Source organism: Cellvibrio fibrivorans, assembly GCF_031457055.1.
In the GTDB taxonomy this organism is placed as follows: Bacteria; Pseudomonadota; Gammaproteobacteria; order Pseudomonadales; family Cellvibrionaceae; genus Cellvibrio; species Cellvibrio fibrivorans.
The window spans coordinates 57,672-115,342 of record NZ_JAVDVX010000004.1 but is presented as its reverse complement, the minus strand read 5'-3'; the positions used below and the strand labels follow the sequence as shown (position 1 = coordinate 115,342).

The 57,671-nt window shown below is 47.1% G+C and carries 43 protein-coding genes (2 of these 43 cut by a window edge); 24 read left to right on the top strand and 19 right to left on the bottom strand.

Annotated elements, in window-relative coordinates; translation table 11 throughout:
* Together J2X05_RS11825 and J2X05_RS11820 are read left to right on the top strand one after the other, a co-directional pair.
* On the top strand, nt 1-549 hold the 3' end of the coding sequence (locus J2X05_RS11825; protein ID WP_310072679.1) for a tryptophan 7-halogenase. Its footprint begins 933 nt before the window's first position; the window shows 549 of its 1,482 coding nt (coding positions 934-1,482); its start codon lies beyond the left edge, outside the window; it ends in the stop codon at nt 547-549.
* A 45-nt stretch (nt 550-594) separates the two neighbouring features.
* A complete protein-coding gene (locus J2X05_RS11820) occupies nt 595-2,103 on the top strand; it encodes a tryptophan halogenase family protein (protein ID WP_310072677.1) in 1,509 nt (502 codons plus the stop codon).
* Between the two features lie 190 nt (nt 2,104-2,293).
* On the opposite strand, the gene J2X05_RS11815 is transcribed toward J2X05_RS11820, so the two are convergent.
* The 5 genes from J2X05_RS11815 to J2X05_RS11795 all read right to left on the bottom strand — a co-directional run bounded on the left by J2X05_RS11815 (nt 2,294) and on the right by J2X05_RS11795 (nt 10,402).
* Nucleotides 2,294-2,899: a PEP-CTERM sorting domain-containing protein gene (locus tag J2X05_RS11815; RefSeq protein WP_310072676.1), complete on the bottom strand. Its 606-nt coding sequence runs from the start codon at nt 2,897-2,899 to the stop codon at nt 2,294-2,296.
* A gap of 345 nt (nt 2,900-3,244) precedes the next feature.
* Nucleotides 3,245-5,107 (bottom strand): TonB-dependent receptor plug domain-containing protein, encoded by a 1,863-nt coding sequence (locus J2X05_RS11810; protein WP_310072675.1) that lies wholly within the window; start codon nt 5,105-5,107, stop codon nt 3,245-3,247.
* Between the two features lie 211 nt (nt 5,108-5,318).
* Entirely contained in the window at nt 5,319-8,552 is a 3,234-nt protein-coding gene (locus tag J2X05_RS11805) for a hypothetical protein (RefSeq protein ID WP_310072674.1), read from the bottom strand.
* 106 nt (nt 8,553-8,658) lie between these two features.
* Nucleotides 8,659-9,450, bottom strand: coding sequence for a 3-keto-disaccharide hydrolase (locus J2X05_RS11800; protein WP_310072672.1), 792 nt, complete (start codon nt 9,448-9,450; stop codon nt 8,659-8,661).
* A gap of 205 nt (nt 9,451-9,655) precedes the next feature.
* On the bottom strand, nt 9,656-10,402 hold the full coding sequence (locus J2X05_RS11795) for a murein L,D-transpeptidase catalytic domain family protein (RefSeq protein WP_310072671.1): 747 nt from the start codon (nt 10,400-10,402) through the stop codon (nt 9,656-9,658).
* Nucleotides 10,403-10,710: 308 nt separating this feature from the next.
* Between J2X05_RS11795 and J2X05_RS11790 the strand changes: the two genes are divergently transcribed.
* Nucleotides 10,711-12,546: a L,D-transpeptidase family protein gene (locus tag J2X05_RS11790; RefSeq protein WP_310072669.1), complete on the top strand. Its 1,836-nt coding sequence runs from the start codon at nt 10,711-10,713 to the stop codon at nt 12,544-12,546.
* Nucleotides 12,547-12,732: 186 nt separating this feature from the next.
* Complete coding sequence (locus J2X05_RS11785; RefSeq protein WP_310072667.1) at nt 12,733-14,919, top strand: hypothetical protein; 2,187 nt, start codon at nt 12,733-12,735, stop codon at nt 14,917-14,919.
* A 56-nt stretch (nt 14,920-14,975) separates the two neighbouring features.
* Here the strand turns inward: J2X05_RS11785 and J2X05_RS11780 are convergent, their stop codons facing one another.
* The 4 genes from J2X05_RS11780 to J2X05_RS11765 are packed head-to-tail and all read right to left on the bottom strand — an operon-like array spanning nt 14,976 to nt 16,689.
* On the bottom strand, nt 14,976-15,491 hold the full coding sequence (locus J2X05_RS11780) for a GyrI-like domain-containing protein (protein ID WP_310072666.1): 516 nt from the start codon (nt 15,489-15,491) through the stop codon (nt 14,976-14,978).
* Nucleotides 15,463-15,849, bottom strand: a complete 387-nt coding sequence (locus tag J2X05_RS11775; protein ID WP_310072665.1) for a YciI family protein — start codon at nt 15,847-15,849, stop codon at nt 15,463-15,465. Before J2X05_RS11775 ends, J2X05_RS11780 begins: the two co-directional genes overlap by 29 nt.
* Nucleotides 15,850-15,873: 24 nt before the next feature.
* A complete protein-coding gene (locus J2X05_RS11770; protein ID WP_310072663.1) occupies nt 15,874-16,281 on the bottom strand; it encodes a VOC family protein in 408 nt (135 codons plus the stop codon).
* A gap of 42 nt (nt 16,282-16,323) precedes the next feature.
* Complete coding sequence (locus tag J2X05_RS11765; RefSeq protein WP_310072661.1) at nt 16,324-16,689, bottom strand: DUF1428 domain-containing protein; 366 nt, start codon at nt 16,687-16,689, stop codon at nt 16,324-16,326.
* A gap of 334 nt (nt 16,690-17,023) precedes the next feature.
* Here J2X05_RS11765 and J2X05_RS11760 point away from each other — a divergent pair, with 334 nt between their 5' ends.
* From J2X05_RS11760 to J2X05_RS11730, 7 genes are all read left to right on the top strand, one after another.
* Nucleotides 17,024-17,911: a hypothetical protein gene (locus J2X05_RS11760; protein ID WP_310072660.1), complete on the top strand. Its 888-nt coding sequence runs from the start codon at nt 17,024-17,026 to the stop codon at nt 17,909-17,911.
* A 155-nt stretch (nt 17,912-18,066) separates the two neighbouring features.
* A complete protein-coding gene (locus tag J2X05_RS11755; RefSeq protein WP_310072658.1) occupies nt 18,067-18,414 on the top strand; it encodes a GFA family protein in 348 nt (115 codons plus the stop codon).
* Between the two features lie 36 nt (nt 18,415-18,450).
* The gene (locus J2X05_RS11750; protein ID WP_310072656.1) at nt 18,451-20,253 is read left to right on the top strand and encodes a monovalent cation:proton antiporter-2 (CPA2) family protein; all 1,803 of its coding nucleotides are present in this window, start codon (nt 18,451-18,453) and stop codon (nt 20,251-20,253) included.
* 167 nt (nt 20,254-20,420) lie between these two features.
* Nucleotides 20,421-20,777, top strand: a complete 357-nt coding sequence (locus tag J2X05_RS11745; protein ID WP_310072653.1) for a cupredoxin domain-containing protein — start codon at nt 20,421-20,423, stop codon at nt 20,775-20,777.
* Nucleotides 20,778-20,980: 203 nt separating this feature from the next.
* Nucleotides 20,981-21,697, top strand: coding sequence for a phosphatase PAP2 family protein (locus J2X05_RS11740; RefSeq protein ID WP_310072651.1), 717 nt, complete (start codon nt 20,981-20,983; stop codon nt 21,695-21,697).
* The gene (locus J2X05_RS11735; protein ID WP_310072649.1) at nt 21,688-23,346 is read left to right on the top strand and encodes a phosphoethanolamine transferase; all 1,659 of its coding nucleotides are present in this window, start codon (nt 21,688-21,690) and stop codon (nt 23,344-23,346) included. Before J2X05_RS11740 ends, J2X05_RS11735 begins: the two co-directional genes overlap by 10 nt.
* A 103-nt stretch (nt 23,347-23,449) precedes the next feature.
* The gene (locus J2X05_RS11730; RefSeq protein WP_310072647.1) at nt 23,450-25,147 is read left to right on the top strand and encodes a BamA/TamA family outer membrane protein; all 1,698 of its coding nucleotides are present in this window, start codon (nt 23,450-23,452) and stop codon (nt 25,145-25,147) included.
* Here the strand turns inward: J2X05_RS11730 and J2X05_RS11725 are convergent.
* The 3 genes from J2X05_RS11725 to J2X05_RS11715 all read right to left on the bottom strand — a co-directional run bounded on the left by J2X05_RS11725 (nt 25,144) and on the right by J2X05_RS11715 (nt 27,928).
* Complete coding sequence (locus tag J2X05_RS11725; RefSeq protein WP_310072645.1) at nt 25,144-25,485, bottom strand: hypothetical protein; 342 nt, start codon at nt 25,483-25,485, stop codon at nt 25,144-25,146. The genes J2X05_RS11730 and J2X05_RS11725 overlap by 4 nt on opposite strands.
* Nucleotides 25,486-25,628: 143 nt before the next feature.
* A complete protein-coding gene (locus J2X05_RS11720) occupies nt 25,629-26,867 on the bottom strand; it encodes an RNA polymerase sigma factor (protein WP_310072643.1) in 1,239 nt (412 codons plus the stop codon).
* Between the two features lie 122 nt (nt 26,868-26,989).
* Entirely contained in the window at nt 26,990-27,928 is a 939-nt protein-coding gene (locus tag J2X05_RS11715) for a hypothetical protein (protein ID WP_310072641.1), read from the bottom strand.
* Between the two features lie 265 nt (nt 27,929-28,193).
* Here J2X05_RS11715 and J2X05_RS11710 point away from each other — a divergent pair, with 265 nt between their 5' ends.
* Nucleotides 28,194-28,781, top strand: coding sequence for an NAD(P)H-dependent oxidoreductase (locus J2X05_RS11710; protein ID WP_310072640.1), 588 nt, complete (start codon nt 28,194-28,196; stop codon nt 28,779-28,781).
* Nucleotides 28,782-28,851: 70 nt separating this feature from the next.
* Here the strand turns inward: J2X05_RS11710 and J2X05_RS11705 are convergent, their stop codons facing one another.
* From J2X05_RS11705 to J2X05_RS11675, 7 genes are all read right to left on the bottom strand, one after another.
* A complete protein-coding gene (locus J2X05_RS11705) occupies nt 28,852-29,568 on the bottom strand; it encodes a glutathione S-transferase family protein (RefSeq protein ID WP_310072638.1) in 717 nt (238 codons plus the stop codon).
* A 328-nt stretch (nt 29,569-29,896) separates the two neighbouring features.
* Nucleotides 29,897-30,859: a galactofuranose ABC transporter, permease protein YjfF gene (gene yjfF, locus J2X05_RS11700; RefSeq protein WP_310072636.1), complete on the bottom strand. Its 963-nt coding sequence runs from the start codon at nt 30,857-30,859 to the stop codon at nt 29,897-29,899.
* Nucleotides 30,852-31,871, bottom strand: coding sequence for an ABC transporter permease (locus J2X05_RS11695; RefSeq protein WP_310072634.1), 1,020 nt, complete (start codon nt 31,869-31,871; stop codon nt 30,852-30,854). Before J2X05_RS11695 ends, yjfF begins: the two co-directional genes overlap by 8 nt.
* 72 nt (nt 31,872-31,943) lie before the next feature.
* Nucleotides 31,944-33,440, bottom strand: a complete 1,497-nt coding sequence (locus J2X05_RS11690; protein WP_310072632.1) for a sugar ABC transporter ATP-binding protein — start codon at nt 33,438-33,440, stop codon at nt 31,944-31,946.
* Nucleotides 33,441-33,601: 161 nt separating this feature from the next.
* Nucleotides 33,602-34,546 (bottom strand): ABC transporter substrate-binding protein, encoded by a 945-nt coding sequence (locus tag J2X05_RS11685; protein ID WP_310072631.1) that lies wholly within the window; start codon nt 34,544-34,546, stop codon nt 33,602-33,604.
* 33 nt (nt 34,547-34,579) lie between these two features.
* Nucleotides 34,580-35,350: an SDR family NAD(P)-dependent oxidoreductase gene (locus J2X05_RS11680; RefSeq protein WP_310072630.1), complete on the bottom strand. Its 771-nt coding sequence runs from the start codon at nt 35,348-35,350 to the stop codon at nt 34,580-34,582.
* Nucleotides 35,351-35,362: 12 nt separating this feature from the next.
* Nucleotides 35,363-37,126, bottom strand: a complete 1,764-nt coding sequence (locus tag J2X05_RS11675; protein ID WP_310072629.1) for an IlvD/Edd family dehydratase — start codon at nt 37,124-37,126, stop codon at nt 35,363-35,365.
* A gap of 278 nt (nt 37,127-37,404) precedes the next feature.
* Between J2X05_RS11675 and J2X05_RS11670 the strand changes: the two genes are divergently transcribed.
* The 12 genes from J2X05_RS11670 to J2X05_RS11615 all read left to right on the top strand — a co-directional run.
* The gene (locus J2X05_RS11670; RefSeq protein WP_310072628.1) at nt 37,405-38,376 is read left to right on the top strand and encodes a glycoside hydrolase family 43 protein; all 972 of its coding nucleotides are present in this window, start codon (nt 37,405-37,407) and stop codon (nt 38,374-38,376) included.
* 120 nt (nt 38,377-38,496) lie between these two features.
* On the top strand, nt 38,497-40,176 hold the full coding sequence (locus J2X05_RS11665; RefSeq protein ID WP_310072627.1) for a ribulokinase: 1,680 nt from the start codon (nt 38,497-38,499) through the stop codon (nt 40,174-40,176).
* A complete protein-coding gene (locus tag J2X05_RS11660; RefSeq protein ID WP_310072626.1) occupies nt 40,176-40,868 on the top strand; it encodes an L-ribulose-5-phosphate 4-epimerase in 693 nt (230 codons plus the stop codon). The genes J2X05_RS11665 and J2X05_RS11660 overlap by 1 nt, the downstream gene beginning before the upstream one ends.
* 53 nt (nt 40,869-40,921) lie before the next feature.
* Nucleotides 40,922-42,424 (top strand): L-arabinose isomerase, encoded by a 1,503-nt coding sequence (gene araA / locus J2X05_RS11655; RefSeq protein ID WP_310072625.1) that lies wholly within the window; start codon nt 40,922-40,924, stop codon nt 42,422-42,424.
* 276 nt (nt 42,425-42,700) lie between these two features.
* Nucleotides 42,701-43,300 (top strand): beta-phosphoglucomutase family hydrolase, encoded by a 600-nt coding sequence (locus J2X05_RS11650; RefSeq protein WP_310072624.1) that lies wholly within the window; start codon nt 42,701-42,703, stop codon nt 43,298-43,300.
* A gap of 135 nt (nt 43,301-43,435) precedes the next feature.
* A complete protein-coding gene (locus J2X05_RS11645) occupies nt 43,436-44,803 on the top strand; it encodes an MFS transporter (protein ID WP_310072623.1) in 1,368 nt (455 codons plus the stop codon).
* A 30-nt stretch (nt 44,804-44,833) separates the two neighbouring features.
* Nucleotides 44,834-45,802 carry a glycoside hydrolase family 43 protein gene (locus J2X05_RS11640; protein ID WP_310072622.1) on the top strand — a complete coding sequence of 323 codons (969 nt, stop codon included), beginning with the start codon at nt 44,834-44,836 and terminating at the stop codon, nt 45,800-45,802.
* Between the two features lie 346 nt (nt 45,803-46,148).
* A complete protein-coding gene (locus tag J2X05_RS11635; RefSeq protein ID WP_310072621.1) occupies nt 46,149-47,687 on the top strand; it encodes a methyl-accepting chemotaxis protein in 1,539 nt (512 codons plus the stop codon).
* Between the two features lie 63 nt (nt 47,688-47,750).
* Nucleotides 47,751-48,050, top strand: a complete 300-nt coding sequence (locus J2X05_RS11630) for a hypothetical protein (protein WP_310072619.1) — start codon at nt 47,751-47,753, stop codon at nt 48,048-48,050.
* A gap of 269 nt (nt 48,051-48,319) precedes the next feature.
* Nucleotides 48,320-51,721 carry a LamG-like jellyroll fold domain-containing protein gene (locus tag J2X05_RS11625; RefSeq protein WP_310072618.1) on the top strand — a complete coding sequence of 1,134 codons (3,402 nt, stop codon included), beginning with the start codon at nt 48,320-48,322 and terminating at the stop codon, nt 51,719-51,721.
* A 107-nt stretch (nt 51,722-51,828) separates the two neighbouring features.
* Nucleotides 51,829-54,654 (top strand): TonB-dependent receptor, encoded by a 2,826-nt coding sequence (locus tag J2X05_RS11620; protein WP_310072617.1) that lies wholly within the window; start codon nt 51,829-51,831, stop codon nt 54,652-54,654.
* Between the two features lie 456 nt (nt 54,655-55,110).
* Nucleotides 55,111-57,671, top strand: partial view of a TonB-dependent receptor gene (locus J2X05_RS11615; RefSeq protein WP_310072616.1) — the 5' portion only. It continues 232 nt past the right edge of the window; 2,561 of the gene's 2,793 nt are visible here — the first part of the coding sequence; it begins with the start codon at nt 55,111-55,113; its stop codon lies off the right edge, out of view.

Genomic DNA, 57,671 nt, shown 5'->3' with positions numbered 1-57,671 from the left:
GATTTTAATGATACTGCTCGTTGGCAGGGGAATTATGTTCGCATACCTCCTGCTGTCAACGTGCCATGGGATATGATTTCTGGGTACGGAGAAGCCGCCCGTCAAAACATGATGCATTTACTCGATTGCTATGCATGCTCGGCAGCGATGTCAGGTGCAAGTGAAGAGTTTAATCGGTTATCGTTGATCACGACGAGGGAACATCAACAATTGATTGTTATTTTCTTGTTGCTGACTGCGGCTTTAACGAGTTCGCAGGTACAAGCGTTAGTTGAACCAGCAATTTATGAAGATGCGGTGCATAGCATAAATTTGTTCAAGTCCGGTGCTGTTATTTCGAACTATTTGTCCCCCTTACTGACTCGCGATCAATGGATTAATTTATTTATTGGATTTGGGGTTGCTCCGATGACTGGAGGATTGTGTTTCGATTCAATCCCTTTGGAAAAAATTGCATCGCTGGCGGCTCAGCGTCAAACTCAAGTGAAGAGTGCCAGCGATCGAGCACCGTCGTTGGATGAATACATTAATTATTTTTTAAGAAATTAGTCTTTTTCTTCAGAGTTACGTTTGTAACGCAATTAGGTGGGTTTTATGCAAGATAATAATATTAGACGCATAGCTATTGTTGGTGGTGGAACCTCGGGTTGGATGACTGCCGCCGCCCTAGCTAAATTGATTAAGCCTGGCTATTGTCAGATAAGACTTATCGAGTCTGAAGAGATAGGGACAGTGGGTGTGGGTGAGGCAACAATTCCGCAGATACAATTGTTTAATAAGCTATTGGATTTGGATGAAAATGAATTTGTCCGCAAAACTCAAGGTACATTTAAGTTGGGCATTCAATTTGTAAACTGGGGGCGCAAAGGAGATAGATATATTCATGCCTTTGGTGATTTGGGTAAGGATATGGAGTCAATTCAATTCTATCACTACTGGCTGAAAATGGCGCAGGAGGGAAATGCACAGGAACTTGGGAGTTACACCATCAGTGGTGCTGCAAGTGAGCAGGGTAAATTCATGCGACCATTTGATGCAGGCAATTCGCCCTTATCCAACATTGCTTATGCATTCCATTTTGACGCAGGTTTGTATGCACGCTTTCTGCGTGAGTACTCTGAGCAGCGCGGTGTAATTCGCTCTGAAGGTAAGGTCGTCGATGTCATTCTAAACTCGGACACCGGTTCTATAAAATCCCTACAGTTGGAGTCTGGCGAAAACTATGAAGCAGATTTTTATATTGATTGCTCGGGCTTTCGTGGACTATTGATTGAGCAGGCTTTAAAAACTGGCTATGAGGACTGGAGTCATTGGTTGCCTTGTAATCGCGCATGGGCGGTCCCCTGTGAGAGTGCCGGAGACCCCCTTCCATACACCCGCTCAACTGCGCATGCCGCCGGCTGGCAGTGGCGTATTCCGTTGCAGCACCGCATTGGTAATGGACATGTATTTTCAAATAATTTTATGAGTGAAGATGAAGCTAGATCAGTATTGCTGAACAACCTGGATGGCAAACCTTTGGCAGAGCCCAGGCTATTGAAATTTTTAACGGGTAAACGCAAAAAATTCTGGAATAAAAATTGTCTAGCTATCGGTTTGGCGAGCGGATTTATGGAGCCATTGGAATCTACTAGTATCCATTTAGTTCAGTCGGCTATCGCGCGCTTTATGAGCTTTTTTCCGAATAGAAATTTTGATCAAGAGGATATCGACGAATTCAATCGTCAGGCTGATTTCGAATTTGAAAAAATTCGCGATTTCCTGATACTTCATTATCATGCGACCGAACGCAATGACTCAGATTTTTGGAATTATTGCCGGACAATGGATGTGCCCGAATCACTTACTCAGAAGATTGAGCAATTTAAAAAAAATGGACGCATTTATCGCAACAATAATGAAATGTTTAATGATCTTAGTTGGTTTGAGGTGATGCATGGACAAGGTATTCGTCCTCGTTCGTATCACCCGTTAGTGGATAGAATGACAACAGAAGAGATTTCCCAGCGGCTCGCAAGTGTCAAGCGAGTCATCGATAAATCGGTAGATTACATGCCGACCCATGCACAATACATTGCGGAGAACTGTAAAGCAGAAAAATAGATTGAGTGATCGGGCATGAGTGTATGCACTAATTTAAATTTAAGCTGATAGTCATAAGTATCTAGCAGTTTAAGACTTAGCTAGATTTTCGTTTTCTTGCAGCACTTGCTAAGTATAATTATTTATCCAATATCAATAACGTTTAAAAAACCCGACGCGAAGTCGGGTTTTTTATTTCGGCTCAAATTAACTAAGCCTTCAATCGACGCGCCGCAAACAAGCCCGCCAAGCCCATCAACATCAATACAAAAGTTGATGATTCTGGGACACTTGCCTTGATGCCGATTACCAAGTCGTCGTGGTTGTCGTCATCTTTGTAGCCGCCTGTGTCATCAAAGAACAGGATGGCATCATACATAACGCCGTCAAACTCAGTGTCCAATGCAATAGCAAATGATACGAGCTCTTCACCGTCATTGTTGTTGCCGTTAGCTACAGTGTTAGGGACAACGGCACCACCAGTTTTGAAGGTGAATTGGATCAATTCACCCAGGGTGTAAGCCTTGCTGTATGAGAAGGAGCCACCACTGGTGGTGATGGTATTGCCTTCAGATGTGAAAGTGTTGGTCCAGCCAGCTTCTTTACCCAGGAATTCAAAGCTTAAAAACAGGGATTCTGTTTGGTTGGCTTTGAGGTTGCCGCCGATATTGTAGGTCTGTGGGTTGAGCACGTTTTTGAAGTAATTGTTTGTGGGTACCGGTAAGTTGGCGCCCCCATCAATGTACATCAGTCCTGCTTGTGCTGCGAATGAGCTCAATGTAATGAGCGCCGCAGCTGCGATCTTGATAAGTTTCATGTTAGTCGTCCTTTTTACTTTAGCCAAAATGAGTGAGTTAAAAATAGCCTAAGCCACGGGGCTAGCAGCATAATGTGTGCCATGTGATTTTTTACTATTAAAAACAAATGGTTAGTGTATTGTTGAGGAGGAGGTTTAAAGGGCGATGTAAATTTTTTCGACTGAAATTTGAGCGGCGGGATGAGGTGTTTTGGATAGCGCTGATCTGAAGCGAAAGGGGTCTGTCTACCTGACATGACCGAAGGGGATGCCTGCTCTTAAGCTCATCTTGCGAGGCGTGTACAACCTACAGATGAAAGCGCCCAAGAACAGTACTTGGGCGTTTTTGTTTATGTGGCTTAAAACCTAAAATTTTAGGCGCAGGTTCAATTTGGCGAGCTGCCCTGATGCGGGAAAACCTATGTCGGTGTAGTAGTCTTCATCCGCAAGATTTTCCAAACTTAAACCCAATTGGGTTTGCGCATTGAGTTGCCAGTGTACACTTGCATCAAAACGGTTGTAGGCCGCCAGTGTTTGCTCAACATCTGTGCCGGTATAGCGGCTCACTGCGAAGCGTTCATCTACACGCATGTACTGCGCGTTGAAACTCCATGCATCATTTAATTGATAGTTAACGGATGTGCCGTAGGTTACTTGTGGGCGGCCGAGCAAATGATTGTTAGAAGAAATCATATCGATATCGGTGTAGCTGGCATGTGCGCGTAAGCTGAGGTTTTGTTGTACTTGCCAATTAAATTCAGATTCAACACCGCTAGTTTCGACGCGCGAGCGGTTGACGTTTTTAAATGTTTCAGAATCAAAATCAATCAAGTTGCGATAGTGATGGTCAAAATAGCTGACTCGTGCGTTAAATGAATTTTTATTAAATTCAAAACCTGCATCGCGTGTGGCTACTGTTTCTGGTTTTAAATCAAGATTGCCAACCAGTGGGTGGCCGAGTGCAAAAAAGCTCGGCAATTTAAAACCTTCACCCCAATTAGCAAATAACGTCCAGTTATCGTTTAGTGTATATTTGGTGCCGATTTGGCCACTCTCATTTGCATCAAAACCGTCAGTATCATCGCGGCGAATACTGGCTTGAACTAACCAGGCTTCAGTTGCATAGGTGTTTAGATTGATAAAGGCGCTATCGATCTGGCGGTCCAGTGCAAAATTAATGGGATATACATCGGGTGAATATAAATATCCTTCACTGGTGCCATCTTCTTGCTTGGTTTCTACACCAAGGTTTGCCCAGATTTTTTGTTGGTCGCCGAGGGTGTTGACCCAACTAAATTGGGTGCGATTAAAGTCAATTACAGAACCATTGGGCGGAACTGCATCGAAAGGGATTATGCCGGGGGAGGTAAGGTCTTCATCGCGTTGGTACCAGCTGGCGCTCACCTTGCTTTGCCAGATGTTGTTAACTTGCGCTACCCAATTTAATGCAGCGCTTTGGTCTTTATATTCGCTGATATCCAAATCGCGCCCAACAGCAAACTCCGGTCCACCACTTTGTTCAGGGAAGCTGGTGCGTTCACCGTCAAAATAACGGTAGCTGAAATTCAGTGCGTGGATATCCTGTTGCCAATTTAAACGGCTGGTAAATTCGGTATTTTTTGCGGTACTGCCTGCAACGGGTTCGCCTGCATCTTTGCCCTGCAAACTGAATGCGTAACCGAGTTTGTTGATGCTGCCGCTGGTGGATACACCGACGCTGCTGTAATCATCGCTGCCAAGGCTGGCATTTAATGTGGTGGATTTTTTTCCAGGTGTTTGGGTGATGATATGAATCACACCAGCGAGGGCATCTGAACCGTATACCGCTGATTGTGCGCCGCGAATAATTTCAATGCGCTCGATAGATTCAATATTAATTCCGTTTAAATCAAATGCACCGCCGCGGGTATTGGTGGGATCATTGAGTTGCACACCGTCGAGTAATACTAATGTGTGGTTTGCTTCAGCGCCGCGCAATGCGATTGAGGTAATACCGCCGGGGCCACCTTGTTCTTCCACCCAGAGGCTGGGCACTTGGCGCAATGCATCAATCAAGCTGTGGTTGCTGAGTTGCAGCAAATCTTCTTTATTAAGAACCGAAACAGAAGAGGATAATTGTTCATTAGTCACCGGGCTATAGCTGCCGGTGACGATAAGTTCTTCGGTGGCGGAGAAAGCGGGTAATGCGATTACTGCAAGGAATAATGGAGATGAACGGAAATTTTTCATTTAAAACCTTAATTTCTGTGTTTGGTAATTTGGTATTTAGCTGGGAGACAAATGGACTCCGTCATTCACTCCGAGGCGCGTAGTCTGAGACTCGCCGTGAATACATCCCTGTAGGCTCGGGCACAGCATCCATGCTGCGCACGGTCCCGGACTGCGCGCCCCGGAGCAAATGCCGGAATCCATTTTCATCGCTCTTGGGTAATTTATCTGATTAATTTTTTGTAGCAGGAAACTTATATAAGGTGTAATACGCATCCATTTTTTCCGGTGCGTTGCCAGTGAACAGCGTTTTGGTTTTCAGCTGGGCATGATAAACCCGCGCGGTTTGTTGCGGGTGAATTTTTGCTTGCGCCAGTGATGCCAGATCAATTCGAATAGTTTTGCGGTCCTCGCTCAGGGCAACTGACTTGATGGCATCTTGCTGCAAACCTAATTCATCTGAACCGTAATCCGGTGCATCGCGATAGACCCAGGATTCAATTGTCAGCAAGAATTTCAACTGTTCAGCGTCGATGTTGGCTGCAACCGCTTGCGTTAGTTCTATGGCAAAACCGCTTGGTGTTGCAAGCATTTGGGTAATTGCTGGAGCAATGGTTTTTCCATCCCACACAATGCGCTGCAAACTCGCAACGTGGCCGCCTTTTGCCTGCCAGCCACGGCCAGTTTGGCCGAGCAGTAAACTGCCGTCTTTCAAAAAGAGCGGGCGCATAACGCCGGATTCCAAACCATCGATAAACGGCATCACACTACCTTGCTCAACTCCATCAACTGTTTGAAACGCGATGCGCAACAAATTCGACTGGGTTTGGTCGCCCATTAACATTTGCCCGGCAAACGCGCCGAATTTTCCTTTGGTGGTGTCCCACGCAGGATTGCCCGGTGAGTTGGCAACACGGTTGTGCGGCAACAAAATAACTGCATTGGTGCGTTTGTTTTGGACTTTATCCCAGGCAATGTCGGGCGAGTCAGGTGTCATGCCTGGCAAATCAACAAGGCCTGATGGGTGACCGTAAAATTTATCTTTTTCAATCACAAAAATTTTCGAGGTGCCCATATATTCTCCCTGATTATCGGAATACCAGAGGCGATTATCAGGGCCAGTTCCCAAACCGGCAGGGCTGCGCAAACCATTCGCCCAGAGTGCGAATTTTCCGTTGGGTTCAACGCGAATATTCCAGCCAGATAAACCACCTTGAGACCCCATGTATTTACCACCGGCTTTATACGTGGAGCCGTCGCCACCATCGGCGAGGTTGATGCTGATGTAGTAAGCACCATCGCCACCGCGCACAGGGCCGTGCATATAAGAGTGGTAATTGCCGTGATAGGAGTGGGCATCGAATAAGGTTTCGTAACTGTCAGCAATACCGTCACCGTTGGTGTCGCTGATGCGCGTGAGTTCCGCTTTTTGTCCTGCGATAACCGTGAGGCCTTTTTTGTCTTCGACTAATACACCAAGGCTGTCAAAAGTACCTTCGGCGAATAAATGCCATTGGCCTTTCACCATGCGCCAGATTCCCGCAGTGCGTGTAGCAATGACCGTCGTGTTGTCTTGCGTTAGCGATAAACCCAGTGCTTCAAATAATTGCTCGCGACCAAAATTATCTTTGGGCGGATAATAACTTTCGATGCTATAGCCTGCAGGCAAATCCGCTTTGGCTTCGGTAATTCTGATAGGTTGTTTGCGGTAATCAAATGCTGATTTTTTTGCATGCCAGACGTTGGCCGCAACTTGCATTTTTGCAGTGAGCGTCGCGGAGTTGCTGCCCGCAGGTAAAGTCCATTGGCCGTTGCTGATTTCACCTTTACTCACTGCTACGTTTTGCAGGAGTTGCGTGTTGAGTAAAAATTGCTGCGCCGTTTTTATATCGCCATTCAAGGTGATTTTTACATCGCCATTGGCGGCAATTGCCGTTTGGACTTTCAGGGTGTTTTTGCCGACGCGATAATTAAAGGTTGGCAGCTCATTTTTTTGTTTGGAGTTGCGCGTATAACCTAAAAATTGCGCATCCATAGACGCGACGCGGGCCAGGTGATCTTCTTTGCTATTGAGCGATGCCTTGATAGTTTCTACATCGCCGAATTTTGCCTCTTTAAACGAGAAGTCGATTATCTTGCCTTGCGCATTTAATGGTGCGAATAAAAACTCCTGACCGCCAAAATTAATTTCGCGGCTCTCAAAACCCATCTTCAACCCTTTGCCGCCGCGATTGGTAAATTCGCCGGTCATATCCAAAAAGCCGCCTTGCCAAATTTTGGTAATGGCAAGCAGGCGCGGATCAAATGAATAGTTAACGCCCCATGGGGAGCCCACGTGAATTGCACGGCCGGAAACACCAACTAGCGGGCCGCGTTGGATGCGCACTTCATCATCGACCAACAATTGCAAGCGATCAGCAAGCGGGTCGTATTCTTCTGCGCCCGATTGCGCGAGCAATTTAATGATTGGGCCTTGGTCGCGTAGGTCATTGAGTGTGGCGAGGTAATCACCGATTGCACTGATTTGTAAATCACTTAAAACCTGTGCTGAAAATGCGGGCATGATTGGCATAAAGGCTTCGCCTTTTTTTGCACCGCTTTCAGCAACGGCTAACTGATCGGTAGCGGCGCGAATACTGCGATGCAGATATTGGCGATCTGCTTTTATCGTAAATCTATGGCCTTCACCACCTTCCACAATTTCGCGGTCGCGCGGTTCGCGTTTAAACAAACCGTAGAGGTTGGGGCCGGTACTTACACCGGAATCGTTTTTTATCACTGAGTGACAAGCGTTACAACCAACTGATTCGAAGGTTTCTTTTCCGAGCGCAACAAAATCGACCAGCTCTTTTTCGTTGGTCACCTCACCGGATTTTTTCGGCATGGTGATCAATGAAAAATCTGCAGGCGCAATGGAGAAATTGCGCAATGCGAGCTGGCCTTTTTTCACCAGAAAGCTGGTTTGGCCAGCAGGATTCTCCCAGCCGATGTTGGCGTTTTCGCTCATGCCTGTGCGGATATCATTTACCAACACAGTTTCACCGTTGACACGCACTTCCATAATTAATGCCGCATCGACCTTCGCACTGGCTTCGTTATAGCGCGGCGCGCGAAATGTAACGTAAAGGCGTTGCCATTCATTGTTGACATTTTTGAGGTCTATTGCGTAACGACCTTGCACATAAAGTTTTGCATCGCTACCTTCGGGAACCAGAAATTCTGTTTCTAATACTGAGTCGCCGATATGTTCATTCGTATTCAAGTGTTCGCTGCTGCCTTTGGCATTAAGCACAAGAATATTGCCATCTTTGGCTGGTGTTACTTGCAATTTATTTCCGACTGCGCTGACTTTGCTGGCATTGATCCAGTCGCTGCTAGCTTTGAAATAATCTGCGGTGTTTTGTGCGTAAACCTGTGTGCTGAAAATCACAAAGGACCCGAGCAACATTTTTTTCAGGAGAGACATAATCTATACCTGTGATCTAATTAAAAAAGCGCCGCAGTGAATTCACTGCGGCGCAAACAGACGACAGTTAGAGCAATAAGTAACTGTCAGCGGATAGAGCGGGAAATTAGAGTTTGCGCACCCAGATGTTGCGGAAGTTCATCGCATTGCCGTGATCTTGCAAACGAATAGGGGCGCAGCCGTGGGCTTTATAGACAGGTTTGCCAATCCATTCGGTGGCGCCCTGGATTTCGAAATGGTTTTGTACCAACACACCGTTGTGCAGCACAGTCACATAACCGGGTGATGTAAGTTTTTGTGCGCTATCAAATTTGGGGGCAGTAAAAATAATATCGTAGGTTTGCCATTCGCCCGGCGCGCGCGACGCATTCACCAACGGAATCGATTGTTTGTAAATCGAACCTGCCTGGCCATTGGGATAGGTTTTGTTGTTGTAGGAATCCAGCATCTGCACTTCGTAGCGCTCTTGCAAAAATACGCCGCTGTTATTGCGCCCCTGGCTCTCTAGCAATTTACCCTTTTCATCGGTAATCAGCGTTGGGGTTTTCCATTCAACGTGCAATTGCACATCGCAAAAAGATTCTTTGGTTTTAATGTCGCCCGTTTTAGGGACAACGGTCAGGGTGCCATCGGCCACTTTCCATTTGGCTTCGCCACCTTCAGCGCCTTGCCATTGGCTCAGGTTTTTACCATCAAACAAGATAGTCGCATCAGAGGGGATGCCCGATGACGGTACACTGATAACAGCGGGAACAGGTTCCCATACTTCGGTCTCCTCGGCGAGTTGCCAAGGTTCTTTTTTTTCTGTGGCAGCTACACAGGTTGTCGAGCAAACAAATACAGTGCTGATAATGCCGATGGCGGGGACTAATCCTCGCTGTAAAAAACGCTTGTTCATGGAGTTTGACCCTGATGTTTTTCGTGGTGATTGTTATGGTTGTGTTTTTTGATTTTAGTTATAGCGGTTAAATGCAGACTGGGCGAATGCTTTTACACAGCTTGATAAAATTATCTGATAAATGGAGGGTTTGTTAACACAGCTTTACAGAGCGGGATTGGCGCTGTAAAAGCGCCGTAAACAGGGGGAATGCGAGAAGTGGAAATTACTTTTGTGCCCAGCGTTGGCTGCCCGAACAATTTAAAAACTGGGATTTAGCTAACCATTGCTGATCGGGATAATAAGAAAATAAAAATTGGTCGCCCTTGATGGTATCAATTACTTTGCGTGCTACGCCTCTGCGCACTGCCGGGCAGCCATGGCTGCGGCCGAGATGGCCTAATTTTTTAGCGAGCTTTAAATCCACATAGTCGGCGCCGTGGAACACAATCGCGCGCTCCATTGCCTTGTCATTAAAGCCATTTTCCAAACCTTCCATGCGCAATGAGTAGCCATTGGCGCCAACATAGGTTTCTTTGGTGCGGAATAATCCCAAACTGGTTTGACGGCTACCGTAGGTATTGGAAAAATTGCGCGCAAAATTTTTGCCGGTATTCATACCGTGGGCGACCAGCTCCTGGAACAGGAGTTTGCCGGTGACCAAGTCGAACACCCAAAGGCGCGGTTTGGTGGAGACCAGCGAGTAATCAATCACTGTCAGGTTGCGCGCGGGTGACATCCCTTGGGTTAGTGCACAATCGAGTGCAGACAATGCCAGTCCAATCACTTTGGGGTTGGCGGCGGGCGCAGCGCGGCTGAGTTTATTGAGCAGTGCAAGAGGCGTCTGGTCTTTGCTGAAGGGGGTGTAGCTAAAAGGGTTTGCAGGGCGATCTTGTGTCGCAGCGGCATTTAACGCGAATAAAAAACTTATGCAGGCCGAAAAAAGCAGGCCCTTAAGGGTCGTGTACAACATGGATAGCCCCGAATACTCTGGGTAATTAAAGTTGTAGCGGCCTTGCTATGGAAATTTATGGTTGTACCAGTTAATACTGGTGATGCTGGAATGCTAGCATCCAGATAGGAATGCAGCAAATAACTAAAGTTCAAAAAGCAGACCATATTTCGCGTTTTCGTTCTAATTTTAGGGAATAAACCCTCGTTGTATTAAGCGCGCAGGAGCGCTCTTTTATGTTGGCAATTGGTTTCTGGGCGTGTTGTTGGTGGAGGCCAGGTTTGGTTCTGCTGAAAAGATTGTCGTTGTTGTTAATCGGCTGTTGTGCAATGACCACCTCAGCTGAGGGGAGTAATCCAACCACCACTGAATTGGGCAAAATGCTCAGTTCCTCTACCTTGATCGCCCGCGAAATTGAGGTGCAGATGGTGGCTTTGCAGTTGGATGTCGCAGAGGGACGCCAGACACTCGACTCCCGCCATTTGACCCAGGCGGTAATCGGCTTTTACGAGCAGCGCCAATATCGCCCGATCTGGGATCAAGCGGGGCGTCTTGAGCAGTTGATCGGTGCCCTGGAGTCAGTTGAGGCGGACGGCCTTACGCCCGAGGACTACCAAGTTGAGCAGCTGCGCCATGCTTTGCCTTTGTTGGGCGACAATTCCCCCGAGGCCATTCCTTTGCGCGTTGCCGATGAGCTGCGCGCGACCAATGCCTATTTGCGTGCGCTCTATCATCTTTATAACGGCAAGGTCGACCCCGCCGGCCTCGACCCGCAGTGGAATTTTGAATTGCAGGATATGGCTCCGGTAGCCGATGGCGCGCGCGTAGCCGATAGTATTGAGACCGGGCAAATTGCCCAGCTGTTCGAGCAAACCCGGCCACAGCATCCGATTTATCGTAGCTTCAAGGCGGGTTTACAGCAGTATCGCCAACTGGCGCTCTTGGGGGGTTGGCCGTCTTTGCCCGTTGGGGCGACGCTCAAACCCTGCGCTGTTGATCCGCAGGTTGCGATATTGCGCCAGCGTCTGCGGGTGACGGGGGAGTATATCGATCCGGTATTGCCTGATGCTGGAGTGAATCAATCGCCTGCCCAGATCTGTTTAATCGCCAACGCTAAAGCGGCCTCATTGGCTGCGTCTAGCAGAGCCGCCAGTTCTGTTGCCGACGAGCTATCGCCCACTATGCGCAGCTCGGGACAATCCAGTTCTGCAGACTCAGTGTTTACTGAGGAAGCGGTTTTTAGCAGTCAGTCTTCGGCACAATCCTCCAGCGTTGCGCCAGTGAATCCCGATGAGGTGTTTGATGAATATCTGGTGGAAGCGGTAAAAAAATTCCAGCGCGAGCAATATCTGGAAGTGGATGGCGCCATAGGCCCGGCTACACGCGCGGCGCTCAATGTGTCGGTGCAATCGCGTATTGACCAGATTCGTGTCAACCTCGACCGCGCGCGCTGGCTGTTGCACAACATCCCGCCGGAGATGTTATTGGTCGATGTGGCCGGGTTTAAAATCACCTACTTCAAAGCCAGCCAACCGATCTGGCGTTCGCGCGTGCAAGTGGGTATGGCTTATCGCACCAGCCCGATTTTCAAATCAGAAGTGAATTACATCACCCTCAACCCGACCTGGACGGTACCGCCCACGATTTTGCGCAAAGATGTACTGCCCAAGGTGCGCAAGGATATCAACTACCTGCGCGAGCATAACATCCGCGTGCTGGACAGCAGCGGCAAGCAGCTCGATCCGGCCACAATCGATTGGTACAAGCCGGGCAATATCACCCTGCGCCAGGACGCCGGCGAGGATGCGGCGCTCGGCAAAGCGGTGATTCGCTTCCCCAATGCTTACGCTGTTTATTTGCACGATACGCCGCACCAGAAATTGTTCAACAAAAGCCAGCGCGCGTTTAGTTCGGGTTGCATCCGCGTGGAGCGGGCATTGGAGCTGGTTGAATTGCTGCTGGCTGAGACGCCCTCCTGGGATTCAGCGGCGATCAACAAGGCTCTGGCAACCGGTAAAACCCGCAATGTCACACTGGCCAAACGTGTGCCCATACTGCTCGCCTATTGGACAGTAGATGCCGTCAGCGAAACCCAAATTGCCTTCAAGCCGGATATCTATGCGCGCGACGCCAAGGTACTCGCCGCCCTGAATAAGCGTAGTTAGCCTGAAAAGTGAGCGAAAAGAGTAGATTTTGGTGACTTATTGAGTGATCGCGGCATGCAAATTTGTATTTATGCCAAGTCGCGACTAGCGTTAATAGGAATTTAGACCATAAGCCGAATTGTTTTTTGACTAGCCGGCTTGTAAGAAAAGTCCCACGCGTAATAGCTCACCAAGGATCAACACCAAATGGCCACCAAAAAGACCTCGCGCACGACTGAGACACTGGAACAGGATGATTTGATTACCCTGGATTCACCTCCAGATGCAGAGGTCATTAACCTGCTCACGCCAGCGCCCAGCAATGGCTATATGTATTTCACCGAACGGGACCTGAACAAAATCCTGTTCAACCTGGATACCCTGCGCTCCAGCGTCTACCCGCATCTTGCCAACATTCAAGATGCAGAGAATTTCAAGCAGCCGCAATTTCCCTCGGTGTGCCTCATTGGACTTGGTCGCTGCGGTTCCAATATCGCATTGGATGTCGCCTCGCTGGTGTACAACGCGCGCAATTTTTACCTCAACGAATTTAACAGCGAAGAAAAAGAAACCCGCGAACAAGATAAACCCATGCGCTGGATCAAGCGCAGTTTGCATTTAAAAGGTGGCCACCAACTTAAGCCGGTGTTTTTAATCGAGCCATTGGTGATGCTCGGCGATTTGGATAAAGACATCGAAGGCCGGATTCGTTTTTCGCACAAAGGTGAGCGCTCCGGTTTCCTCAAGGATTACACCAAAATGAAAATCATGGACTTGTCTGAAGTCCATGCCGGTGGTTCCGGTAATGCGCCAATCCTCGGCCAATATCTCGCCAAAATAATTCTCAATAAAGATACCCAACGCTTTTCCAATCCCGATTGGAAATTTGTGCACTCCTATTTAATTGATTCCTGCGGTATTAAAGCTAACCAATCGCGCCTGTATTTTTATATTTTCAGCGCTGGTGGTGGTACCGGTTCAGGCATGGCGAGTGAATTTGGCTTGGCTCAGCAGTATGCCTACATGAGCAAAACTTTCGATGCGCGCGCGCAAAGCGAAAACGCAGAAAATCGCGGCCACTCATTTGTGTTTGAGCCGATTTTCACCAGCGGTATTTGCATACTGCCGAATATTTCTGATCACGGTGTGGAGATGTCGGAGGCGCTGCATATCAATGCAGGGCGTTTGCTGTGTAAATACTTATCGGAAGAGTGGGATTTTTCTTACAACTTTGATAACGAAGACAGCAGTGAAGCCAGTGTGATGCATCGCATCCGCCCCTGGAATGCGATGATGCTGATCTCCAACGACATCATGCGTTACGCTGAAGCAACTGATGATGGCAATATCCAGCACATCGATGTCAACGCCATGGAGAAATACGCCAACCAATATATTTCCCAGCAAATTTTTAACATTCTCACCGCCCAAGCGGTAACGACTGATTACGACGAAAATTATTTCCGTCGCGCGGGAATCGATATTGGCGAAACCATTCGCCTCGATGCCAACGATTTGTTTATGAGCCTCGCTGGCCCAGTGGCAGTTGCCTATGCCGAGTCCGTCATTCCGAATATGATGCCGCAGGGCGTCGATAAATTACGCGGTATAGATACCAAAAAAATTGGCGAATTAAATATTGATGATTTGTTCTACCGCTCAATTGATTTGCCGCACTTTAACAAAGTAACCCAAGCAATTGAGGGCATTAGTTTGCTGCCCATCGAATCCGGCCGTTACCGCGACTCGCTGGCAAAATATTTACAGAAAGGCTATGACGCTGAGGAGTTGAAAGACCTGCATTTCTTTAAAAATTGCTCGTCAATTGTGTCAATTATCTCATTGCCAAAAGATTACAAGTTGTCCTACATGGATTTGAATAAACTCAAATCCCATTTGAATGCCTTATTCCCCAATACCACATTGAAACGCTACGCCTTGGTGATCGGTGCTTCAGCCAATATTTCATTGACCACATTGATCGTAAAAAGCCCTTGCTTGAGTGATGATTTCCTCACCCTGATTGTGGCCTTTATTAAACGTTGCTTTGCCAAGGACCCGTACCGGTTTGATGAGCAATTGGACACGGCTATGCTCGATTTTATCCGCGCCGAAGAGTTCGATGAAAAGTTAGTGGATAAAATGCTCAATGAGTATGAAAACCCTGCCAAGATTCTCGATACCAACTGGTACGCGATCAAACCCATGTACGAGAAAAAATATCGCGAACTGATCAATGACGCCGATAAATTCTGCTCTATCAACGATATTCGCCTGTCGCGCGACAGTGTGAAGAAGGCGATTAAATACTTACGTGAAATATATCGCCACAAAATCAGCAAAACGCGCATTGTCTCACTCAATACGCTATCTGCACCAAGCACCAAAGACTAAGCCGAAGCACACAAAACTACCAAGGAGCCGCAAGGCTCCTTTTTTATTTGGTCGCATTAATGGTGTGTAACCGGTAACCATATTTCAACATCTCCTTTGCCAATTTGCGGGTCAAATTTTTCGCCGTATCGCTCAAAAAAATGCAATGCATTTTCAGGTGCAGTTGCGTGGCGATAATTAGAGTTTGGTAGCCATTGGTCAAATGCAAAGCCAATGGTATCCCTGATGTGGTTGATGTGACCTTCATGGGTGAATACAGCATAGGTTTGCGAGGGAATAATAAACGGGCTAAATGTGTCTGGCAGTCCGGTGAAATCCCATACCGCACAACCAGCCATGTAATAGTATTCATGTCCTTGCAGATGAATACACAAACCGTAATCTGTAACACCAACACGCTGTGGAATTGCATCCCAGCAGGCAACCAACCGCTGCCAGAGTTGCGGGATTTTTTGTGCGGCATGCTCATCCAATTGTTCACGCAAACCGGCAATTAATAACGGACCTGCAGTTTCAAAACGCGGAGATAAGACCGCGTTCGGATCAAGCAAAATGCTGTTGGAATCGTTCATCTTTTTCTGGGTCCAGTTCGCGGATGGGTCGAATTTCAATGGTGCCAAAACGCGCCGGCGGGATTTTACTGGCGAGTTGCAGTGCTTCATTCAAGTCGCGCGCATCGAGCAAATAAAATCCTGCTAGCTGTTCTTTAGTTTCCGCAAAGGGGCCGTCGGTAATGACGGTTTTGCCATCGCGGATGCGCAGGCTGGTGGCGGTAGCGGTTGGATGCAGTGCGTTGCCGCCAATCATTTTTCCACTCGCGCGCAGGCCTTCACCGCAAGCGACGCATTCGTTGTTCAGTGATTTCCATTCGCTCGATGTCATATTGTTAATAATATTTTCATCATAAAAAACCATGCACAGATATTTCATAGCAACTCCATTAACAATTAAAAATCAGGACTGTACGTGATTGGGGTCCATATACATGATCTCCCAGTGGTGACCATCCAGATCTTCAAAACCGTGGTAATACATGAACCCATAATCAAGCGGCTCGGCAGGCCAGGCTTTGCCGCCACCGGCTACCGCTTTGCTTATCGTATCATCGACTTTTTCGCGGCTTTCGCAAGAGAGGCAAACAATTACTTCCTTGGTTGCGTGGCCGTTGGCAAGCTCTTTTGATGTAAAGGTTTTAAATTTGGGTTCGGTCACCAACATGGAATAAATGGTATCGCTAATCACCATGCAGGCGGCATGTTCGTCAGTGAATTGCGGGTTGAATGTATAGCCGAGATTTCCAAAAAAAGTTTTGGATTTTTCCAGATCTTTAACCGGAAAGTTGATAAATACTTGCGTTGGCATAGTCTGGTTGCTCCTGCTAGTCGGTTTAAAATAGTTACGTTTTTATTCGTAGCGTACGATGCTTTTAAATCCACCGTAGGCCATGCGCTTGAAATCAAAGGGTGGATTATCTTTGTCGCACATGTCGGCCAGGCGCGGGTCTGCCATCACCAGTGCATTGATGCGGTCGCGTTCTTCACGCGAGGGGTAAACAATCCAGGCAATAACAACGGTTTCATTGTCTTTGCAGCCCGCCGATGTGCGAAAGGAGGTCATGTCCTGAATATCCAGGTCATCACCCACGCATTCCCAATAGGCAATAGCACCATGCTCTTTCCAAACGGCACCGGCTTTATTCGCCATTTGCTGGTATTCCGCCAGCTTTTCGGATGCGAGGGGCAGTAAAAAACCATCAACATAGTGGCTCATAGTAGTTCTCCTTCAGGTTAATAATGAGGTGTTTCACTGATTAGTCGAATGGCGTCGGGGGAAATCGACAGCCGCGTGAAGAAAATTATAAATATCTGCATATTGCTGCTTAACATGCACGATTGTTGGGTTTTTCCCTTACGAGTGCATTTGGTCAGAATCTGGAAAAACTTTATGCGCCAGCAGGATTCACCGCTAAAATGAATCTCTCTAGATTAATACCGCCTTTTAAAAAGGCGGTATTAATAAAAGAGAGTAATGGGGCAAGGAGACGGCGTTTGGATTATCGAATTGCTCAAAAAACCATTGTTTGGATAACTAATAGGATATAAGTATGACTTTTGAGAAAATATTTTCTTTATTTGGTGTTATTGCAGGATTAACAGTAGGCAGTCACCTGATGGCGCAGGATGAGCCCGGGATAGACCCAACTTTAAGGATAGAGCCAAAGACTGCCGATGTATTGGTCGGGCAAAAGTTTGATATCGCCGTATACCTTCCCTATAACATTCAGCTGCCGGTAAATCGACCCGATTTTGAGCCTATTTACCCGCTACCTTACCCGTCACCAGCGCTGGCACCGCAACGTGGGCCATCAGCGTTGAAAATATACGCGTCAGTTAATAACTATGATGTGAGCGCTTGGTTTCATGAATGTATAGAGCAACATTGGGCACTAGCGGTAAACGAGCGTGTATTGCTGTGCAAAAGCTCGGATTACACCCCTTTCGTTGAAGGTATCAATGAATTAAAAATTTCCATTCAGCAATTTAATGAGCCAATTTACGTTGCCAAGGCTTCTTATCATCTCAGTAAAAGCCAGCGTAAATTCTATGATCTTGCGGGTGCGCCAGAACCGAAGCGATTTGTAGTGAGAGGGACAAGTTTCAATACATCAGCCAATATTTCAGTGGTTGCCGGTCAGCGCGTAATAATCAAATCGGCCGGGCGGATTAATGTATGGCCCAGCAATGTAGGTTATCCACTTTCTTCACCTAGAGGTACTGAACCCTGCGGGCAGCTTTGTCTCCTTCCCGGCGCATATTTAGGTGCACTGTTGGTGAAAATTGGCCCTTACGGGCGCTGGTTGGTTGCGGGTGAAAATTATGTATTAAATGCAGATCGTGCCGGCGAATTATTTTTTGCTGTCAACGATAAAACTACACCAGCAGAGATTGGCGATAATCTTGGCAGCTACGAGGTTAGTGTCGGTCGCTATTGATTTCTGATTTAGTGAAAATCCCTGGGTAATCTTGCCAGGGATTTTATTGACTACCACAAAACACCCATCATAAATTTTTTTGAGTCACTATTTTCTTTAGTAGTTATTTTTGAAATATCAAAACAGCATTCATTAACTCTGTAAGGAGCATCGCTATGAAATATCAAGGTAGCTGTCATTGCGGCAATATTAAGTTTGAAGTGGATGGGGAGATTGATGGCGCTCTGTCGTGCAATTGTTCAATTTGCCAGCGCAAAGGTTCGCTGTTGTCTTTTTTTTCAGGCGATCAATTTACTCTGCTAAGTTCGGGTGAGAATGTGGGGTCTTACCTGTTTAATAAACATGTTATCGACCACAAATTTTGTCAGGTCTGCGGCATTAGCCCCTATTCAGAAGGAAAAGATCCGCAGGGCAATCGCTCTGTTGCGGTGAATATCCGCTGTATCGAAAATATTGATCTGGAGAAAATTCCAGTCACCCATTTTAATGGGCGGGATTTTTAATCCAACCGTTTCATTAATTTATTCCGAGTCAGTTTAATGGACGAGCATCAATCTCTTCTGCACGCTATTTATTATTTGCTCGCTGCTACCATCGCAGTGCCTTTGTTTCGGCGCCTGGGTTTGGGGGCGATTCTCGGCTATTTGGTGGCGGGGGCGATTATCGGTCCACACGAATTGGGATTGATTTATCAACCGGAAGCTACCTTTCAATTTTCCGAGTTGGGCGTGGTGTTGCTGTTGTTTGTTATCGGCCTGGAATTAAATCCGCACCAGTTATGGAAGATGCGGTTGGATGTCGGGGTATTAGGCAGTGCACAAATGCTACTCACGGCACTCGCGATTACGGGATTGATTGCGGTGTTCCTGGATTTGACCTGGCAGCAGGGATTTATGATTGGTCTCGCTCTCGCGCTTTCATCCACCGCGTTTGCAGTGCCCTTGATGGAAGAACATAAAATCATGGGGGTGCCGATTGGCCGTAAGGGATTTTCAATTCTGCTGTTACAAGACCTTGCGGTCATCCCTATTTTATTATTGCTCGCCAACTGGGCGCCCTCGGGCGATACAGAACATCAGGTGCCTTGGTGGATGGGATTGTGCACAGTTGCATTTTTATTATTAGCCGGTGCGCGGATTTTTAATCCGCTGTTACAGGTTGTAGCTAAATACGGCAGCCGCGAAATTCTTACCGCCGCCGGGTTATTGATTGTGTTGAGTGTCGCCTACTTAATGCAGATGGTCGGCTTCTCTATGAGTATGGGCGCATTTCTTGCCGGCATGCTACTGGCTCAATCCAGCTTTCGTCACCAATTAGCGGCCGATATAGAACCCTTCAAAGGATTGCTGCTCGGTTTATTTTTTATCGCGGTGGGCATGTCGCTGAATCTGCGTTTGTTATTTGCTGAGCCCCTAATGATTCTGCTATTCGCACTGACGTTAATGTTGGTGAAGGTTTTAGTGGTAACACTCATCCTGCGTATTCAAAAATTTCCGCTGAAGGATGGCTTGTTAATGGGGGTGATGCTTGCGCAGGGGGGCGAGTTTGCTTTTGTGGTCATGGCGACAGCTGAACAATCGGCATTTATCCCCAAGGAAATTGGTAATTACGTTGTGTTGGTAGTGGGTATCTCCATGGCACTGACCAGCCCATTGGTTATGCTCTACGAGCTGGTTGGACGCAAGCGAACCATGCAAGAAAATGCACAGCAGGAATCGCAGCAGGAAGAAAACTCATTGAAGGAGTTGGATCAAGCGGATGCGCACAAGGCCGAAGTTATTATTGCGGGGTTTGGTCGCTTCGGCCAAATTATTGGTCGTATCCTCACCGCCAGCAATATTCCGTTTAATGCGCTGGATAAAAATCCCGACCACATTGAATTTCTAAAAAATTACGGCGTTAAAAGTTATTACGGTGATGCCACACGGATTGAATTATTGGAGGCGGCAGGTATTCGTGAAGCTAAAGTACTAGTGGTGGCTCTGGTGAATATTGAAGCATCATTAGCTGTTGTTCGGTTGGTGAAAGCACATTTTCCACACATCACTTTGATTGTCCGTGCGCGCGACCGCGCTCATGCTTATCAATTGGCGGAGCTGGGAGTAGAAAACCCCATTCGCGAAATTTACGAATCCAGTCTCAGCGCCGCTATGCGCACATTAACAGAGGTGGGCTACACCGAAGGTCAATCGCAAAACGCCATTGATATTTTCCGTGAACACGACCAAAGCTTGCTTCACCAGGCAATCGCGATTAGTAAAGACCCGAAAGAATTAGCGCTGCTGGTTAAACAGAGCCGCAAGGAATTAAAGGATTTGTTTAGTAAAGATGTGCAGTTGTAATGATGGGCTTAATCAAGGGCAAACTTACAGTGAGAGCCGGGTAGAATGGCAATATAAACTGGTGGAAAATGAGGTGGTTGCAGTTGTTCACAGATTCTTAAGTCTGCCTTAAGGTTTGGCCGGTAAGCTTCTGGGTTTGCAATAATCATTTGATCGATGTGCCCACTATGAAATGGAGTTTTTGTAAATATCCCTGCGTTTTTATGTTGTTGGCACCAACTGCTATTGCAATTGATGCTTACCCTACCTTCAAAATCGAAATAACTAAAAGTATTTTTGATCCAGATGTGGTGGTTGTTCCTGCCAACACAAGAATAAAGCTCCTTGTTGTGAATAATGATAAGACGGCAGAAGAGTTTAAGAGTGGGACACTAAGGCTAAAAAAAATTATTATGGGCAACTCTCAAGCCATTCTCTTTGTTGGCCCACTACCTACAGGCGATTATCCATTTTCCGGTGCATTCCACCCGCGGCTTGCCAGCGGGCTTGTTCGTGTATCTTTAGCAGCCGAAATCAAAAAATAAATCGTAACTATAATCACTGTACTCCTTGTCCCCCCATTTCCTTTTTTTGTGTCTTAAGTTTTCCTTAATTTTGTTTGTCTAGACTAGCTTTCACTGAATGGTAGTGAGTGAGCTCCGCCATTTGCTACACATTGGGTTGGATGGTCTAGGCTCAGTATTAGCCAGGCGCTGTTGGCGATTATTATTAATAGTTGATCTAAACCATGATGGTTAACACGAAAATTTCTTTGCGCACGCATTGTTTTATGCCTATTACTGGATTGTGTGTCGCATCAATACTTATAGCGATCGGAAATGTTGATCGCCATCTTGCAGATTATTTCTATTCAATACAGGGCAATAGTTGGGCCTGGAAAGAGAGTTGGCTCGCTGAAGACTTCTTTCATAAAGGTGGCCGTTCTCTATCTATTCTACTGGCGCTTTTACTCTTGGTGTTGGTGATAGCGTCGCGTTTCAGCTTTTGGTTGTCGCCACATAAAAAACCACTTCTTTATCTATTTGTTGCCACCGCGGGCAGCAGTTTGCTTATTAGCTTGCTCAAATCATCACTTGCAGTTTCCTGCCCGTGGGAATTTGACCGCTATGGCGGTGATCTTCCCTATGCCAATGTTTTTGATCAATTAGTCTTGCGTAACGGCGAAGGTTGTTTTCCTGCTGGGCATGCCAGCGCTGGCTATGCATGGATCTCTGCGTATTTTTTGGGGGTGCATTATCAATCCCGATGGCGCTGGTTAGGTCTGGCTATTCCTTTACTTGTAGGCATGGTGCTGGGGGTGGTGCAACAAATTCGCGGCGCACATTTTCTCTCGCATGATCTTTGGTCGTTGGCTATTTGCTGGTTTTTTTCTCTTTCTATGTTCTTTGCATTTTTCAGTGTTTTTGCTAAAGGAAATGATGCTGAGGAGTTGGTATGTCAATAAGTATTTCTGTTGTTCCCGAATCTTCAAGGTCTTTATCCCGATTGGGATCCACCAGTGCAGCGCTAATTATTGCACTTTTATTCGTTGCTTTTTATAACACATCTTTTTTTGAAGCAATATTTGGTCTGGTGGATTACAGAAGTTTGCGTGGAATTATTTTTATTGCAAATATCAGCCTCGTGTTATGGTTGTGCACATTTATATTCATTTCATTGTTAACTCTTCCTTATGTATTAAAACCAAGCTTGTCCATTATATTTTTTTGCGCAGCAGGCGTGGCATACTTTATGGACTCCTACGGTGTTGTTATCCATAGGTTGATGATCCAGAATGTGATGGAAACTGATTTATCAGAAACGAGAGATCTGATCAGTGTTCGGTTAGTATTGTATTTTTTTGCATTGGGGTTACTGCCTTCATTGATGCTATTCAATATGGATCTCAGCTATGGCAGCTTCAAATCTGAATTGTGGCGTAAGTGCAAATTTATTGTCCTGGCATTTATTGCCTGTCTGGCCTTAATTTTAAGCATGTCGATGGACTATGCCTCGTTTTTTCGCAATCACAAAAATATTCGTCAGATGGCAAATCCGTTGAATTTTATTTATGCAGGGCTATCCTACGCTTTCACAGGTAACGGCATTATTGAAGTAAAACCGATTGAAAATGACGCAGCGGTTAGCATTTTTGGACAATCCCAAGCAAAACCAACACTGTTTATCCTGGTTGTCGGTGAAACGGCGCGTGCCGATCACTTTGGCATTAATGGTTACGAGCGCGACACTACGCCACTGATTGCTCAACAACACATTATCAACTTCTCCAAGGTGACATCCTGCGGCACTGAAACTGCGGTATCAGTCCCTTGCATGTTCTCCAATCTTGGTCGTAGCGGTTATTCGGATTCCAAAGCCAAGTCTCAAGAGGGTTTGCTTGATGTGATTAACCACGCGGGCTTTTCTGTTTTATGGCGTGATAACAACTCAAGTTGCAAAGGCACTTGTAACCGTGTGGCTTATGAAGAGATGCAACACCTACAATTACCGGAGTTGTGTGAGGGTGCAGAGTGTTTTGATGAAATACTGTTGCATCAGCTAGATGAAAAAGTGGCTGCTGCCAAAGGTAGTAAGGTTATAGTGCTACATCAAAAAGGTAGCCACGGGCCGGACTATTTTGAGCGTTACCCACAAGAAAAAGAAATTTTTACTCCGGTTTGTAAAACCAATCAATTGCAGAATTGTACAAAGGAAGAAGTTGTAAATGCATTTGATAATACCATTCACTACACCGATTATTTTTTGAATAAGACGATTGAATGGCTCAAGACGAAAAATGCAGAGTACAACACCTCGTTAATTTATTTGTCTGATCATGGCGAATCCTTGGGTGAAAATGGTTTATACCTGCACGGCATGCCTTATTCGATTGCACCTCAAGAGCAAAAGCAAGTTCCCTTTTTTATGTGGCTCTCAGAGGGGTACTCGGCGGCTAATCATGTCGATATCCAGTGTTTAAAATCGCTGGACGAAAATAATTACTCGCATGACAATCTTTTTCATACCGTATTGGGCATGCTAAATATCCAGACCGCTGTATATCGTACGGATTTGGATATGCTTGTTCCATGCCGTGAAAAATTCGTGCAATAAAATTTATTTAAGTATCCCTTAAGCAATGTTAACTAGGCTATTCCTATAGGCTGTATTTTTCGTGTTGAAAAATATTGAATAACGACTCCTGTGGTGAATTGCTGTGAATAGATCACGCAAGTGCCTTATTTCACTCCCGGCCTTTGGCCTCTGTTGTTTGTTTGCATTGGGTGTAGAGGCAAGCGAACTGCCTCATGGTTGCATCGCGCCTGATTGCCTGACGGTGCTATCAAATGCAGATGGTGTCGATAAGGACGGCACCAATAAAGATAACAATAACAAACCGGTAGTAATCAATATCCGTATACACCCTATTTTTGATGAATCACTGCCAGCCGAAAATAACTTTCTGTTTCGCCTCGCTAATCGTTTGCATATAGATACCCATGAAAAGGTGGTCGCGCGGGATTTGCTGGTTGAAGATGGCGATTATCTTGATGCATCGCTGCTCGCTGAGAGTGAACGTATCCTGCGCACAAGACATTATTTTAATAGCGCCAGTGTCACCTCTATTCCGGAAGAAGAGGGTCAGGTTAATGTTGATGTGCGCGAAGTCTGGACGCTTTTGCCGTCGGTAAGTTATTCGCATACAGGTGGTAAAACATCTTCTGGTTTGGGGCTGCGTGATTCGAATTTTCTAGGGTATGGAAAGACCGTCAGCATTGTGCACAACAGTTCAGCTGAGCGTAGCGGTGACTCATTTGATTATTTTGACCCCAACACAGGATGGCACCAAACCACCCTGGGATTGAGCTATGACAACAATAGTGATGGGCAACGCCGTAAAGTTGAATTTATTCGTCCTTATTTTTCCCTCAGTACGGTCAATGCGGGCGGTATCACCTACGAACAGTTTGATCGCGAAGACAGTGTTTACAATGCAGGCGAAATTGTTTCTTTGTATGGACACAGCGCAGACAAACGAGAATTTTTTTACGGAGCCAAGCTAGCCTTTAGTAATAAACACAACATCCATCGTTGGAATGTAGGCTATGCAGAAGAAGAGGATGTATTTTTTAATTTGCAGGATACCAATGAACTTCTAGTGCCACGCAATCGTCATTTTAATACGACATGGATTGAATATTCGTATATCCAGGACGGTTACATTGAAGCAAATAACATTCAGCAAATTAATCGTATTGAAGATATCAATTTAGGATTGGAGTCGCGTGTGCGTATTGGCCATGCTGATTCTATTTATCCTGAATATGACAACACCTACCAGCTTACGCAGGATCTCAGCCAAGGTTTTCTCCTTAGCCCGGCTAGTTTATTGTTGGCATCGATACACTTGGATGGCCGCTACAATCAGGGGCGGGTTTACAATGGTCTTGTTGAGGGAAAAATTGCCTATCACTGGCAAAACTTTCCTGCAGGTCAGCTCTATGTTTCTTTGCAGGGCGCGCGCGGTTTGCGTTTGTTTGGTGATCACGAATTGAGTTTGGGGGGCGATATGGGCTTGCGTGGTTATCCAGCATTTTACGAAACCGGTGATAAGCGTTATTTGTTGACACTGGAGCAACGCTTTTATGGCGAGCGTGAGTGGTTTTCCCTGTTTCATATGGGCTACGCCGTTTTTTATGATCAAGGGCGTGCATGGGGCGATAGCTTGATTCCGCAAACTCAAACCGGGCAGTTACGTGATGTTGGTATTGGGCTGCGCATCTCCGGAACACGCACGGGCAGCCGTGATGACAGTGGGCACAATGTATTGCATATTGATCTGGCGACGCCACTGGATGGCGGTGGGGAGGTGTCACAGTTACAGTGGTTGGTTAAGGTTAAAAGCTCGTTTTAATCTGCACTCAATAAAAAACCGACATCTGCTACAGCGACAACAAAGGTGATGATAAACATCTGCCCCCATCGTATATAGCGCTTACACAAAGCGATAAAAACCGGGTCGTTGGTCTGTTGAAAAGCGTTGGATGTGATGTAGCAATAGAGCGCCAGGCTGGTCGTATCATCCTGTAGTTCTTCATAGAGTTTAAATTCCGAAAAACAATCGTGCAGGTTTTTTTGGGCGTAAGCGAGGATCCGGTTGCGCAGATATATTGTACAAACAACCATGAGCAGCAATATGCAAAAGGTTGCATAAGGGGCTATTTCAAACACTGGTGTGGAGAAAATGTACACAGTGATCATCCGTGGCAATAAAGAAAGACATATTGAACATTCAGTTAAACGAAAACTGAGTCGGAGTTTAACTCCCAATTCTTATGTGAACCTTAAGATGAACCAGATTGGCCCATACCAGAGCATGCAAACTTACACCCTTCTTATTTTAGTTCATTGATCTTTTTATACAAAAACCGGCGCTCGGGTTCCTGTCCGGTTAATTCCAGTGCCTTGGCATAGGCAGCGGTAGCGGCGTCAAGTTCCCCCAATTGGGCGAGCAAATCGGCGCGTGCGGCATGGAGCAGGTAGTAATCGGTGAGCTGTTGGCGTGCGAGCAAGTCGTCGAGCAGGCTTAAGCCTGCGGCTGGGCCATCGCGCAGGGCAATGGCGACGGCGCGGTTGAGTTCGACAATAGGGGAGGGGTTGCGGTAGAGGAGTAGATCGTAAAAACCGACAATTTCCTGCCAGTCGGTTTGTGCAAAACTGGGTGCTTCAGCGTGCAGTGCGGCTATGGCGGCTTGCAGACAGTAAATATCGGCACTGCCGCTGCTTAATGCGCGTTGGATTAATGCCGAGCCTTCCGCGATTTGGTCGCGATCCCACAACGTTCTGTCCTGGTCTTCCAGCCGGATCAAATCCCCGTTGCCATCAATGCGTGCACTGCGGCGCGAATCCTGGAGCAGCATTAATGCGAGCAGGCCAAGCACTTCCGGGTCGGGCAATAACGTGGCGAGCAGGCGCCCGAGGCGGATCGCCTCCTGCGCTAATTCCTGGCGAATTAATTCTGTGCCCGATGACGCTGAATAACCTTCGTTAAATACCAGATAAATCACATGCAGCACTGCATCCAACCGCTCGGGCAATTCGCTGCGCGCGGGAATTTCGTAGGGGATTTTGGCATCGCGGATTTTATTTTTTGCGCGCACTATGCGCTGCGCCAGTGTGCTGGGCGAGGTTAAAAACGCGCGCGCTATGGCCTCGGTCGTCAGGCCGCAAATTTCGCGCAAGGTAAGTGCAAGCTGCGCTTCGGGGGCGAGGCTCGGGTGGCAGCAGGTGAAGATAAGGCGCAATTGGTCATCTTCGATCTGCTCGTCAGACCATTCATGCTCTTCGCTCAACGTTTCTTCCAATTCTTCGGCAACATCGTCGAGCGAGGTATTAAAACGCGCGCGCCGGCGGATATGGTCAATCGCTTTGAAGCGACCGGTGGATACCAACCATGCGCGCGGATTCAGCGGCACTCCATCAACCGGCCACTGTTGTAGTGCAGCGGCAAAGGCGTCCTGCAGGGCCTCTTCGGCGAGATCAAAATCTTTCAGCAGGCGGATCAAGGTCGCGAGCACTCGGCGCGATTCGCTGCGATAAAGTCCATTGATTAAAGCTTCGATACTGGCGGGCATAAAATAGTGTTATTGGAAGAATGTAAGTGACTCAAGAGTAGCGATTAAACAAGTCGTTGTTAAGCCTTAATATGTAATGATTTGCTGGAGGTTGGAATAGATGTGAATTGCTTCGTGGTGGTTTATCGGGGAGGATTCAATAATTTCCAGTCCTTAACTTGTGGATGAAAAAAACCACACTCTTCGTATGCACGCTGGATAATTTTTTTCTTTTCCAGTTCTTCAATGCCACGCTCCAATGCATCAAAAATTGCTTTTCCTTTGGGATGAATTTTACTTACTGGCCAGTGGCGGCTGCCAGGTAGTGCAATTTTAATTCCGGGAATAGGTACCAGCTCCAAACCATCTACCATTACTTTCATATCAGGATTTATCTGAAAGGGAGCAAGTGTTACGTCTGCACGATTTGCTACCACCATACGCACAATTTGTACCCAGTAAGTGGAGAAGTGAATTTTTCGAATGCCTAATTCGGTTAATGTTTTTACATCGGCATTCCAGTGGTTATTAGAGGCCGCGCTCAGGTGGCTAACTTTATCGAGTGTGTTTGCTTGCAATGCGCGTTGGTTATCGGCACGCGTATATAGACCGGCAATAAAATCTCCTTCTTTCACTATTGCTTTGGTTTTAAATAAATGCGATGCGTAAGGTTTTATATCTTCGCGCCACTTAAGTGCACCGGATAAAGCTATATCTCCATCAGCTACTAATTTTAAAATACGTAAATAACTATTTTCTGGACGCAGTGTGATTTTTTCTTTAAATCCACCCAAGGCCAGCGCCTGCTGCAACAATATGATTTCAATTACATCGCGCCGTGCACCGGGTCCGCCATAGTAATTAATCTGCAATGGATCACGCTCGCCAACAAACAATTGGTAATCCGCAATAATGTCTTCATCAACCGCTGCCACAATGGCCTGCTCGGCAATACTGCTGTGCGGCATCACTGCAATGAGCATCACTATTGCCACTGATAGCCAAGGGTGGTGAGTCAAAATGGAGCTGGGCAGTTGTTTCAATGTGTGTTCCCATTTAGTGATGTACAAAACAAGTGGCATACAAAAGTGGCGCATAAAAGACGATAAAACCAAATATTAAATACAGTTTTTCTATTAGTGCTGGATGCTATAAAAATCTTAAGCTCGATAAACGAATGTCCTACAAAATTATGCGGTGCATCATAGCTTACCGCCCATCGGTACGCATCTGCGAGCGATAGCCGGTAAAACTTGTTTTGCATCAACAAAAGTTCCATGATTCTGGCGTAGCCTAACAATTGATCTTCCTGCTTTATTTTCCATCACCACAATTGAGGTGACATTTATGCGCAAAAATATCTTATTGATCCAGGGGCATCCCGATGTACAGGAGCATCACCTCTGTAACGAGCTAGAGCGGTCTTACGCGCGCGGTGCGACTGATGCTGGCCATGAAATTCGTCACATCAATGTCGCCGCAATCGATTTTCCCTTATTGCGCAGCCAGCAAGAATGGGAGCATGGGCTACTCCCTGCCAATCTAAAACCAGCGCAAGATGATATTCACTGGGCTGAGCATATAGTGTTTTTTTTTCCGCTCTGGCTCGGTGATATGCCCGCAGTACTCAAAGGCTTTTTAGAGCAAGTCGCCCGCCCCGATTTTGCATTCACATCCGACGGCAAAAATCCGTTCGCGCAAAAAGACCTAATCGGCCGCTCGGCCCGTGTAGTGGTCACCATGGGGATGCCGGCGTTGGTGTACCGCTGGTATTTTCGCGCACACAGTTTGAAATCATTGGAACGCAATATTTTAGGTTTTGTCGGTATAGCGCCAATCAATGAAACATTGATTGGCAATGTCGGCAACATGGATGAAAAAACTGCGCAGAAATGGTTTACGAAGATGCAAAAGTTGGGGGCTGGTGGGGAGTGATTATTAAACAGGGGGGGGCTCATTCTCGTTCCCAAGCTCCGCTTGGGAATGCATAGGTAATTAATATTTACTAGGCATAAATTTCAAGATTCGTTCCTTCCACCGCGCACACCACCTTAATCGATTCCCGCGTGGCCATCGCACGTAAATACTTGCCTAAATTTGGAAAAGATAGGGGCGGTCGTTTAAGCCCGCTGCCCCAATGCAACAACATAAACAATACAAAGTCGCACGCACTGATGTTATCGCCCAATAAAAATTCCTTGCCTTCCAGCTCTTGATCAATCAACACGAGCATTTGCGTTACACGATTTTCCTGCGCCTGTTTTATTTCCGCATGACCCGAAGTCTCAGTAGTATGTTTTTGTGGGTAAAAATACACCATCAATTCGGGTTGCAATGACGCATTCAAATAAAATAACCATTGATAAAACCTTGCTCGCGCGATGGTTCCAGTTTCAGGTATCAGGTGTTTTCCAGGATGTTGTTCGCACAAAAATAAACAGATGGCTGCACTTTCATAAATAGCCTGATTGTCAAATGCTAGAGTGGGAATCCTGCCAGTGGGATTAAGCTTTAAATACTCAGGATTTTTCTGCGCTTCAGTTTTCCGATCTACAAGAATCAGCTCATAGTTCAACTGCATTTCTGCCAACAGCATATGCGGTGCCCAGCTGGCGTTGCGGGGGTAGTAGAATAGTTTGTACATACTGTTAATACCTATTTTCCATTTTTTCTTATCGACAGAGTAAGGATCAAGAGAGACATCAAACTGAAATGCCCCCATATTCTCTCAACTGCAACAACCTTGGAGTCTGCATAGACGAATAAAAGAAAAGCGCTAATTAGCAACCCGATTAGAATAAATTTAATTAGAAAATTAAAAATTGGTGTAGAAGAATTTTTTTTAGACATTCGTATCCCCCTCTGCATTAGCAGAAGAATGGTTACGATGCCTTCTAAATGACGTGGAATAGGAGGGGATCGTGATGGTAACTTTTAGGGTGCCGTCAAAGCCGTTCTCAGAACGTGGTTGAAATATAATCTAATAATTAAAAGTCAGCAACTGTTAATTAGGGCGAGCTCGATCAGCTCGCCTAAAGCACACAATATGGTTATCGCGGTTTTCCCCGCACCAACAACTGCTGCAACGCTATAAAACAAAACAGCAGCAAGCCAATCACAATCTTTGTCCACCAGCTGCTTAGCGTTCCATCAAATGAAATGTAGGTTTGCACTACACCCATAATCAGCACACCTATGAGGGTGCCGAACATATAGCCGTAACCGCCGGTTAATAAGGTGCCACCGATAACCACTGCGGCAATTGCATCAAGCTCTACGCCGACAGCGGCGAGTGAGTAGCCGGAGAATGTGTAGAAGGAGTAGACGATGCCTGCCAGCGTGGCGAGGAAGGCACTGATGGCGTAAATGCGGATGGTGGTTTGTGCGAGTGGGATGCCCATTAATGCGGCAGAATTTGCATCGCCACCTATGGCGTAAACACGGCCGCCGAAGCGGGTGTAGTGGGCGATGATAATTGCGGCGAATAACACCAATAAACAAATGATCGTTGATGTTCCGATCCATGCATCGCCGGGCAACATAAAACCAAACTCAGCGACTTGATTATAAAATTCGTGTTCGATTGGAATGGATTCTTCGCTGATCACGCTCGCCAATCCGCGCGCAAAAAACATTCCTGCAAGCGTCACAATAAACGGCTGCATTTTGTAGTAATGAATAATTGCGCCCATGATTGCACCAAATGCAGTGCCGCCAATTAATACCACGGGAAATACCACCAGTGGATGCCATTGGTATTTACTAATTAATACACTGCACACTACGCCGGTTAAGGCGATGACTGCGCCGACCGATAAATCGATACCACCTGAGAGAATCACAAAGGTCATGCCGACAGCGGCAATAATTAAAAATGCGTTGTCGCTGAGTAAATTAAAAAATACGCGCGAACTGCCAAAACCATCAAATTGGATTGCACCTACACCAAACAATACAAAAAACAGTGCGCAGGTGACGGCGAGCGGAATAAATTTGGGATTTAGTTTAAGCACGGTTGCTCTCCTTCTTCTTTGCCCAGAAGTTCAACTGGCTCAGCTGCTGTTGGAAACGCGGTGATTGCATTAACAGCACGATAATAATAGCGCTGGCTTTAATCAGCAGATTAAATTTCGGTGGAATGCCGCTGAGGATAATAGTGACGGTCAGTGTCTGGATAATCAGCGCACCAATTACCGCGAGAAAAATAGAAAAGCGTCCGCCCATTAGCGATGCACCACCAATAACCACGGCGAGAATGGCATCCAGTTCTAACCACAAACCGGCGTTGTTAGCATCGGAACCTTTGATGTCGGCCGCTGCAATCATACCGGCCAGTGCAGCGCAAAGCCCTGCTACACAATACACGCTCATCTTAATAGCTTTGGCATTCAAGCCCATGTAATGGCTTGCCGATGGATTTGCGCCCACCGCTTCAATATACAAACCCAATGCAGTTCTGCGCGTTAATAATTGCACAATAATAAATGTGATAATCACCAGCACGACAGGGAAGGGCAGCCCAAGAAAATCGCCGGTACCTAAAAAAGCAAATCCGGCGTGATCAAAGGTGACTATCTGACCTTCATTCATTAATTGCGCAATACCGCGCCCGGCCACCATTAAAATTAAGGTGGCAACAATCGGTTGGATGCTCATATAGCCCACGAGAAAACCGTTGATGATTCCAGCAATTAATCCTGCTACCAAACCGGCGCCGATAATTATCGCAAGGTTATCGACACCTCTGGTGATGTAATAAGCGCTGGCTGCTCCAGCGATTGCCATAATCGAACCCACGGATAAATCAACACCGCCAGTCGCGATAACCAAAGCCATGCCGATAGCGAGCAATGCAACGGGCGCGGCGCGATTGAGTACATCAATCAGGCTGCCGTAAAAGCGGCCATCTTTAAATTCAATTTGGAAAAACTCCGGTGAAATAATGGCGTTGATAATTAACAGCACCAGTAAACCGGCGCAGGGCCACAAATAGCGGCGCAGGTTTTGGTTTTTGGTTAGGTTCATAATGTTCTCTTCGTTTCTATGGATACTCGCGTTCGCGAGTATGACGAAAAATATATACTTTTCAGCGTTTATCTAGCTTGCCGCAATCGCCTGCATAATCCGCTGCGGATTAATGTCACTGCCTTCCAGCTCAGCGACTTTATGGCGATCGCGCAGCACAATCACTTTGCTACTGAATGCGACCAATTCTTCCAACTCCGATGATGCAACCACCAAGGCCAAACCCTGGTCGCAAAGTTTGCGGATCAAACGGATGATTTCGGCGTGGGCGCCAATATCGATACCGCGTGTAGGTTCATCGAGGATTAATAGCGAAGGGTTAGCGGCGAGCCAGCGAGCGAGAATTACTTTTTGTTGATTACCACCACTTAACTGCTCAATTGGTTTTTCAATATCCGATGTGGCGATACTTAATTCTTTAACGTATTGGTTGGCGATTTCTTCCTGCTCTTTGCGCGAAATAAATTTCCACCAACCTTGTTTGATCTGGCGGGCGAGTATCATATTTTCACGGATAGAAAGTTGGCCGAGGATCCCATCGTGTTTGCGGTCTTCCGGGCAGAGGCCCATGCCTGCATCTATTGCATCGCGTGGCGAAGAAAAGTTTACGGCTTTGCCATTAAACGTCACTGTGCCGGTGTGTTTTTTATCGACACCAAAAATCAAGCGGCATAATTCAGTGCGACCTGAGCCGAGCAAACCGGCGAGGCCTACAACTTCACCTTTGCAGACTTGCAAATCGACCGGCGACAGTGTGGCGTTGCGGCCAAGGCCTTGCAGTGTCAATAACGCCTCGTTGCAGTTTTCATTGGTATGTACTTTGTGCTCGCCCAACTCGGCGAGTTCTTTACCGAGCATATGGCCGATCAATTCTGTGCGCGATAGATTCGCTGCAACAAATTCGCCTACCAGTTCTGCGCTGCGCAAAATGGTAATACGATCGCATACGGCATACACCTGATCGAGAAAATGGGTTACAAATACGATGCCGATACCGCGTGCTTTTAAATCGCGCATGATACGGAATAGCGATTGCACTTCATCTGCATCGAGGCTCGCGGTGGGCTCATCGAGGATCAATACTTTCGCCGATATATCCACACCGCGTGCAATCGCAATTAATTGCTGTACCGCGATAGAGTAGTGCGAGAGCGGCAGGGTTACATCGATATCCAAATCGTAACCTTTTAGCAATTGCGCTGCGTCTTGATTGACTTTTTTCCAGTTGATTAAACCGAAACGGCGCGGTTCACGGCCAAGATAAATATTTTGCGCAACGGTAAGGTTGGGCAACAAATTCACTTCCTGATACACAGTGCTAATGCCGAGGTCTTGTGCATCGCCAGTGCTGTTGGGGAATATGGGATTGCCTTCCAATAAAATATCGCCGCCGTCGCGCTGGTAAACACCGGTCATCACTTTGATGAGTGTTGACTTGCCAGCGCCATTTTCACCGAGCAGCGCGTGAATTTCTCCCGCGCGCAAGCTGAAGTCCACACCTTTCAATGCATGGACGCTGGGAAATATTTTATGAATTCCCTTGAGTTGTAAAACCGGAGTCGTATTCATTTTTAAATCGCTTTGTTTTTTTAGGAATCAGCACATTCTCTCGGGATGCTAGCGAATAGGGTTGGGCGACCGTGCACAGCATGGATGCTGTGCACGAGCCTACATGGACGTATTCACGGCGTGTCGCACAATCCTATTCGCTAGTGTCCTTGCACCAGAAATTATTTAGCTCCGCGCTTCACCAATTCGGCGGCAGCATTTTCAGCGGTATACACAGCACCACCCATACGAATCCATTTTTCAAAATCTTTTTTACCTGCACGGAATTCATTGATTACATCAAATGCAGGGCCACCGAGGTGCGGGCTCAACTCCACCGACACATTAATCTCGCCCGCTACAATCGACTTCAACGCATCGTCTACTGCATCTACCGACACAATCAGAATATCTTTACCCGGTTGTAAACCCGCTTCGCGTACAGCCTGGATTGCGCCCAGTGCCATCTCATCGTTATGCGCCCAAATTGCACAAATACCTTTGCCGCCGCCTTCTGCTTTGAGCATGGTCTCCATTACCTCTTTACCTTTTGCACGGGTAAATTCGGCAGTTTGGCTGCGCACAATTTTGGTTTCCGGAAATTTAGCGATGGTATCGTTAAAACCCTTCATGCGCCCAATCGCCGCGCTTGAACCTACAGTGCCTTGCAGTTCTAAAATATTGCACTTGCCCTGGGTTTTTTCAGTGAGCCAGCTGGCGGCGCGTTGGCCTTCCACTTCAAAGTCTGGCGCGATACGTGTGAGATAAAGTGATTGGTCGGTAACTGATACATTGCGATCCAGAATAACCACCGGGATGCGCGCGCGCTTGGCTTCCATCAACACCGGTTGCCAACCGGTTTCTACCACTGGCGCAATTAAAATGGCATCCACACGTTGCGCAATAAAACTGCGTACGGCTTTAATCTGGTTTTCCTGCTTTTGTTGTGCATCGGAAAACTTCAATGTGATGCCGCGTTTTTCTGCTTCGGCTTTTACCGATTCTGAAAAACTGGTGCGCCAACCGGATTCGGAACCCACTTGCGCGAATCCAACGGTCAATGCATTTGCGGTAGCGCTGATGCCAATGGCAGCGGCAAGTGTCAGGGTTTTAAAAATCGTTTTCATAGTAAGTTCTCGTATCGTTAAATTATTGTTAGGTTAAATCCACCCACCATCGACAATAAAATGCTGGGCGGTGCATAAACGGCTATCATCCGATGCCAGAAATAACGCCATAGCGCTAATGTCTTCCGGCATCACCGATTTTTTTAAACATTGGTTATCTAAAATATTTTTGGCAGATTTATCTTTAGTGAGCATCGCCATCTGGCGGTCGGTCATCACCCAGCCGGGCACCAGCGTATTTACGCGAATATTATTGCCGCCCATATCACGTGCGAGCCCGCGTGTTAAACCTTCTATCGCCGCTTTGGAGCTGGTGTAACCAGGCATGCCGCCCTGGGTTGCGTACCAGCTCATTGAGCCCAAATTAATAATCGAGCCACTGCCGAGTTCAAGCATATGTTCATACACCGCCTGCGCTGCAAAAAAATGGTGGCGCAAATTCACCGCCAAACGCTCGTTCCAGTAATCGATGGTAACTTCGCGGAAATCATGGCGCGTATCATTGGCGGCATTGTTGATTAATATGTTGATGGGGCCAACATCGTTGTAGATTTGTTTGATCGTCGCCTGCAGTTTGGGAATATTTAACAGATTGCAACGATAGTAGCGCGGTGGTGTGTTATCGGGGCGATGACTAAGTTGCTCGACAAGTTTGCGCGCGTCATCATCGAGAATATCGATAAAACACACCTGCGCACCTTGATGGCAAAATGCTTCAACCAGATTGGCACCAATACCGGAAGCGCCGCCGGTGATTAACACCACTTTATATTTCAGGCTCGGATATTGGTTGGTGAGTGTCATAGCCGCATCACCTTAATGGGAGTGGCCGGGCACATCGGCGCCACGGCAACCCACGAGAAAATCAAAATCGCAGCCTTCGTCGGCTTGCATCACGTGTTCGATATAAAGCTGTAAATAACCACCGGTTTTTTTGTGGGTTTTTTGTTGGCGCAAGGTATCCAGCCGCGCGCTAATTTCAGCTGCGCTCACTTCCAATTCGAGTGAACCGGCATCGGTATCCAATGCGATCCAATCGCCATCTTCTACTGCAGCAAGCGGGCCAAACTCTTGTGCTTCAGGCGCAACATGCAATACCACTGTGCCAAAGGCGGTGCCGCTCATGCGTGCATCGGAAATGCGCACCATATCGGTAATACCTGCGCGCAATAATTTGGGCGGCAGCCCCATATTGCCCACTTCCGGCATGCCGGGATACCCCTTGGGGCCGCAATTTTTTAATACCATTACGCTGTTTGCATCAACATCGAGTGCATCATCCATAATGCGCTCTTTGTAGTGATCAAAACTGTCAAACACGATTGCGCGACCGCGATGTTTCATTAGGTGTGGAGATGCTGCGCTCGGTTTTAATACCGCGCCGCGCGGTGCAAGGTTGCCGCGCAAAATGCAAATGCCGCCGTTGCTGCACAGCGGATTATCAATCGTACGGATTACATCATCGTTATAGCAGGGCGCTTGCTGGTTATTTTCCCAAAGTGTTTTTCCGTTTGCGGTGAGACAGTCTTTGTAGAGTAAACCTGCATCGCCCAGACGTTTTAATACCGCGGGCAAACCGCCGGCGTAATAAAAATCTTCCATTAAAAATTGGCCGGAGGGCTGCAAATTTACCAGCGTGGGAATTTGCTGGCCGTAGGTTTGCCAATCTTCCAGCGTGAGCGGCAACTCCATGCGCGCGGCTATGGCCTTTAAATGGATGACAGCATTAGTCGAGCCACCAATCGCCGCATTAGTGCGAATCGCGTTGATTAAACTTTCGCGCGTGAGCAATTGTGAGATGCGTAAATCTTGCTGCACCATTTCCACAATGCGCATACCGGATATATAGGCGAGGGTTTTGCGGCGCGCATCGACTGCGGGAATGGCGGCATTTTGCGGCAGCGATAAACCGAGCGATTCAACCATGCAGGCCATAGTCGATGCCGTGCCCATGGTGTTGCAGGTGCCGGTGGAACGGGACATATCCGCTTCGGCATCCATAAATTCCTGCAGGGAAATTTTTCCCGCTTTGTAATCTTCGCTCATGCGCCACACGAGAGTGCCTGAGCCGACATCTTTACCTTTGTGTTTACCGTTGAGCATGGGGCCGCCGGTCACAACGATAGTGGGCAGGTCGCAACTGGCGGCGCCCATGACTAATGCGGGAGTGGTTTTATCGCATCCGACCAATAACACCACACCGTCGATAGGATTGCCGCGAATTGATTCTTCAACGTCCATCGCCGCCAAATTGCGTGTGAGCATGGCACTGGGACGCAGGTTAGATTCGCCATTGGAAAATACCGGGAATTCCACCGGCACGCCGCCCGCTTCCAGAATACCGCGCCTGACGCTTTCGGCGAGTTCGCGGAAGTGGCTGTTGCAGGGGGTGAGTTCTGACCAGGTATTGCAGATGCCGATAATCGGCTTGCCTTGGAAGTGATGTTCAGGGATGCCCTGGTTCTTCATCCAACTGCGGTACATAAAGCCATTTTTGTCCTGAGTGCCGAACCATTGGGCACTTCGCAGCGGTTTTTGCGCTGAAGTGGGGGCTTTTTTTGTCTTATTATCTTGGTTCATACAAGGCTGCTACATCTTATGGAGCCACAGCTATGGCAGGATCAGCCCTAACCTTGTCCCAGTCAGGGCATCAATTATTATTAAAGTCAGACAATATAAGAGCTGGGCTAAGCTGCCGCAATCCTAATTACGCAGGTTTACCGTTTAAATACAGGCGCTGCTTCGGATTTGGACAAAACTTTTCACTGCCAATACTTGATTTAATTGTATTATAATATCAATATAAATCAACCCCTTCAAAAAACGGGTATCACCAACAATAAGAGTGAGAGTGAATAATGCGCACCCTGATTAAACCGATGTTTTTAGCCTTGTCCGTGCTTGCTGGCGCCGCGCAGGCCGCCAACCCGATTTTTACCGATGTCTTCACTGCCGACCCGGCGGCCATGGTGCATAACGGCAAGGTGTACCTCTATGCGGGGCACGACGAGGCGAAAGACAACACCAAGTTTTTTGAGATGCACGATTGGCTGGTTTACTCCTCGGATGACATGGTCAATTGGGAATCCCATGGCCCGCGCCTGCATATAAAAGATTTCAAATGGGCTAAAGGTGATGCCTGGGCGAGCCAGATTATTGAAAAGAATGGCAAGTTTTACTGGTATATCACCGCGCGCCACAACGACACCAAGCCGGGTTTTGCCATAGGCGTGGCGGTGGGAGATAGCCCGCTCGGACCATTTAAAGATGCGCTGGGTAAGGCATTGATAACCAACGATATGACCACTGATACCCCCAACGACTGGGATGATATCGACCCGTCAGTGTTTATCGATAATAACGGCCAAGCCTATCTGTTCTGGGGCAACAGCAAGCCGCGTTACGCCAAGCTCAAGCCCAATATGATCGAGCTGGATGGACCGATTGTGGATATCAAAGGCCTGCCGGAATTCACCGAGGCAATCTGGGTGCACAAATACGGCGACAACTATTATCTCTCCTATGCCATGGGCTTCCCCGAGAAGCTGGGTTATGCGATGAGCAAGAGCATCACCGGCCCTTGGGAATACAAGGGGATTCTCAATGAAGTCGCGGGCAATACGCCGACTAACCACCAGGCGATTATTGAATTTAACGGCAAGCACTACTTCATTTATCACACCGGCGCAGGGCGTCCGGATGGTGGCCAATATCGCCGCTCGGTGGCTATCGATGAGCTGTTCTATAACCCGGATGGCACTATCAAGCGTATTGTCATGACCAGCGAAGGCGTAACGGCAAATAAAGCCGTCAAGCCGCTGCAGAAATAAGCGTTTAAGCGCTCCGCCTCCCCATGAAACCAATTGACATGGGGAGATCTAATCTGAATAATATTGTCATACAATATTAATATCCTCTGGTGAGGCAACAGTATAAAAATGGGTGATGTTATGACCTCTTATGCCTTGGGGCTGGATTACGGCACTGACTCCGTCAGAGCCCTGTTAGTAGATGCCCTGACCGGTGAAGAAGTAACCAGCAATGTGGTCTATTACCCGCGCTGGAAAAAAGGCTTGTACTGCGTACCGGCGAAAGACCAATTCCGCCAGCATCCGCTCGACTATCTGGAAAGCCTTGAACAAGTTGTTCAGGGTTTGTGGAACAAGGCACCAGCAGGTGCGGCGCAGCAGGTTGTTGGCGTCAGTTTTGATACCACCGGCTCAACTCCCGTTGCGGTTGATAGTGAAGGTGTTGCGCTCGCGCTCAAACCGGAATTTGCCGAAAACCCCAACGCCATGTTTGTGCTGTGGAAAGACCACACCGCGATTAAAGAAGCGCAAGAAATTACGGCGGCTGCAAATAAATCATCCGAGAACTATTTAAAGTACGAAGGCGGAATTTATTCCTCTGAATGGTTCTGGGCAAAAACCCTGCACGTATTGCGTGAAGACTCTTCAGTCGCCAAAGCCGCTTACCTGTGGGTGGAGCATTGTGATTGGATGTCAGCAGTGCTGACTGATACTACGCACCCAAGCAAATTGCGCATGGGCCGCTGCGCCACTGGTCACAAATTAATGTGGCATGAAAGTTGGGGCGGTTATCCACCGAATGATTTCTTTGTGGGCATTGATCCTCTATTAAATGGTTTGCGTGACCGTTTGCCAGCCGAGACATTTACCTCTGACCAAGTTTGCGGTGGACTCTCTGCAAAATGGGCGGACAAACTTGGTTTGCCAATCAATACGCCCGTTGGTTTTAGCGCATTCGATTGCCATATGGGTGCCGTTGCTGCAAAAGTAAAACCGGGTGTGCTCACCAAAATTATGGGCACATCGACTTGCGATATTACCGTCGCAACCTACGACGATATTGGTGATAAATGTATCGCCGGTATCTGCGGCCAGGTTGATGGTTCGGTAACACCAGGATTTGTTGGCCTGGAAGCAGGGCAGTCAGCATTTGGCGATTTGTATGCCTGGTTCCGCAATCTGGTGAACTGGCCGGTTGCTAACATCTTGCAAAATTCTTCATTGCTTGATGAAGACACCAAACAAAAACTCGCACAAGAAATTGAAGATCAAACGCTGGTTGCATTGAGTAACGCGGCGAGCAAATTAGCTATCGGTGAAGCGGGTATTACCGCACTGGATTGGGTGAATGGTCGCCGCACGCCGGACGCCGACCAATCTGTAGCTATGGCCATCGCCGGTTTGAAAATGGGCAGCAGTGCACCGCATATTTTCCGCGCGCTGGTTGAAGCAACGGCTTATGGTGCGCGTGCGATTATCGAGCGCTTTAAACAAGAAGGCGTGGCGATCAATTCTGTTGTGGCGATTGGCGGCATCTCGAAAAAATCGGATTTTGTAATGCAAACCTGCGCCGATGTATGGAACTGCCCCATCGAAGTATTGGAGAGCGAGCAAAGCTGTGCACTGGGCGCGGCGATTTTTGCTGCGGTTGCCGGTGGAGTTTATCCCGATGTTGCAAGCGCACAAAAAGTGATGGCATCCAGTGTGTGCAAAACCTACACGCCCAATGCCAATGCTGCCGCTATCTATGAAGGCTTGTATCAAAAATATCTCAAGCTCGGCACTTTTGTCTCTGCTGGTGGTGTTGGAGGTAACGCTTAATGAGTTACACCGAATTAAAGCGCGAAGTCTACGAAGCCAATATGGAATTACAGCGCCGCAATCTGGTGGTGTATACCTGGGGTAATGTATCGCAAATTGATCGTAGCAAAGGTGTGATTGCTATCAAGCCAAGCGGCGTGGCCTACGAAAAATTGTCGCCTGATGATATTGTGATTGTCGATTTGGAAAACAATATCGTAGAAGGAGCGATGCGTCCTTCTTCCGATACCAAAACCCACACGCATTTGTATCGCCACTTTGAATCGATTGGCGGAGTGACGCACACTCATTCAACTTACGCCACTGCCTGGGCGCAAACGCAACAGGCTATTCCTTGCTACGGCACTACCCATGCTGATTACGCCTACGGCGAAATTCCCTGCACCGCGGTAATGACTGATGAACAAATCGAGCGCGATTACGAAGAAGAAACCGGCGTGCAAATTACCGATTGCTTTAAAACGCGCAGCCCGAAAGAAGTTCCTATGGTGATCGTGGCCGGTCACGCGCCATTTACCTGGGGCAAGAGCGGTGCCGATGCGGTTTACCACGCGGTAATCCTCGAAGAAATTGCGCGCATGGCCTATTTAACCAAAACCTTACAGCAAAACACTCCGCCGTTAAAACAAGGCATTGTGGACAAACATTATTTACGCAAACACGGGAAAAATGCCTATTACGGGCAGAAGTAATAAACCCACATTTTTATTTAAACGAATACAAAATATTTTTTGAGGAAAACAAAATGAAAATCTACGGCGATAAAGAAGTCTGGTTGGTCACCGGCTCACAAGATTTGTATGGTCCAGGCGTATTAAAACAAGTCGCCGAGAACAGTCAAAAAATTGCGGCGGGTTTGACTGAATCCAACAATATTTCAATCAAAATTGTTGCACAGGATACGGTTAAATCTCCCAAAGAAATTCTTGCTGTATGCCAAGCGGCGAATAGTAATCCCAACTGTGTTGGTTTGATTCTGTGGATGCACACTTTCTCTCCGGCAAAAATGTGGATCGCCGGTTTGAGTGCATTGAGCAAGCCCTACATGCATTTGCACACCCAGTTCAATGCTGAGCTGCCGTTTGCTGAAATCAATATGCACTTTATGAACCTCAACCAGTCTGCACATGGCGACCGCGAATTTGGTCATGTGAGCACACGTTTGCGCCAGGAGCGCAAAGTGGTTGTAGGCCATTGGGCAACTGAATCCGTGCAAAAGCAAATCGACAGTTGGTGCCGCGTTGCTATGGGTTGGTACGCTAGCCAGAATTTAAAAGTGGCGCGCTTTGGCGACAACATGCGTCAAGTAGCGGTAACCGATGGCGATAAAGTTGCTGCGCAAATTAAATTTGGTTACGAAGTTCACGCTTATGGTTTGGGCGATCTGCAAAAAGTAGTTGATGCAGTCACCGATGAGCAAGTTGCTGCACAAATTGAAATCTACAAAAAAGAATACGATGTAAACCCTGCGATTTTTGATGATGCGCATCAATACCAAATGCTGAAAAACGAAGCGCGTTTGGAGCTGGGTATGTTGAAGTTTTTAACCGACGGCGACTTCGGAGCGTTCACTAACTGCTTTGAGAACCTGACCGGCTTGACCAATCTTCCTGGTCTTGCAACACAACGCCTGATGGCAGCTGGTTTTGGTTACGGCGGTGAAGGCGATTGGAAAACCGCTGCAATGGTGCACATCTGCAAAGTGATGTCTAAAGGCCGTGTGGGTGGTTCATCCTTTATGGAAGATTACACTTATCACTTCGGTGCTGTGGATCAAGTACTGGGCGCGCATATGTTGGAAGTTTGTCCATCGATCGCTGCAGCAAAACCAAAACTGGAAGTGCATTTGCACACAATCGGTTGCCGCAATGATATCGCCCGCTTGATTTTCACCGGCAAAGCAGGTCCAGCACTGTGCATTTCCTTGATTGATATCGGCACCCGTTTCCGCGTGATCATCAATGAAGTGGACACCGTAAACCCACCACAAGAGTTACCAAAATTGCCGGTAGCAAAAGCCCTGTGGGAGCCGCGCCCCAATCTGGAGATTTCTGCAGCAGCCTGGATTCAAGCCGGTGGCGCGCACCACAGCGCCTACACCCAAGGTGTAACAGCTGACGAAATCGTGGACTACGCGGAAATGGCAGGAATTGAAGCGCTGGTAATTGGTGCGGATACTACTGTGCGCAACTTCAAAACTGAATTGCGCCACAATGCGGCTTACTTTCATTTGAAAGATGGTGTTTAAGCGCTTTTGCTTTTAACGAGCTTGAAAAGAACTGATATGTGAGGGATTAGGTAGAGGCATGTGAGACCGTTTGGCGACATGGATGTCGACAACGAGCCTACATGGATGTATTCACGGCGTGTCGCACATGCCTCTACCTAACCCGGAAACCACTACCGGCTCGCATACGCAGTCAAGATCAGAAAGTTGTAAAGTCAGGTCTTTTCCTTTCGAACTTAACGCTGGTTTGTGCTCTAATTTCTACCTTACCCGGCAACAATGAAATGAGAGCAAAAGATGTACGACCATTACGAAGCATTGATTTTTGATATGGACGGTACGCTAGTCGATAGCGGCCAATTACATGAATTTGCATGGTCAACCATGCTGAACAAATACGGTATCCCCATTGACCGCTCGTTTATGCGTTCATTGGCGGGCGTTCCCACTAAAGGAACGATTGAAATTCTGCTCGAAAAATTCAATCTCAAGGTCGATGCCAGCCTTGATGAAATGAATGATTTTAAAGAGCAGGTCGTGCACGAGAATATGCACAAATATGTAAAACCAACTGCACTGCTTGAAGTTGCTCAGAAATACCACGGCGTGAAACCCATGGCGATTGGTACTGGGGCTTATACCCAGGAAGCCGAAACCATTTTGAAGATTTGTGGTTTGGAAAAATACCTCAGTGCTGTAGTCGGTGCTGACCAGGTAAAAAATCCAAAACCCGCACCGGATACCTTTTTACGCTGTGCAGAATTATTGGGCGTTGATCCCAAACAGTGTGTGGTATTTGAAGATTCAAAACTCGGGTTGCAAGCAGCAGCGAGTGCAGGCATGGCAGGAATCGATGTGTTATTAGTCCATGCGGTAGAGAACGATTACTTTTTGTAAAAACTAGAGCGAGCCGGATTATTCGGACACTATAAACCGTACAAAACGGTGAGAGATAAAGGAAGCGGCAATACGGCAGAATTCTGTTTGGTATTGCCGTTTTTTTTTAATAACAACACGAGGTCACTATAATAAATGCAAGCTTCCAATGTGCACGCAACCGATAAATTATCGGTTACCGAGAAAGTAGGGTTTGGCGCTGGCGACATGGCGTTGAACGTAGTGATCTCGTCGATGATGTTAATCATCACTTTTTATTACACTGATATTTTTGGTCTAACCCCGATGGATATGGGGATTTTATTTTTCACTGTAAAAATCGTCGGTGCCATTTCCGATTTAGTAATGGGGCAAATCACTGATCGGTTTACTTTCCTGCAAGGCCGCTACCGCCCTTGGTTATTGTGGTTGGCAATTCCCTACGCTGTGAGCGTGTTTTTTGTATTCACCACGCCTAATTGGGAATACGACGCAAAATTAATTTGGGCGTATTCCACCTACATCATGATGACTTTAATTACGTCGGGTGTAGGCATTCCCTATATTTCCTTGCCCAGCGCACTCACCAGTGACCCTAAAGAAAAATTATCGGCCAATGGATATCGTTTATTTCTTGCCAAAATCGGCGCATTTATGGTGGCTGCAGTTGTGCCTGTTGTATCAGGTATGTGGGAAGACAAAGCCTTGGGCTATCAAATCGCGATGGCAATTATGTCGTTCATTGGCGCTGCAATGTTTTTATTTTGCTATTTCAATACCTCAGAGCGTGTTGTGCATGTCGTCGAGCCGCAACCGCTGCTCAGCCAGTTTTTGCAACTATTAAAAAACGACCAATGGTTAATCCTGGTGGCAGTGTGTATTACCGGCACCATTGGTTATGTAATCCGCGGCTCAGTTGCAATTTATTACGCGAAATATTACTTGGGCGGAGATGACACGCTTGTATCAGCGTTTATATCCACCGGCGTTGTGGCGGCGATTCTGGCGATGATTGCATCCACCTGGATCACCAAGTTTTATTGCAAGATTAATTTATTCCGCTACACCCAGTTGATAGTGGCTGGCTTGAGTGTGGCGATCTATGTCTTTGTTGATCCGCAAGATGTATTGCTGGCTTTTATTTTGTATTTCCTGTTGTCCTTTGTTGTCGATCTGCATGCGCCAGTATTCTGGTCAATTATTTCTGAAACGATTGACTATGGCCAGGTTAAAAATGGCAAGCGTGTATCCGGTTTTGCCTATGGTGGTATTTCGGTAGGACAAAAAGCGGGCATGGGGATTGCGGGTTTGATGGTGGGTTGGTTGCTGACCTATTTTCAATATGTGCCCAACCAGGAGCAATCAGAAACGTCAATGATGGGTATTGCACTTATGTTGTCCGTCATACCCGGATTCTTTCATGCTTTGATGGGGCTGCTGATGTTTATGTACCGCATTAATGACCGCTATTACGCCGAGCTGAAAGGTACCATGATACTTAAAGGTTATATTGCGCGGAATTAAATACGAAATTAAAAGAGTTTGGAGAATGTTGTGAGCGAATTATTAAAACCCCTGATCCCCCAGCGCGCCGATCCGTTTATTTATAAACACACCGACGGCTATTATTATTTCACTGCATCAGTGCCTCAATACGACCGCATTGAATTGCGCCGCGCAAAAACAATTGCTGAATTGGCAACTGCTAAGACGGTTGATGCATGGCACAAACCCGAAGCCGGTCCTTACAGCGAATTATTATGGGCACCGGAACTTCATTTCAACAAAGATCCTGAATCCGGTGAATCTGCTTGGTATGTTTACTTCGCCGCAGCGCCCAGCCGTGAAATAAAATTCGATTTGTTCCAACACCGTATGTACTGCGTGCGCAACAAAAATGCGAATCCGCTGGAAGGTGAGTGGGAATTTATGGGGCAGATCGATAGCGGTATAGATACCTTTTGCCTGGATGCCACCACCTTTACCCACGATGGCGTGCTCTATTATTTGTGGGCGCAAAAAGATGTAAATATTCGCGGCAATTCCAATTTGTATATCGCGCCGATGAAAACACCCTGGCAATTGGCTGGTGAACCCGTGCTGCTCACCAAACCGGAGTTCGAATGGGAGATTCGCGGTTTCTGGGTTAATGAAGGGCCATCGATATTAAAGCGTAATGGAAAAATATTTATCAGTTATTCTGCGAGTGCGACTGATGAAAATTATGCGATGGGTTTATTGTGGGCAGATGAAAACTCCGATTTACTGAATCCTGCATCATGGACCAAATCCAAAGAACCAGTACTTTGTTCGGATATCCCCAACAAAATTTTCGGCCCTGGCCATAACAGTTTTACTTATGGTGAAGATGGCGACACGGTGATGTTGGTTTATCACGCACGTACTTATACTGAAATAATTGGCGATCCTTTATGGAATCCTGATCGCCATACTTTTGTAAAACCCTTGCGCTGGAATGACAAAGGCATGCCGGTATTTGGCAAGCCTTCTATGGCGGATTAAAACCAGTCGCACCATATTTTCATTAGTGCTTGCAAACAAAAAATCCACTCATTGTTTTTCGGTGAGTGGATTTTTTGTTTGTGGGTTGCGCTCACTTATTGGGGTGTCGAAAAGCTGTCTATTCTTCACTTGTATCTTGGGTTAGTTAACGGTTCGCCAGTTTATTGACTGTAGTGGATCTGCTTATTTCGGATCTGCTCTGCAATTGCACAATTATTATTTTTTATTCAAAAAATGGAATAAAAAAAGATGCATTAAAAAAATTGTCTGCTAGTCTTACGCGCAAATTGTGACCAGCATCACAATGGCTTTTTCTTAGTTTATTCATGTGCTAACCGAGGTGTAAGTGAACAATCTATCACTTAAATGGAAGATTCTGCTCAGCGTGACCTTGACCTGTATCGCCGCTGTTATTGCAACAACTTTGGTAACTGTGCGCACCGGTATTGCCACAACAGAATCCGCCATTATTGAAGATACACGCACGCTTGCGCAGGTGTTAGGAGAGGCAAGTGTTGGGGCAATGACTTTTGACGATAGCGCAACCGTTAACGCATCACTGGGTGCTTTGCGTGTAAGCCCACGCGTGTTGAGCGCGGTTGTATATAGCGCCCAAAAACCTTTTGCCTGGTATGAAAAAAATACCGACTCCAAAATAGTGCCGCGTGAATTATCAGGCACTCCGCGCGCGACTGGCATTGAAGTTGAAGGCGAGCTTTTGTTGATTACTGAAACGATTAAATCTGACGGCGCCACTATAGGTGCCATCAGTTTGCGTGTGGATATGAGCGAGGTAGATGTGATAGTGACTGATGCAATTTACTCCGCATTGGGCTTGGTTTTTATTATCAGCCTGATAGCGGCATCGCTCGCCTATGCGGTGCAATTGAGTATTGTGCGCCCGGTAAATAATGTGGTGACTGCGTTGCGCGATATTGCTGAAGGCGAGGGCGATTTAACCCGTCGCTTACCGGTAACCGGTAATGACGAAGTATCAGAACTGGCGCGTTGTTTTAATCAGTTTGTAGAGCGTCTGCAATCGATTATCGCCAGCGTGGCACATACCGCGCGCGATGTGAGTGATAGTGCAGTGAGCCTCTCGCAATTATCACGTGAAAATGAACGCGAAATTCGCACCCAGCAAACTGAGATCCAACACATTGTTGGTGCAGTGAAAGAGATGGCGGGTGTGGTGCAAGATGTGACTGTGAGTGTGACGGAAACCGCTGATAAGTCCTTACAAGCTGACGATGCAGCAGAAGAAGGTAAAACCCTAGTGGTCAATACTATGGGGCAAATTACCAACCTGTCGGGTGATATTAAAACGGCAGCCGATGTAATTGACCGTCTGCGTCAAGAAACAGTGAGTATCGGCTCGGTGCTGGATGTGATTCGCGGTATTGCCGAGCAAACTAATTTGCTCGCATTGAACGCGGCGATTGAAGCGGCGCGTGCCGGTGAACAAGGGCGCGGCTTTGCGGTAGTTGCCGATGAAGTGCGCACGCTTGCATCTAAAACGCAAAGCTCCACCACTGAAATTCGCGAAATGATTGAGCGCTTGCAATCAGGCTCACAAAAAGCAGTAGAAATGATGGCGGCAGGTACTAACCAGGCGGGCAATGCGGTAGTGCAAGCCAGCGATGCAAGTCACGCCCTGGAAAATATTACCGAAATTGTAAGTGTGATTCGCGATAGGACCAATCAGATTGCGGCTGCATCGGAACAACAGAGCGCAGCTACACGCCAAATTGAAAACAATATTGATCGTATTTCTTCAGTTGCTACTCATACGGCAGAAAGCTCCAGTCGCATTACTACCAATACAGGCAACCTGGCTGAAATGGCGGCGCGTATGGCGGAGTTGGTTGGGCGTTTCCGGGTTTAATTTTGTTGTGAATGTTTGTTTTGTTAATTATGTAATCTTGTTCTTTTGTTGAGAGGAAAATTCATGAGATCGTTTGTTATCGCTGCTACTTTTTTTGCATCATGCGTTGTAACTTCAATGGCTGCTGCAGCTTGCGAAAAGCCCGCCGCTAAACCAGAAATTCCTGATGCAGCTACTGTGGTTACTGCACAAATGGTAAAAGCGAACAATGATATGAAGGCCTATGTAAAAGACATGGAGGCCTACCTGGGGTGTGCTGGTCTGGGGCGCTCGGATGAGAAAAAAGAGCTGGATGATTTGAAAAAATTTGCTGACGATTTCAACCAGGTTGTACGTGCTTTTAAAGCGAGATCGGCGGGCTAATATATTCGCTGACCAAAGATATTGTGAAGAACCCGCTTTGTGCGGGTTTTTTTATTGCCCTTCGTTCGAGCACCATTTATAGACATAAAAAGCACTGACTGCAGCTTTACTTCTGTTTAATTGTATGACAATAATATTTGATAGTAATATTGTATGACATATAGTTCATGCGACTACTAGACCCGACGTGGCGTTTCATCCTAAGTCTTAAAAGTGGCTGCGCCGGGAATTATAAATAAGCAATAACTACACGAGAGAAGGTCAAACACATGAAGCTAACAAGCCTTACGCTTGTCATTGGCAGTCTGCTGTTATTGGGCGGCTGCGGTGGCGGTAGCGACAACAACGCCTCAACCAAGCCAGTTCCTGCATCCCCTGAACCTGTTTATTCCAAGCCGACGCTGGCAAGCGGAATCCCGCTGGCGCAAGACGGCTCGGTCAATTGGTTGGATATAGGTGTACACGACCCATCCATCGTCAAAGCCGGTAGCGATTACTACATTTTCGGCTCACACCTGGCAGCGGCCAAATCGGCTGATTTGATTAACTGGGAATATATTTCGGTGCTGTCAGCCAATGATAAGGTTGATGAGAGCCCGCTGTTTAATACCTATTCCAGCGAAATCTCTGAAGGCATCGCCTGGAGTGATGGCTTTAAAGGCAACTGGGCAGCCAATGTAATCAAGGCGCCCAATGGCAAATATTGGTTCTACTACAACCACTGCGCCCAAGTAGAAGCGGACAATGGCGGCTGCTGGAACCGCTCCTACTTAGGTCTGGCAGAGGCTGACTCTGTTGCAGGTCCTTATGTGGATAAAGGCGTATTCCTGCGCAGTGGTTACCGCAATGCCGGTGAATTCACTAGCTTCCCGCTCGACAACGGCCAAACCAGTTGGAATGGTGCGGTTGACCCCAATGTGATTGACCCCACCGCGTTTTACGATAAAGACAACAAATTGTGGATGGTCTACGGCTCCTATTCTGGCGGTATCTTTATTCTGGAAATGGACGGCGCCACGGGTAAACCCAAAGCGGGTCAAGGTTATGGCAAGCATTTGGTCGGGGGCGATTTCCGCGCGATTGAAGGCGCCTATGTGATCTACAGCCCGGTCGCAGATTACTATTACTTGTTCTACTCAGTAGCCGGCTTTGATGCAAATGGCGGCTATTCCATCCGCATTGCCCGCTCCAAAACGCCCAAAGGCCCTTACCTTGATCCTGCTGGCGTCGACATCGCCACTATGGGCACCGGTTTGGAGATTGGCGGCAAGTTACTGGGCGGATTTGAATTTACCCAGGCATTAGGTGAGCCTGGTGCTTCATGGGGCTATCAATCACCCGGTCACAACTCGGCCTATTACGATGAAGCAACAAAGCGTCATCTGCTGGTAACCCACACTCGCTTTCCAGCGTCATCTACTGCATATCCCGGCAACATCGAAGCCCATGCCGTACGCACGCATGAAATGTTTGTGAGCAAAGACGGTTGGTTGGTGGTATCGCCCCAGCGCTATGTTCCGCTTAATGGCAATAACCTGGTCGATATCGCGCAAGTGCCCGGTCACTATAAGTTTGTGAATCAAGGTAAATCCGTTAATAAAACCGCGATTAAATCCGGCTATATCACCTTGCGTGAAGACCGTACCGTCATCGGTAGTGAAAAAGGCACCTGGATGTCGCAGGGCGATGATTCCATCAAACTGGTATTGGATTCCGGCACCTACTTTGGTGTTATCAAGTGGCAGTGGGATAACGGCAGCAAAGAATTGGTTCCCGTGTTTTCTGCAATGGCAAAAGATGGCGCCTCGGTATTTGGCACCCGCACGGATTCCATCGCGGGCACAACTGCAGCTTTGAATAGTGTAAAAGATGCACTGAATATCAAAACCGAATTGACTATTGCCGATGAAGGTTATTCGCTGCCGACCATTGGCAAAAGCGGCACTGCGATTAATTGGGTGAGCAGCAATGAATACTTTATCGACTCCATGGGTAATGTATTTATTCCAACGCCAGACCTCGGCGATAAAACCGTTACGCTCACTGCCAATCTTTCATTAAATGGCCAGACCACTACAAAAACGTTTTCAGTGCATTTAACCGCACGCCCGCCGTTTAAAAATGCAGTAGCGCATTATGGATTTGAAAATACCTTAACCGATTCAGTGGGCTATTTTGCTGCTGCGAAAACTACTGACAACAACCTGTTTAATGTCGATGCAACGGCACCCACTTTTGCTGCCGGTTACAGTGGGCAGGCTTACGATTTTAATGGTGCCAACGGCGTGCGTTTGCCAGACAACATTATTCACTCCAATGCCTACACTGTGTCCTTTTGGATGAAACCGGAATCGCTCACCACCCATACGCCCGCCTTTTTTGCCGCGAGTGATTTTGATCACTGGATCAGTTTTATTCCGGGCAATGCCTGGTTTACCTCGACCTCATTGATCTGGAGTAATTTCCTCGGCAACTGGAATCAGGTTGTACACACTGCAACAGCGCCGGTAAATCAATGGCAACATGTGGCGATCACCTATGCTGACACCACAATGAAGTTATATATCGATGGCAACCTGGTCGGCTCTATGCCACGCGATGATATTTTCAGCGCGAGTGGCGGACAGTTTGCACTGGGTGTTAACTTCGGATGGGATCTGCCGTTCGTTGGTCAAATCGATGAATTTATTGTGTACGACTACGCCTTGAGCAGTTTGGATATCAACGGTGCAGCGATTAATAATTTAACCAATCCCGCACAATTTGCCGGCTTTGTAAAAGAGGCGTTGGAGCTGGGCGATATGTCCGCCGTGCGCGAAAATTTTGAATTGATTCGCGTAGGGCCATTTGTTTCTGGCATTAGTTGGACATCCAGCAACGAAAATTATTTGAAACCCACCAACGGTATTGCGGTCGTTAAACAGCCGACGGCCGATGAAGGCGACAAAACTGTCACCTTGACTGCACACATCAATTATCAGGGGGTCACTGACACTAAAGAATTTACCGTCACCGTTAAATCTCTGGCGCCAGCGGAATACAGTTTTGATGGTGATTTAACCGCGAAAAATGCAGTTGCAGCGGCAGGTACAGTTACCGGCAACTTTATGCATAACACTGGCGGTGCGGTGAGCTACGTGCAAGGTGTTAAAGGTTCAGCGGTCAATCTGGATGGCACATCCGGTGTGCGTTTGCCCGACAATTTAATTACCACCGCTAGCTACAGTATTTCGCTCTGGTTAAAACCCACTGCGTTTACCAATTACACCACCGCATTTTTTGGTGGCGCTAATGCCAACTATTGGTTGAGTTTGGTTCCCTCCATGAACGGCACGGAAAAAACCCGCGTATGGGCGAACGGCCCGGCGTTCTACGACAACGCGGAATTAAGCAATCGTATTCCCGTCGGTCAATGGACGCACCTGGTGATCATGGTCGATGGCGAAAACAACAATACCATCAAAATTTTTGTGAATGGTGTGCAGCAGCTTGAATCTACTGGCTTCCCACGGGTGATGACAGTGGCGGGTGATACCAATGAATTTGCACTGGGTGTGAATTATTGGGATACACCCTTCAACGGCGCTATCGATGAACTCAAAGTGTTCACCGGCACCATCAGTAACGAACGCATTAACTCACTGTATCAAGAAGGTTCCGCTGCCCAGTAATCGCAGTAGCGAGGGAGAAAATTCTTCTCCCTCGGCTTGAATTCTTTTTGATGGAGTTAATGGATAAAACATTAACTCAAAATTTACAAAAAATTTTGGAGTTTATTATGTATAAGAAATCAGCCTTGGTCAGCGCTGTGCTGGCCGCTATGATGGCGCAAATCGCCAGCGCCCAAGAAGCGCAAAACTCACAACCTGTAGCCGATGAACAAGTAGAAGAAGTTATCGTGCAGGGTATTCGCAGCAGTTTAACCAAAGCCTTGGATATCAAACGCAACAGCACACAAATTATTGATTCCATTGTTGCCGAAGATATCGGCAAGTTTCCCGATAACAACGTCGTTGAAGCATTGCAGCGTGTGACGGGTGTGCAGACGACTAACCGTGGAGCTGGCGAAGTATCGGCAGTGTCAATTCGCGGTTTAACTGATGTGCACACTACCGTAAATGGCCGCGATGTATTTACCGGCGCGGGCCGCTCGGTTGCGCTGCAAGATATTCCAGCGAGTTTGTTAGCCAATGTGAATGTTTATAAAACCCGTTCGGCTGATCAGGTGGAGCGCGGTATTGCCGGATCGATTGATGTAAAAACCCATCGCCCCTTTAATTTTGATGGTGCAAAAATGGTATTGGCGGGGCGCGGCATCTACGCTGATCAGCCCGATAAAATTGATCCAAATATCAGTGCGCTATTTAGCAATCGCTGGGAATTGGAAAGCGGTGGCGAATTCGGTGCATTGGTGAATGTGTCGTTTGCAGAAACCAATTATCGCGATGAGACTATGACGGCGGGTGCCGTGTTTCCGTTCTTCAGCGCCAATCCGCATTTGGATTATGCGCCTTACCAAATGATTCCCAACTCGCACAACAATACACCCGTGTGGCAAGCCGGTTTGGAGAATGGCCTTCCCTCTGCGGCAGGTTCAACCCTGACCTTGGACGGTGCAGACTACGATTATTTATTGATGCGCGATGCGGTGTTCGGTACATCTTTCACCGGTAATCGCGAGCGCCCGGCCGCCAGTGTTTCTTTGCAGTGGGCACCGAATGATGAGTTGGAAGTGACTGCAGAAGGTTTTTACACGGGCTACAGAAATACATCGCAAAATGCCATGTGGTTTACCAACACGCTTGAACACCAAAATGGCAATATCGATATCCCTCTCGTTTATGACGGCACTAATGTTGTAAAAGAACATCAGGGTTATGCCAACGGCGGCTTCCAAAGTGGTGACTATTCCACTGGCAAAACTGACAGCTATTTATATGCGCTTGGTGCCAAGTGGACACCAAGTGACAATGTAACGGTCAATTCTGAAATTGTTTATCAAGACAGTAAATTTACCTCTGAATTTTTTGCGATGCGGTTTGCGCGCACTGCATATGGTTTGGATGTGGATTACAACGATCGCGATGGTGTGCCTTCCGTTATATTTAAAGATAATCCTGCCACCAGTGCACTGGATGAATCGGACATGGCTGCAGTGGGCAATTGGAATGCCTCCGGCATGTGGGACAACGGCGGTGGCAATCAAGGTGATTCAACCAGTGTGACTACCGATGTTGAATGGAAATTGGATGGCCAATTTATCCAAACGCTAAAAGTCGGTGGCCGCCTTGAGCAGCGCAATGCACAAGATTTTGGGCGCGGACAAGATTCCTGGAGTTACGCCGGCACTGTGACTGAATTGATGGATGATTTGGTTGCTGCAGGTGCGTCTGGCGATGGCTCCGGTTTGATCTTCACGGTGGATGACTATTTTGCAGGCCGCGCGAATATTTTTGATAGCTTTATTACTGCTGATGGCAGCTATTTGTTAGCTAATGCCGATGCAGTGCGCAGCGTGTATGGTTTGGAAAAAGAAAGCGTCAATAAAAACTTTGATGTCTCTGAAGATTCTGCCGCACTTTATGCAACTACCAAATTTAACCTGAGCGATGCATTGAGCGGAGAGTTCGGTGTGCGTTACGTGAATTACGAACAGGATATGGAGTTCTGGTCAGAGACGGGCACTAACACCAATATCTTCAATAACAATACCGGTACCGGCAAGGCGGACAAAGTATTGCCGAGTCTGGTATTGAATTGGAATGTGACTGACGATCTGGTGGGGCGTTTCGCCTATACCCAAACTCTGCGCATGCCTAACTTTGGGGATTTAAATCCGCTGCAATATTTTCAGGATCCCCTGACCTCAATTCCCTATGGCACTGGCAGTGGCGGCAACCCGGATTTAAAACCGACCGAATCCACCAATTATGATGTTTCGCTTGAATGGTATTTTGCCGACGGCAGTTCGCTGTACGGCGCCCTGTTCAAACGCGAAATCGATGGTCTGGTGATTGGCGGCAAAAAAACCGTCAATCGCACCGGTAACGACGGTGTAACACGCGACTATGTACTGACTACGCTGGTCAATGCAGCTGATGGTGAGCTTTCCGGTTTGGAAGTCGGGCTGGTTTATTTCCCGGATAATTTACCTACAACACTCGATGGTCTGGGTGTGCAAGCCAGTTTCACTTTGCTGGACTCATCGCAAAAAACACCTGAGTACAGTTTGGCGGGCGATATTTCCGGTTACGTAGATTCAAAAATGTCGGGCGTATCCGATTCGTCTTACAGTGTGGTGTTGGCCTACGACAAAGATGTCTTTGATGCGCGCTTGTCCTATGTCTGGCGCGAGAAATTTTACGCTGGCAACGAGGCCGCTATCTTCGCTAACCCCATCCAATTCTGGCGTCGCCCGGAGCAGAGTTTGGATCTGCAAGTTAGCTACGATGTCACGGACAACTTGGTAGTCACCTTCGATGCCACCAACCTGTTAGACGATGTGTACCAAAGCTACTACGGTGAAGGCAACGAGGATCTGTTTAACTTCGGCAGTGCCATCTACTCCAAAACCTTTGCAGTGGGCGCGCGTTACTCGTTTTAACTAGAAAAAACTGGCATATTATTAATACTTGTATATAATCATACAAATGTGGTGTGGTTTGTTCTATTTATCTACCAGCTTGTTCGTTGTTGTTTTACTCGGAGTCTTATCCTTTTGTCGTTGGATGGCGTAACAGCCTTTGTTATGCCACTTTTCAGGCCGTTACAGCTCGCTGTGGCGGCTTTTTTTTTTGCCTTTCATTTTTACATAAAAATATATTTTTACCTGTTGACGATTAATGCTCAGAGGGATAGTATTTTATTTGTCTTACAATATGCATAATAATTCGACGGTTTATGGTTATTAACAAGGGTAAGCACCATCCCCACCTCTGTGAGATACCAGTAGCAACCGGACTTTTTTATAAGACAAATAAAAGCACCGACTTAATAATAACGATTACTGCACCGATCCAACCCCTCGGCTCAAGTAGTAATCGAACACGGGAGATCACTCATGTTCCAGAAAAAAACACTTAGCTTATCCATCGCTATGATTGCCGCTCTAGGTTCATCTTATGTTGCAGTTGCGCAGGAAGAAGACCAGGTGGAAGAAATTGTAGTGACGGGGATTCGCGGCAGTTTGACGCAGGCTTTGGATGTAAAGCGCAACAACACCCAAATCGTTGATGCAATTGTTGCTGAAGACATTGGTAAATTCCCTGACAACAACGTGATTGAATCCTTGCAGCGTGTAACCGGTGTGCAGGTAACCAATCGTGGCTCAGGTGAAACTTCCGGCATTTCGATCCGCGGTTTGACTGACATCAACACCACTGTGAATGGCCGCAATATTTTTACGGCATCGGGTCTCGCAGTAGCACTGCAAGATGTGCCTGCCAGTTTGATCAAACAAGTCGATGTTTATAAAACCCGTTCTGCTTCGCAAATTGAAAACGGTATTGCCGGTTCGGTCGATATCAAAACCCAGCGCCCATTTGATTTTGATGGCCAAAAATTTGTAGTTGCAGCACGTGCGATTAATCAAGAGCAGGCTGATGAGATTGATCCAAACATTAGTGGTTTGGCGAGCAATCGTTGGGAGACTGGCTCTGGCGAATTTGGTGCGTTAGTAAACTTGTCGTATGCCGAAACCAATTACCGCGACCAAAGCATCACTGCGGGTGCGATGGTGCCGTTTGCCACTGATGACCCGGTTGCCCCGTTCGGTAATTACGAGCGTATTTTTCTCGATAAACCCGGCGTTGCTGAGAATCCTATCTGGACTCCAGGTCTGTTAGATGGTTTGCCAAATGCGGCGGGTTCAACGCTCAATGTAAATGGCCAACCAATGGAATATATCCTTGGTCGCGATGCGATTTTCTCCAGCGATTTTACCGGCAAGCGCGAGCGCTCTGCTGCCAATGTGTCTTTGCAATTTGCACCAAATGATACATCGGAATACACCTTTGAAGCTTTCTACAACGGTTATCGCAATGAATCATTCAATTCACTTTTATTCTCTTTTGCCGACTGGTGGGGTTCTTACGCAAATAGCCCAACGGCAAAAGCCGATGCGAACATCGTACTGTTTGAAGGCACTAATATTGTTAGATCCAGAAGTGTAAAAGATAACTGGTCATTCACCAGCGGCGATTTAACTACCGGAAAAACTGACAGCTTTGTGTACGCCTTGGGTGGCGATTGGGAGCTGACAGATAACCTTCAGGTGAAGTCAGAAGTTGTTTATCAGGAAAGTACCTTTGAATCTGATTTTATCGCTGCGCGCTTTGAGAATGCCCGTTACGGTTTGAATGTAGATTTCAATGCGGGTGGTGGAATTCCTGCGTTTAGTTTTATCGATAACCCTGCAACTACTGGACTCAATGAAGCCGATGTATCTGACGTGGCCAATTGGAGAACTGCACAGCTGTATGACAATGCCAACAAAAACGAAGGCGATGCCGTTACCTTCACTACCGATGCTACCTACGATGCGGATGCCGGTATCTTTAAACAATTCAATGTCGGTGTTCGCGTTGACCAACGCACTGCAGCTGAATCATTTAGCCGTCAGGAAGGCTTTAATCCGAATGTCGCTATCACTGAAGAATTGGCCTATATCAATAATGGCTTCTTCGATGGCAATGCCAAGGTGCCTACCACATGGGCTGTAGCCAACGGCTATTACCTGCGCTCAAACGCCGATGCAATGCGTGCAGCCTATAACTTGCAACAATTGGAACTGGTTGAGAGTTTTAATATTGACGAGTTAACGGCGTCTGCTTACGTCACGACAAAATATGAAGCAGAAGTCGCAGGTAGAACATTAGATGGTGAAATTGGCCTGCGCTACACCAGCTCAGATACCGATATGGAATTCACTGATACTGCCTCAGCAGCAAAAGAGGTGTATGACGATTCAGCGAGCACCACTAAAGTGTTGCCCAGTTTATCGCTCCGCTATGCGTTGACTGATGATTTGTTTGCACGTTTGGCTTACACCGAAACTTTGCGTCGTCCAAACTTTGCATCATTAAACTCGCGTATTGTTTACAACGAAGATGTTACCGGCATTGGTTACGGTACTGCCGGTGGTGGCAATCCGGATCTGAAACCTACTGAATCGCAAAACTATGATTTCTCATTGGAATGGTATTTTGCGGATGCAAGTTCAGTGTACGGAACCTTGTTCAAGCGTGAGATTGAAGGCTTTGTTATTGATTTCCGTCGCCAAGTACAGCACGAAACACCAACGGGTGAGATGGGCACTTATGTACTCAGCCAACCCTACAATGCATCGAATGGTGAATTGACCGGATTGGAACTGGGTGCAGTGTGGTTCCCGGAAAATCTACCCAATGTGTTAGATGGCTTTGGTATTCAAGCGAGCTACACCGCATTGGAATCTTCGCAGTCAACACCTATCACTGATTCCAAAGGTGTCATTATTGAGACCAAAGAAACAGATTTGTTCGGTGTGTCTGATGAGTCATACAGTGTTGTGTTGGCCTACGACAAATACGATGTCGGTGTTCGTTTGTCCTACGCGTGGCGCAGCGAATTCCTGAATAACTA

Coding starts and splice junctions, on each gene's coding strand:
- J2X05_RS11820 (WP_310072677.1), top strand. CDS start 595: ATGCAAGATAATAATATTAGACGCATAGCTATTGTTGGTGGTGGAACC.
- J2X05_RS11815 (WP_310072676.1), bottom strand. CDS start 2,899: ATGAAACTTATCAAGATCGCAGCTGCGGCGCTCATTACATTGAGCTCA.
- J2X05_RS11810 (WP_310072675.1), bottom strand. CDS start 5,107: ATGAAAAATTTCCGTTCATCTCCATTATTCCTTGCAGTAATCGCATTA.
- J2X05_RS11805 (WP_310072674.1), bottom strand. CDS start 8,552: ATGTCTCTCCTGAAAAAAATGTTGCTCGGGTCCTTTGTGATTTTCAGC.
- J2X05_RS11800 (WP_310072672.1), bottom strand. CDS start 9,450: ATGAACAAGCGTTTTTTACAGCGAGGATTAGTCCCCGCCATCGGCATT.
- J2X05_RS11795 (WP_310072671.1), bottom strand. CDS start 10,402: ATGTTGTACACGACCCTTAAGGGCCTGCTTTTTTCGGCCTGCATAAGT.
- J2X05_RS11790 (WP_310072669.1), top strand. CDS start 10,711: ATGACCACCTCAGCTGAGGGGAGTAATCCAACCACCACTGAATTGGGC.
- J2X05_RS11785 (WP_310072667.1), top strand. CDS start 12,733: ATGGCCACCAAAAAGACCTCGCGCACGACTGAGACACTGGAACAGGAT.
- J2X05_RS11780 (WP_310072666.1), bottom strand. CDS start 15,491: ATGAACGATTCCAACAGCATTTTGCTTGATCCGAACGCGGTCTTATCT.
- J2X05_RS11775 (WP_310072665.1), bottom strand. CDS start 15,849: ATGAAATATCTGTGCATGGTTTTTTATGATGAAAATATTATTAACAAT.
- J2X05_RS11770 (WP_310072663.1), bottom strand. CDS start 16,281: ATGCCAACGCAAGTATTTATCAACTTTCCGGTTAAAGATCTGGAAAAA.
- J2X05_RS11765 (WP_310072661.1), bottom strand. CDS start 16,689: ATGAGCCACTATGTTGATGGTTTTTTACTGCCCCTCGCATCCGAAAAG.
- J2X05_RS11760 (WP_310072660.1), top strand. CDS start 17,024: ATGACTTTTGAGAAAATATTTTCTTTATTTGGTGTTATTGCAGGATTA.
- J2X05_RS11755 (WP_310072658.1), top strand. CDS start 18,067: ATGAAATATCAAGGTAGCTGTCATTGCGGCAATATTAAGTTTGAAGTG.
- J2X05_RS11750 (WP_310072656.1), top strand. CDS start 18,451: ATGGACGAGCATCAATCTCTTCTGCACGCTATTTATTATTTGCTCGCT.
- J2X05_RS11745 (WP_310072653.1), top strand. CDS start 20,421: ATGAAATGGAGTTTTTGTAAATATCCCTGCGTTTTTATGTTGTTGGCA.
- J2X05_RS11740 (WP_310072651.1), top strand. CDS start 20,981: ATGATGGTTAACACGAAAATTTCTTTGCGCACGCATTGTTTTATGCCT.
- J2X05_RS11735 (WP_310072649.1), top strand. CDS start 21,688: ATGTCAATAAGTATTTCTGTTGTTCCCGAATCTTCAAGGTCTTTATCC.
- J2X05_RS11720 (WP_310072643.1), bottom strand. CDS start 26,867: ATGCCCGCCAGTATCGAAGCTTTAATCAATGGACTTTATCGCAGCGAA.
- J2X05_RS11715 (WP_310072641.1), bottom strand. CDS start 27,928: ATGCCACTTGTTTTGTACATCACTAAATGGGAACACACATTGAAACAA.
- J2X05_RS11710 (WP_310072640.1), top strand. CDS start 28,194: ATGCGCAAAAATATCTTATTGATCCAGGGGCATCCCGATGTACAGGAG.
- J2X05_RS11705 (WP_310072638.1), bottom strand. CDS start 29,568: ATGGGGGCATTTCAGTTTGATGTCTCTCTTGATCCTTACTCTGTCGAT.
- J2X05_RS11695 (WP_310072634.1), bottom strand. CDS start 31,871: ATGAACCTAACCAAAAACCAAAACCTGCGCCGCTATTTGTGGCCCTGC.
- J2X05_RS11690 (WP_310072632.1), bottom strand. CDS start 33,440: ATGAATACGACTCCGGTTTTACAACTCAAGGGAATTCATAAAATATTT.
- J2X05_RS11685 (WP_310072631.1), bottom strand. CDS start 34,546: ATGAAAACGATTTTTAAAACCCTGACACTTGCCGCTGCCATTGGCATC.
- J2X05_RS11680 (WP_310072630.1), bottom strand. CDS start 35,350: ATGACACTCACCAACCAATATCCGAGCCTGAAATATAAAGTGGTGTTA.
- J2X05_RS11675 (WP_310072629.1), bottom strand. CDS start 37,126: ATGAACCAAGATAATAAGACAAAAAAAGCCCCCACTTCAGCGCAAAAA.
- J2X05_RS11670 (WP_310072628.1), top strand. CDS start 37,405: ATGCGCACCCTGATTAAACCGATGTTTTTAGCCTTGTCCGTGCTTGCT.
- J2X05_RS11665 (WP_310072627.1), top strand. CDS start 38,497: ATGACCTCTTATGCCTTGGGGCTGGATTACGGCACTGACTCCGTCAGA.
- J2X05_RS11660 (WP_310072626.1), top strand. CDS start 40,176: ATGAGTTACACCGAATTAAAGCGCGAAGTCTACGAAGCCAATATGGAA.
- araA (WP_310072625.1), top strand. CDS start 40,922: ATGAAAATCTACGGCGATAAAGAAGTCTGGTTGGTCACCGGCTCACAA.
- J2X05_RS11650 (WP_310072624.1), top strand. CDS start 42,701: ATGTACGACCATTACGAAGCATTGATTTTTGATATGGACGGTACGCTA.
- J2X05_RS11645 (WP_310072623.1), top strand. CDS start 43,436: ATGCAAGCTTCCAATGTGCACGCAACCGATAAATTATCGGTTACCGAG.
- J2X05_RS11630 (WP_310072619.1), top strand. CDS start 47,751: ATGAGATCGTTTGTTATCGCTGCTACTTTTTTTGCATCATGCGTTGTA.
- J2X05_RS11625 (WP_310072618.1), top strand. CDS start 48,320: ATGAAGCTAACAAGCCTTACGCTTGTCATTGGCAGTCTGCTGTTATTG.
- J2X05_RS11620 (WP_310072617.1), top strand. CDS start 51,829: ATGTATAAGAAATCAGCCTTGGTCAGCGCTGTGCTGGCCGCTATGATG.